The sequence below is a fragment of the Streptomyces kronopolitis genome, from assembly GCF_014646275.1.
GTDB classification, from domain to species: domain Bacteria; phylum Actinomycetota; class Actinomycetes; order Streptomycetales; family Streptomycetaceae; genus Streptomyces; species Streptomyces kronopolitis.
On the sequence record NZ_BMND01000021.1, the window covers coordinates 1 to 56435 of the forward strand.

Annotated in this window: 50 protein-coding genes, 1 rRNA gene, 1 pseudogene and 1 riboswitch (1 of these 53 running past the window's edge); of the genes and pseudogenes, 35 read left to right on the forward strand and 17 right to left on the reverse strand. The window is 72.5% G+C overall.

Features of this window, described 5'->3' with window-relative positions; all coding sequences use genetic code 11:
• From rrf to IEY78_RS21655, 11 genes are all read left to right on the forward strand, one after another.
• Positions 1-95: ribosomal RNA gene (gene rrf, locus IEY78_RS21605) — 5S ribosomal RNA — on the forward strand; the annotation flags it as partial.
• 146 nt (positions 96-241) lie between these two features.
• Positions 242-850, forward strand: coding sequence for a cardiolipin synthase ClsA (gene clsA / locus IEY78_RS21610; protein WP_189100759.1), 609 nt, complete (start codon positions 242-244; stop codon positions 848-850).
• A 121-nt stretch (positions 851-971) separates the two neighbouring features.
• Positions 972-3467: a mannose-1-phosphate guanyltransferase gene (locus IEY78_RS21615; protein ID WP_189100761.1), complete on the forward strand. Its 2496-nt coding sequence runs from the start codon at positions 972-974 to the stop codon at positions 3465-3467.
• Positions 3468-3551: 84 nt separating this feature from the next.
• On the forward strand, positions 3552-4475 hold the full coding sequence (locus IEY78_RS21620) for a DUF881 domain-containing protein (RefSeq protein WP_189100763.1): 924 nt from the start codon (positions 3552-3554) through the stop codon (positions 4473-4475).
• Entirely contained in the window at positions 4472-4804 is a 333-nt protein-coding gene (locus IEY78_RS21625; RefSeq protein WP_042152041.1) for a small basic family protein, read from the forward strand. Before IEY78_RS21620 ends, IEY78_RS21625 begins: the two co-directional genes overlap by 4 nt.
• Before the next feature lie 5 nt (positions 4805-4809).
• Positions 4810-5814: a DUF881 domain-containing protein gene (locus IEY78_RS21630; RefSeq protein ID WP_189100764.1), complete on the forward strand. Its 1005-nt coding sequence runs from the start codon at positions 4810-4812 to the stop codon at positions 5812-5814.
• Between the two features lie 118 nt (positions 5815-5932).
• Positions 5933-6769, forward strand: a complete 837-nt coding sequence (locus IEY78_RS21635; RefSeq protein ID WP_189100766.1) for an FHA domain-containing protein — start codon at positions 5933-5935, stop codon at positions 6767-6769.
• Between the two features lie 17 nt (positions 6770-6786).
• Positions 6787-7533 (forward strand): transcriptional regulator FtsR, encoded by a 747-nt coding sequence (gene ftsR / locus IEY78_RS21640; RefSeq protein ID WP_189100768.1) that lies wholly within the window; start codon positions 6787-6789, stop codon positions 7531-7533.
• A 56-nt stretch (positions 7534-7589) separates the two neighbouring features.
• On the forward strand, positions 7590-8063 hold the full coding sequence (locus IEY78_RS21645) for a bifunctional nuclease family protein (RefSeq protein ID WP_006606439.1): 474 nt from the start codon (positions 7590-7592) through the stop codon (positions 8061-8063).
• Between the two features lie 144 nt (positions 8064-8207).
• Positions 8208-8855 (forward strand): MerR family transcriptional regulator, encoded by a 648-nt coding sequence (locus tag IEY78_RS21650; protein ID WP_373294207.1) that lies wholly within the window; start codon positions 8208-8210, stop codon positions 8853-8855.
• 66 nt (positions 8856-8921) lie between these two features.
• Positions 8922-10391 (forward strand): DNA polymerase IV, encoded by a 1470-nt coding sequence (locus IEY78_RS21655; RefSeq protein ID WP_189100771.1) that lies wholly within the window; start codon positions 8922-8924, stop codon positions 10389-10391.
• On the opposite strand, the gene IEY78_RS21660 is transcribed toward IEY78_RS21655, so the two are convergent.
• Positions 10298-10684 carry a PRC-barrel domain-containing protein gene (locus IEY78_RS21660; protein WP_189100773.1) on the reverse strand — a complete coding sequence of 129 codons (387 nt, stop codon included), beginning with the start codon at positions 10682-10684 and terminating at the stop codon, positions 10298-10300. The genes IEY78_RS21655 and IEY78_RS21660 overlap by 94 nt on opposite strands.
• Before the next feature lie 114 nt (positions 10685-10798).
• Positions 10799-10895: riboswitch (glycine riboswitch) on the forward strand.
• 189 nt (positions 10896-11084) lie between these two features.
• Between IEY78_RS21660 and gcvP the strand changes: the two genes are divergently transcribed.
• Positions 11085-13970, forward strand: a complete 2886-nt coding sequence (gene gcvP, locus IEY78_RS21665; RefSeq protein ID WP_189100775.1) for an aminomethyl-transferring glycine dehydrogenase — start codon at positions 11085-11087, stop codon at positions 13968-13970.
• Positions 13971-14046: 76 nt separating this feature from the next.
• Here the strand turns inward: gcvP and IEY78_RS21670 are convergent, their stop codons facing one another.
• Positions 14047-14241: a DUF5999 family protein gene (locus tag IEY78_RS21670; protein ID WP_281392292.1), complete on the reverse strand. Its 195-nt coding sequence runs from the start codon at positions 14239-14241 to the stop codon at positions 14047-14049.
• Between the two features lie 340 nt (positions 14242-14581).
• Positions 14582-15169, reverse strand: coding sequence for a hypothetical protein (locus IEY78_RS21675; RefSeq protein ID WP_189100779.1), 588 nt, complete (start codon positions 15167-15169; stop codon positions 14582-14584).
• A gap of 564 nt (positions 15170-15733) precedes the next feature.
• Here IEY78_RS21675 and IEY78_RS21680 point away from each other — a divergent pair.
• Positions 15734-17287 (forward strand): glutamate-cysteine ligase family protein, encoded by a 1554-nt coding sequence (locus tag IEY78_RS21680; protein WP_189100781.1) that lies wholly within the window; start codon positions 15734-15736, stop codon positions 17285-17287.
• 402 nt (positions 17288-17689) lie between these two features.
• Positions 17690-18499: a CPBP family intramembrane glutamic endopeptidase gene (locus IEY78_RS21685; protein WP_373294208.1), complete on the forward strand. Its 810-nt coding sequence runs from the start codon at positions 17690-17692 to the stop codon at positions 18497-18499.
• 68 nt (positions 18500-18567) lie between these two features.
• Here the strand turns inward: IEY78_RS21685 and IEY78_RS21690 are convergent, their stop codons facing one another.
• Both IEY78_RS21690 and IEY78_RS21695 read right to left on the reverse strand, forming a co-directional pair.
• Entirely contained in the window at positions 18568-19389 is an 822-nt protein-coding gene (locus IEY78_RS21690) for a PhzF family phenazine biosynthesis protein (protein WP_189100785.1), read from the reverse strand.
• Between the two features lie 677 nt (positions 19390-20066).
• Positions 20067-20456, reverse strand: a complete 390-nt coding sequence (locus tag IEY78_RS21695) for a VOC family protein (RefSeq protein ID WP_189100787.1) — start codon at positions 20454-20456, stop codon at positions 20067-20069.
• Between the two features lie 166 nt (positions 20457-20622).
• Here IEY78_RS21695 and IEY78_RS21700 point away from each other — a divergent pair, with 166 nt between their 5' ends.
• Positions 20623-21249, forward strand: a complete 627-nt coding sequence (locus IEY78_RS21700) for a PadR family transcriptional regulator (RefSeq protein ID WP_189100789.1) — start codon at positions 20623-20625, stop codon at positions 21247-21249.
• A 65-nt stretch (positions 21250-21314) separates the two neighbouring features.
• Here the strand turns inward: IEY78_RS21700 and IEY78_RS21705 are convergent, their stop codons facing one another.
• On the reverse strand, positions 21315-21743 hold the full coding sequence (locus tag IEY78_RS21705; RefSeq protein ID WP_189100791.1) for a type II toxin-antitoxin system Rv0910 family toxin: 429 nt from the start codon (positions 21741-21743) through the stop codon (positions 21315-21317).
• 293 nt (positions 21744-22036) lie between these two features.
• Here IEY78_RS21705 and IEY78_RS21710 point away from each other — a divergent pair, with 293 nt between their 5' ends.
• From IEY78_RS21710 to IEY78_RS21720, 3 genes are all read left to right on the forward strand, one after another.
• On the forward strand, positions 22037-22567 hold the full coding sequence (locus tag IEY78_RS21710) for a Clp protease N-terminal domain-containing protein (RefSeq protein ID WP_189100793.1): 531 nt from the start codon (positions 22037-22039) through the stop codon (positions 22565-22567).
• A gap of 166 nt (positions 22568-22733) precedes the next feature.
• Positions 22734-23774 (forward strand): EamA family transporter, encoded by a 1041-nt coding sequence (locus IEY78_RS21715; RefSeq protein WP_189100945.1) that lies wholly within the window; start codon positions 22734-22736, stop codon positions 23772-23774.
• A 178-nt stretch (positions 23775-23952) separates the two neighbouring features.
• On the forward strand, positions 23953-24927 hold the full coding sequence (locus tag IEY78_RS21720) for a DMT family transporter (RefSeq protein WP_189100795.1): 975 nt from the start codon (positions 23953-23955) through the stop codon (positions 24925-24927).
• Between the two features lie 79 nt (positions 24928-25006).
• Here the strand turns inward: IEY78_RS21720 and IEY78_RS21725 are convergent, their stop codons facing one another.
• Both IEY78_RS21725 and IEY78_RS21730 read right to left on the reverse strand, forming a co-directional pair.
• A complete protein-coding gene (locus tag IEY78_RS21725) occupies positions 25007-25669 on the reverse strand; it encodes an FMN-binding negative transcriptional regulator (RefSeq protein WP_189100797.1) in 663 nt (220 codons plus the stop codon).
• Between the two features lie 9 nt (positions 25670-25678).
• The gene (locus tag IEY78_RS21730; protein ID WP_189100799.1) at positions 25679-26344 is read right to left on the reverse strand and encodes a pyridoxamine 5'-phosphate oxidase family protein; all 666 of its coding nucleotides are present in this window, start codon (positions 26342-26344) and stop codon (positions 25679-25681) included.
• Positions 26345-26379: 35 nt separating this feature from the next.
• Here IEY78_RS21730 and IEY78_RS21735 point away from each other — a divergent pair, with 35 nt between their 5' ends.
• Positions 26380-27711 (forward strand): aminotransferase class I/II-fold pyridoxal phosphate-dependent enzyme, encoded by a 1332-nt coding sequence (locus IEY78_RS21735; protein WP_189100801.1) that lies wholly within the window; start codon positions 26380-26382, stop codon positions 27709-27711.
• Positions 27712-28272: 561 nt separating this feature from the next.
• On the opposite strand, the gene IEY78_RS21740 is transcribed toward IEY78_RS21735, so the two are convergent.
• The gene (locus IEY78_RS21740) at positions 28273-29358 is read right to left on the reverse strand and encodes a DMT family transporter (protein ID WP_189100803.1); all 1086 of its coding nucleotides are present in this window, start codon (positions 29356-29358) and stop codon (positions 28273-28275) included.
• A 74-nt stretch (positions 29359-29432) separates the two neighbouring features.
• Here IEY78_RS21740 and IEY78_RS21745 point away from each other — a divergent pair, with 74 nt between their 5' ends.
• On the forward strand, positions 29433-30341 hold the full coding sequence (locus IEY78_RS21745; protein WP_189100805.1) for a LysR family transcriptional regulator: 909 nt from the start codon (positions 29433-29435) through the stop codon (positions 30339-30341).
• Between the two features lie 31 nt (positions 30342-30372).
• Here the strand turns inward: IEY78_RS21745 and IEY78_RS21750 are convergent, their stop codons facing one another.
• The 3 genes from IEY78_RS21750 to IEY78_RS21760 form a co-directional block, all read right to left on the reverse strand.
• Positions 30373-31764, reverse strand: coding sequence for a carboxyl transferase domain-containing protein (locus tag IEY78_RS21750; protein ID WP_189100947.1), 1392 nt, complete (start codon positions 31762-31764; stop codon positions 30373-30375).
• Between the two features lie 82 nt (positions 31765-31846).
• The gene (locus IEY78_RS21755; protein ID WP_189100807.1) at positions 31847-33307 is read right to left on the reverse strand and encodes an acyl-CoA synthetase; all 1461 of its coding nucleotides are present in this window, start codon (positions 33305-33307) and stop codon (positions 31847-31849) included.
• A 250-nt stretch (positions 33308-33557) separates the two neighbouring features.
• Entirely contained in the window at positions 33558-34028 is a 471-nt protein-coding gene (locus IEY78_RS21760; RefSeq protein WP_189100809.1) for a pyridoxamine 5'-phosphate oxidase family protein, read from the reverse strand.
• A gap of 183 nt (positions 34029-34211) precedes the next feature.
• Between IEY78_RS21760 and IEY78_RS21765 the strand changes: the two genes are divergently transcribed.
• Together IEY78_RS21765 and IEY78_RS21770 are read left to right on the forward strand one after the other, a co-directional pair.
• Positions 34212-34859, forward strand: coding sequence for a cysteine hydrolase family protein (locus IEY78_RS21765; RefSeq protein WP_189100811.1), 648 nt, complete (start codon positions 34212-34214; stop codon positions 34857-34859).
• 73 nt (positions 34860-34932) lie between these two features.
• Entirely contained in the window at positions 34933-35469 is a 537-nt protein-coding gene (locus tag IEY78_RS21770; RefSeq protein WP_229700103.1) for a GNAT family N-acetyltransferase, read from the forward strand.
• Between the two features lie 53 nt (positions 35470-35522).
• On the opposite strand, the gene IEY78_RS21775 is transcribed toward IEY78_RS21770, so the two are convergent.
• The gene (locus IEY78_RS21775; protein ID WP_189100812.1) at positions 35523-37037 is read right to left on the reverse strand and encodes a transcriptional regulator; all 1515 of its coding nucleotides are present in this window, start codon (positions 37035-37037) and stop codon (positions 35523-35525) included.
• A gap of 399 nt (positions 37038-37436) precedes the next feature.
• Here IEY78_RS21775 and IEY78_RS21780 point away from each other — a divergent pair, with 399 nt between their 5' ends.
• From IEY78_RS21780 to IEY78_RS21835, 12 genes are all read left to right on the forward strand, one after another.
• A complete protein-coding gene (locus tag IEY78_RS21780) occupies positions 37437-38138 on the forward strand; it encodes a DUF4232 domain-containing protein (RefSeq protein ID WP_189100814.1) in 702 nt (233 codons plus the stop codon).
• Positions 38139-38464: 326 nt separating this feature from the next.
• Positions 38465-38926, forward strand: a complete 462-nt coding sequence (locus tag IEY78_RS21785) for a hypothetical protein (RefSeq protein ID WP_189100816.1) — start codon at positions 38465-38467, stop codon at positions 38924-38926.
• 922 nt (positions 38927-39848) lie between these two features.
• On the forward strand, positions 39849-40019 hold the full coding sequence (locus IEY78_RS21790) for a hypothetical protein (RefSeq protein WP_189100818.1): 171 nt from the start codon (positions 39849-39851) through the stop codon (positions 40017-40019).
• Between the two features lie 192 nt (positions 40020-40211).
• On the forward strand, positions 40212-41795 hold the full coding sequence (locus IEY78_RS21795; protein ID WP_189100820.1) for a radical SAM/SPASM domain-containing protein: 1584 nt from the start codon (positions 40212-40214) through the stop codon (positions 41793-41795).
• A gap of 109 nt (positions 41796-41904) precedes the next feature.
• Positions 41905-43794, forward strand: a complete 1890-nt coding sequence (locus tag IEY78_RS21800; RefSeq protein ID WP_229700104.1) for a carbamoyltransferase C-terminal domain-containing protein — start codon at positions 41905-41907, stop codon at positions 43792-43794.
• A gap of 144 nt (positions 43795-43938) precedes the next feature.
• On the forward strand, positions 43939-44841 hold the full coding sequence (locus IEY78_RS21805; protein WP_189100822.1) for a phytanoyl-CoA dioxygenase family protein: 903 nt from the start codon (positions 43939-43941) through the stop codon (positions 44839-44841).
• Complete coding sequence (locus IEY78_RS21810) at positions 44834-46156, forward strand: MFS transporter (RefSeq protein WP_189100824.1); 1323 nt, start codon at positions 44834-44836, stop codon at positions 46154-46156. Before IEY78_RS21805 ends, IEY78_RS21810 begins: the two co-directional genes overlap by 8 nt.
• A gap of 3 nt (positions 46157-46159) precedes the next feature.
• Positions 46160-47095: an NAD(P)/FAD-dependent oxidoreductase gene (locus IEY78_RS21815; protein WP_189100825.1), complete on the forward strand. Its 936-nt coding sequence runs from the start codon at positions 46160-46162 to the stop codon at positions 47093-47095.
• Positions 47096-47216: 121 nt separating this feature from the next.
• Complete coding sequence (locus IEY78_RS21820) at positions 47217-48134, forward strand: SGNH/GDSL hydrolase family protein (RefSeq protein WP_229700105.1); 918 nt, start codon at positions 47217-47219, stop codon at positions 48132-48134.
• A gap of 11 nt (positions 48135-48145) precedes the next feature.
• Positions 48146-48331, forward strand: a complete 186-nt coding sequence (locus tag IEY78_RS21825) for a hypothetical protein (RefSeq protein WP_189100826.1) — start codon at positions 48146-48148, stop codon at positions 48329-48331.
• A gap of 1 nt (position 48332) precedes the next feature.
• Positions 48333-50240 carry a carbamoyltransferase family protein gene (locus tag IEY78_RS21830; protein WP_229700106.1) on the forward strand — a complete coding sequence of 636 codons (1908 nt, stop codon included), beginning with the start codon at positions 48333-48335 and terminating at the stop codon, positions 50238-50240.
• Positions 50218-50418: a hypothetical protein gene (locus IEY78_RS21835; protein ID WP_189100827.1), complete on the forward strand. Its 201-nt coding sequence runs from the start codon at positions 50218-50220 to the stop codon at positions 50416-50418. The genes IEY78_RS21830 and IEY78_RS21835 overlap by 23 nt, the downstream gene beginning before the upstream one ends.
• 31 nt (positions 50419-50449) lie before the next feature.
• Here the strand turns inward: IEY78_RS21835 and IEY78_RS21840 are convergent, their stop codons facing one another.
• From IEY78_RS21840 to IEY78_RS21855, 4 genes and pseudogenes are all read right to left on the reverse strand, one after another.
• Positions 50450-51091, reverse strand: a complete 642-nt coding sequence (locus IEY78_RS21840; protein WP_229700107.1) for a class I SAM-dependent methyltransferase — start codon at positions 51089-51091, stop codon at positions 50450-50452.
• Positions 51092-51175: 84 nt separating this feature from the next.
• Positions 51176-51742: a Rieske (2Fe-2S) protein gene (locus IEY78_RS21845; RefSeq protein ID WP_189100828.1), complete on the reverse strand. Its 567-nt coding sequence runs from the start codon at positions 51740-51742 to the stop codon at positions 51176-51178.
• 216 nt (positions 51743-51958) lie between these two features.
• Entirely contained in the window at positions 51959-54115 is a 2157-nt protein-coding gene (locus tag IEY78_RS21850; RefSeq protein WP_189100829.1) for a prolyl oligopeptidase family serine peptidase, read from the reverse strand.
• Between the two features lie 136 nt (positions 54116-54251).
• A pseudogene (locus tag IEY78_RS21855) lies at positions 54252-54743 on the reverse strand (hypothetical protein); the annotation flags it as partial.
• 111 nt (positions 54744-54854) lie between these two features.
• On the opposite strand from IEY78_RS21855, the gene IEY78_RS21860 reads away from it, so the two are divergent.
• Positions 54855-56435: the 5' portion of a sensor histidine kinase gene (locus tag IEY78_RS21860; protein ID WP_229700108.1), read on the forward strand. The gene runs 177 nt beyond the window's last position; 1581 of the gene's 1758 nt are visible here — the first part of the coding sequence; it begins with the start codon at positions 54855-54857; its stop codon lies beyond the right edge, outside the window.

Sequence of the window (56435 nt, forward strand, 5' to 3'; positions counted from 1 at the left end):
AAACGCCCGGTTACATTTCGAACCCGGAAGCTAAGCCTTTCAGCGCCGATGGTACTGCAGGGGGGACCCTGTGGGAGAGTAGGACGCCGCCGAACAAATTGTGAAAAGCCCCGTGGGAACTTCGGTTCCCGCGGGGCTTTTTTGTGCTTCCGCGACCATGGGGACCCGCGGTACGGCGTCGCCGGCCGGGCAGGTAAGGTCAAGGTGCATCGTTGGTACATTTCCCCACAGGAGGCCTCGCGTGGAGGTCCAGGAGACGCGGGTCCAGACGGATCGTGTCCTCACCATCCCGAATATTCTGAGCATGGCGCGCCTCCTCGGCGTGCCCGTGTTCCTGTGGTTGGTCCTGTGGCCGGAATTCGGGGGCCCGAAGGCCGACGGCTGGGCGCTGCTGGTCCTGGCGCTGAGCGGCGTCAGCGACTATCTGGACGGCCACCTCGCCCGGCGCTGGAACCAGATCAGCAGCCTGGGGCGGATCCTCGACCCGGCCGCCGACCGCCTCTACATCCTCTCCACCCTCGTCGGTCTGACCTGGCGCGAGATCCTGCCGGTCTGGCTCACCGCCGCCCTGCTGGCGCGGGAACTGATGCTGCTGATCGCGGTCGGATTCCTCGGACGCCACGGCTTCGGGCCTCCCCAGGTGAACTTCCTGGGCAAAGCGGCTACGTTCAACTTGATGTACGCCTTCCCGTTGCTCCTGCTGAGCGACGGAAGCGGCTGGCTTCACACCCTCGCTGCTGTTTTCGGATGGGCGTTCGCAGGATGGGGTACAGCGCTCTACTGGTGGGCAGGGATCCTCTACGTGGTCCAGGTCCGCCGCCTCATCCGGGCGGACGCCACCGCCGACTGAGCTCTCCGAAACGGCAGCTTGTGCCAAGGGCCGGCGCCCGTACGTGAAAGCACGAGCGGTGGGCGCTCTGGACAAGTGAGGTCGGCAAGACCGTCGTCTCTTAGAGGAGGACGCTTCCGACATGAAGGCCGTTGTGATGGCCGGCGGCGAAGGAACACGCCTTCGCCCCATGACGTCCAGCATGCCCAAGCCGCTGCTTCCGGTCGCGAACAGGCCGATCATGGAGCATGTACTCCGGCTGCTGAAACGGCATGGTCTCAATGAGACCGTCGTGACCGTGCAATTCCTTGCCTCGCTCGTCAAGAATTACTTCGGCGACGGAGAAGAGCTCGGAATGGAGCTCACCTACGCCAATGAGGAGAAGCCGCTCGGCACCGCGGGAAGCGTGAAGAACGCCGAGGAAGCGCTCAAGGACGATGCCTTCCTCGTCATCTCCGGTGACGCCCTCACGGACTTCGATCTCACCGATCTGATCCGGTTCCACAAGGAAAAGGGCGCCCTCGTCACCGTCTGCCTGACCCGGGTCCCCAATCCGCTCGAATTCGGCATCACCATCGTCGACGAGGCCGGCAAGGTCGAACGCTTCCTGGAGAAGCCCACCTGGGGCCAGGTCTTCTCGGACACCGTCAACACCGGTATCTACGTCATGGAGCCGGAGGTCTTCGACTACTTCGAGCCCGATGTCTCGGTCGACTGGTCCGGCGATGTCTTTCCGCAGCTCATGAAGGAAGGCAAGCCGATCTACGGCTATGTCGCCGAGGGCTACTGGGAGGACGTCGGCACCCACGAAAGCTATGTGAAGGCCCAGGCCGATGTGCTCGAAGGCAAGGTCGATGTCGAAATCGACGGCTTCGAGATCTCGCCGGGCGTATGGGTCGCCGAGGGCGCCGAGGTGCATCCCGACGCGGTGCTGCGCGGTCCGCTGTACATCGGCGACTACGCCAAGATCGAGGCGGATGTGGAGCTGCGCGAACACACCGTCATCGGCTCCAACGTGGTGGTGAAAAGCGGCGCGTTCCTGCACCGGGCCGTCGTGCACGACAACGTCTACATCGGCCAGCAGAGCAATCTGCGTGGCTGTGTGATCGGGAAGAACACCGACATCATGCGGGCCGCCCGGATCGAGGACGGCGCCGTCATCGGCGACGAGTGCCTGATCGGCGAAGAATCGATCGTGCAGGGCAATGTGCGGGTCTACCCGTTCAAGACCATCGAGGCCGGTGCGTTCGTCAACACCTCGGTGATCTGGGAGTCCCGCGGCCAGGCGCATCTGTTCGGCGCCCGGGGCGTGTCCGGGATCCTCAATGTCGAGATCACGCCGGAGCTGGCCGTACGGCTCGCGGGCGCGTACGCGACCACGCTCAAGAAGGGATCCACGGTCACCACCGCGCGTGACCACTCCCGGGGCGCCCGGGCACTCAAGCGTGCCGTGATCTCCGCGCTGCAGGCCAGCGCCATCGACGTACGCGACCTGGAGAACGTCCCGCTGCCGGTCGCCCGTCAGCAGACCGCCCGCGGCAGTGCGGGAGGCATCATGGTCCGTACGACGCCCGGCGTGCCCGACTCCGTCGACATCATGTTCTTCGACGAGCGGGGCGCGGACCTCTCGCAGGCCGGACAGCGCAAGCTCGACCGCGTCTTCGCCCGCCAGGAGTACCGCCGTGCCTTCCCAGGCGAGATCGGTGATCTGATCTTCCCCGCCAGCGTCTTCGACTCCTATACGGGGTCGCTGCTGCGGGCCGTGGACACCACGGGCGTCGGCGACTCCGGACTGAAGGTCGTCGTGGACGCCTCGAACGGCAGCGCCGGACTGGTCCTGCCCAGCCTGCTGGGACGGCTCGGCGTCGACGCGCTGACGATCAATCCGGGGCTCGACGAATCCCGGCCGACCGAGACCGCCGATGCCCGGCGGGCCGGACTCGTCCGCCTCGGCGAGATCGTCGCCTCGGCGCGGGCGGACTTCGGGGTGCGCTTCGACCCCGTGGGCGAGCGGCTGTCCCTGGTGGACGAGCGCGGCCGGATCATCGAGGACGACCGGGCACTGCTGGTCATGCTGGATCTGGTCGCGGCGGAGCGGCGCACCGGGCGGGTGGCGCTGCCGGTGACCACGACCCGGATCGCCGAGCAGGTGGCGGCGTACCACGGCACGCAGGTGGAGTGGACGACGACCTCGCCCGACGATCTGACCCGGGTGGGGCGAGCCGACGGCACCGTCTTCGGCGGGGACGGCATGGGCGGTTTCCTCATCCCCGAGTTCAGCAGCGTCTTCGACGGCGCGGCCGCGTTCGTCCGGCTGATCGGCCTGGTGGCCCGTACGCAGCTCACGCTGAGCCAGATCGACGCGCGGATCCCGCGGGCGCACGTCCAGCGCCGTGACCTCGCCACCCCGTGGGCGGTCAAGGGACTGGTCATGCGGCACGTCGTCGAGGCGGCCGGCGACCGGGATGTCGACACCACCGACGGTGTCCGTGTGGTGGAGAGCGACGGCCGCTGGGTGCTGGTACTGCCCGACCCCGCCGAGGCGGTCACCCACCTGTGGGCGGAGGGGCCCGACGACGCCTCCGCACACCAGCTGCTGGACGAATGGTCCGCAGTGGTGGACAGCGCCGGACGCTGACCCGGACCCCACCGGCGTGCCGTGAACGGGCACGTCGGTGGGGCCATTGGGAGACTGTCGGTCCGACGTGCGACGATGTGCGGCATGTCGCAGCAGCGCCCCGATCGGAGCAGCCCGAAAGCGTCCGCCGCGCGCCCCGATGCGTCCATGTCGCTGCTGACCAACGTGATGGATCACAGCCTCGACGAGGGATACGCCGAGGCGGCCGCGCGGAAGTCCGAGACGGGGGTGCGGGGTCTGCCGCGCACCCTGCGGGCGAAGCTGGGGCTCGCCGCCGGTCTGGTGCTCGCCGCGGTCGTGGTGACGGTCGGGGCGGCGCAGGCGCAGATATCGGCACCGACGCTCGCCAAGGAGCGCGAGGAGCTCATCCACCGCATCCAGAAGGGCACCGGCGAGGCGGACAAGCAGCAGCACCGGGTTGACGCGCTGCGCGACGACGTCAGCCGGATGCAGCGCGAGGCGCTGAAGCAGCACGGCGGGGGCAAGGCCGAGCTGCTGGCGCTGCTGTCCGGTTCGACGCAGGTCACCGGGCCGGGGGTGAAGCTCGTCGTGGACGATGCCAAGGGAGCGGAGTCCAGCGGCGGCGGACCGCGTGAGAGCAGTGGTTTCTCGGATACCGGGCGGGTACGCGACAGGGATATGCAACGCGTCGTCAACGGCCTGTGGGCGTCCGGTGCGGAGGCCATCTCCGTCAACGGGCAGCGGCTTACGTCACTCTCGGCGATCAGAGCCGCGGGAGACGCCATACTGGTCGACAACAAGCCGCTGGTGCCGCCCTACACGGTGCTGGCGGTGGGGGACGGGCAGCGGCTGAGCACCGCGTTCCAGGACAGCGCCGACGGTCAGTACCTGCACGTCCTGCAGGAGAACTACGGCGTGCGCACCAGGATTTCCACGGAGAGCGAGCTCACCCTGCCGCCCGCGCCCAGCTTGATCGTTCGTACCGCAAAGCCGCAGGCCGGTGCCGCCAAGGCGGACGGCGCCGACACAGGGAAGGGCACATCGTGATCGCCGTACTGGGCCTCATCGTGGGAGTCGTGGTCGGACTTGTCGTCCGCCCCGTGGTGCCGACGGTGGTCGAGCCCTACTTGCCGATCGCCGTCGTCGCGGCGCTGGATGCCGTGTTCGGCGGTCTGCGCGCGATGCTGGACGGCATCTTCGACGACAAGGTCTTCGTCGTCTCCTTCCTGTCGAACGTGGTCGTCGCCGCGCTCATCGTCTTCCTCGGCGACAAGTTGGGCGTCGGCTCCCAACTCTCCACGGGTGTCGTCGTGGTGCTGGGTATCCGGATCTTCTCCAACGCCGCGGCCATCCGCCGGCACGTTTTCAGGGCGTGAGACGGATGGCCGCGGACGAGAACCCCCACGAGAACCCCCAGCCGGAGAAGCGGCCGGAGCAGCCGGAGAAGCCCGTGCGGCCGGAGCGTTCGGAGGCGGCACAGGACCGGGAGCACGGCCCGGCCGGCCGGTTGCCGATGCCGCCCGAGAGTTCCGGCGCCGCCGAGCGGGCGGAGGCCGACGAGACGCCTGAAGCTCAAGAACCGGACAGTGCTGGACAGAAGACGGACAAAGGGGCAGACTCCTCGACTCCGGACACGGTTGCGGAGGACGGGAGTGCGGAACGCCCGGCATCCGGCCGGGAACGGCTGGTCGCGAGTCTGTGGCCGCCCCGCCTGACCCGGGCTCAACTGATCGTTGCGCTGCTGCTGTTCATTCTCGGCCTCGGCCTGGCGATTCAGGTACGTTCCACGAGTGACAGCAGTGCGCTGAGAGGTGCGCGCCAGGAGGACTTGGTGCGCATTCTGGACGAGCTGGACAACCGCTCCCAGCGGTTGACCGACGAACAGCGGCGACTGGAAGGGCAGAAGACCGAGCTGGCGAACAGCTCGGACCAGGCCGAGGAGGCCCGTAAGCAGACCGTGGAGAAGGAACAGCAGCTGGGCGTGCTGGCCGGGACCGTCGCGGCGCAAGGGCCCGGCATCACCCTGACCATCGACGACCCGGCGCATTCCGTCGAGGCGGACAAGCTGCTGGACACCATCCAGGAGCTGCGGGCGGCCGGCGCCGAGGCCATCCAGGTCAATGATGTCCGGGTCGTCGCGAACACCTCGCTGTCGGACGTCCGTGGCGGGGTGGGGATCGACGGCAAGCGGGTCACTCAGCCGTACCGCTTCAAGGTGATCGGTAAGCCGGAGGATCTGGAACCGGCGCTGAACATCCCCGGCGGAGTGGTCCAGACTCTGGAAAAGGAGCAGGCCAAGGTGTCTGTGACCCGTGAAAAGAAGATCATTGTGAACGCCTTGCGAGAGGCGAAGCGGCCTGACTACGCTCGGTCGTCATCGCAGTGAGGCGTGCAGGTATGTCGAGTGCCCGGCGAGGGCATGAGGTAGCGGGGGGTCGACGCACCGTGCGTGTGGTGTGTGGTGGAAACTGTCTGAAGGCCACGGACGTTCACAGGATGTCCGGATGGGCCGGTGTGTGCATCGAGGGTTCGTCCTGCCCCACGGGCGGGTCTGTTTCGTTCAAGGGGAATCGCCCGTGAAGTTGTTTGGAAAGCTGTTCGGCAAGAGCGCACGCCAGGAGGGCGGCAGCGGCTCCGCGCGGCACCGTGCGTCGGGCCGGCCCGACGAGAGCGGCGCGGCCGAGGACCGTCCGCTCTTCCGTGACGAGGTCAGCGGGCCCCCCGCGGGTTCTGTTGACCCCTCCGTGCCCGGCCGCATAGGTTCCCAGGAACCATCGGCCGCACGCACGGGTGGAGGGTCAGCCTTGCCGGTTTGTACGAGGTGTGGCAGCCGGAACGCCGAGGCGAGCCGGTTCTGCTCGAACTGCGGTGCGCCGCTGCGACCGGGCGTCCAGCCCGAGCGCGCGTCCGAGACGACCTCGACCATCTCCATTTCGGGGCTCGAGGCCTACGACTCCGAGGCGACGGGTCAGAATCTGTCGCCCTCGCTGTCCCCCGAGGCCCAGGCGGCCGTCGACGCCCTTCCGCTGGGGTCGGCGCTGCTGGTCGTCCGCCGGGGTCCGAATTCGGGCAGCCGCTTCCTGCTGGACGGCGAGCTGACGACGGCGGGCCGGCATCCGCAGGGCGACATCTTCCTCGACGACGTGACGGTCTCGCGCCGCCACGTGGAGTTCCGCCGGGGCCCGGACGGTCTCTTCACGGTCGCCGACGTCGGCAGCCTGAACGGCACCTATGTCAACCGTGAGCGGATCGATTCGGTCGTTCTCGCCAACGGCGACGAGGTCCAGATCGGCAAGTTCCGCCTGGTCTTCTACGCGAGCCAGCGAGGCGCCGGTATCTGACCGGCCGGGGAAGGCATATGCGCCATACACCGAAAGGCGGCGCCGGCTCGTCCGGCGCCGCCTCCTCGGACGGCAAGCCGGTGAGCATCGGCACGGTGCTCACCCGGCTGCGCGAGGAGTTTCCCGAGGTCACCATCTCCAAGATTCGCTTCCTGGAGGCCGAGGGGCTGGTCGAGCCGACGCGCACGCCTTCCGGATACCGCAAATTCAAGCCCGCGGACGTGGAGCGGCTCGCGAACGTCCTGCGGATGCAGCGGGACCACTATCTGCCGCTGAAGGTCATCCGCGAGCATCTGGACGCCCTGGAGCGCGGTGAGCAGGTGCCGCTGCCCGCTCCGGCCACTCCCACCCGGGACCTGGTCGAGGGCGTGTCCGAGCCGGGTGCGGAGCGCCCCACGGCTGTCCGGATCGGCCGGGCCGAGCTGCTGGCCGCCGCGGAGGTGGACGAGGCGACGCTCGCCGACTGGGAGTCGTACGGACTCATCGTCTCCCACGCGGAGGGCGGATACGACATCGAGGCCGTCACGGTGGCCAAACTCGTCGCCGACCTGGGCCGCTTCGGTCTGGAACCACGGCATCTGCGGGCCGTGAAGGCGGGCGCCGAGCGCGAGGCGGGCCTGGTCGAACAGGTCGTGGCACCCCTTCGGCGGCACCGGAACCCACAGACCAGGGCCCACGCCGAGGCGACCGCCAGGGAGCTGGCAACACTGTCCGTACGGCTGCACGCGGCCCTTCTGCAGACCGCTCTGCGGGTCCGGCTGTAGCCGGCAAACATCTGCCCGACTACCCAAACCTGCCGGGCACGTCCTAGGGTTGCTGTGTGAACGAGCTCGACGTCGTGGGTGTCCGGGTGGAAATGCCTTCCAGCCAACCGATCGTGCTCCTGCGGGAGGTGGGAGGCGATCGTTACTTGCCCATTTGGATCGGGCCAGGGGAGGCCACCGCCATCGCCTTCGCCCAGCAGGGCATGGTCCCTGCCAGGCCGCTGACGCACGACCTTTTCAAGGACGTGCTCGAAGCGGTGGGCCAAGAACTGACGCAGGTCCGCATCACGGATCTGCGCGAGGGGGTTTTCTATGCCGAACTCGTCTTCGCCAGCGGAGTCGAGGTCAGCGCGCGTCCGTCCGACGCCATAGCGCTGGCGCTGCGCACCGGCACGCCGATCTTCGGCACCGACGGTGTGCTGGACGACGCGGGGATCGCCATCCCGGACGAGCAGGAGGACGAGGTGGAGAAGTTCCGCGAGTTCCTCGACCAGATCTCGCCCGAGGACTTCGGCACCAACAGCCAGTGATTCGGCCGGTCGAACCATCTGTTTCCAGCCAAACAATTAGCCGTTCCCCATCTCGGGTCACGAGAAACCACTCGTAGGGTGATTATCACTCGGCGTGGCGAGCGCGGCGATCGTTGACGCACCCCGAGTGACTGCATACCGTCGATGTGGCAGGTCCCGTCCGGGACGTGGAGGACGGAGGGCGGCGTGGCAATCACCGGCGACGGTATGGCGGCGGAAGGGGCGTTGCCGCTCCACTCGGGCGCGGCAGCACACCATGCCCCGGCAGCGGCCGCGGCGGTGTCGGGGGACTGCGAGGCGCAGAGCGTCGGCTATCGCGGCCCGACCGCCTGTGCGGCAGCGGGCATCACCTATCGGCAGCTCGACTACTGGGCGCGTACCGGCCTGGTGGAGCCGAGCATCCGGCCCGCGTACGGCTCCGGCACCCAGCGGCTCTACAGCTTCCGGGACGTCGTGGTCCTCAAGATCGTCAAGCGGCTGCTGGACACCGGGGTGTCGCTGCAGAACATCCGCACCGCCGTGCAGCACCTGCGGGCGCGGGGGCTGGCGGACCTGACGCGGATGACGCTGATGAGCGACGGCGCGACCGTCTACGAGTGCACCTCACCGGACCAGGTCGTGGATCTGCTCCAGGGCGGCCAGGGCGTCTTCGGGATCGCCGTGGGCGTGGTGTGGCGGGACGTGGAGGGTGTGCTGTCACAGCTCCACGGAGAGCGTGTGGACACCGGCGAGACGCTGATCGGGAAGAACCCGCACGACGAGCTGGCGCGCCGGCGGAACCGCGCGGTCTGAGTCCCCGGCCGTGTACGCGGCCCGGCATCGGGCCGATTGTCAGTGGCATGGGGCAGCATCGGAGATGTGAGACCTGCGCCGACGATCCTGCATCTGGACATGGATGCGTTCTTCGCGGCCGCCGAACAGGCGGCCAAGCCGAGTCTGCGGGGCAAGCCCGTGGTCGTCGGCGGGATCGGGGTGCGCGGAGTGGTCTCCACGGCCTCGTACGAGGCCAGAGTGTTCGGCGTCCGCTCGGCGATGCCCACGGCCCAGGCGCGCCGGCTGTGCCCCAACGCCGCGTATCTGGCTCCCCGCTTCTCGCTGTACCGCCAGGTGAGTGAGGCGGTGATGGAGCTGCTGCACGCCCTGTCACCGCTGGTGGAGCCGCTCAGCCTGGACGAGGCGTTCGTCGATCTGGAGGCCGGAGGGGTGCCGGCCCGGACCGCCGCCGTGCGGGCCGTGGGGGAGCGGCTGCGGCGCGATATCCGGTCCTCCACGGGGCTGACCGGTTCGGTGGGGCTGGCCGGCGCCAAGATGCTGGCGAAGATCGCGTCCGAGACGGCCAAGCCGGACGGCCTGGTGGTGATCGAGCCCGGCACGGAACGGGAGCTGCTGGATCCGATGCCGGTGCGCACGCTGCCCGGGGTGGGCCCCGCGACGGCCGAGACGCTGCGCCGGGCCGGGATCCACACGGTCGCGGAGACCGCGGAGGCCGGCGAGGCCGAGCTGGTGCGGCTGCTGGGCAGGGCACACGGCGCCGGGCTGTACGCCATGGCGCTGGGCCAAGACGACCGCCCGGTGGTGGCCGAGCGGGATGCGAAGTCGATCTCGGTCGAGGACACCTTCGAAGTCGATCTGACCGACCGGACGCGGGTGCGCGGTGAGGTGCTGCGGCTGGCCGACCGCTGTGTCCAGCGGCTGCGCGCGGCCGGGCGCTCCGGGCGCACGGTGGTGATCAAGGTGCGGAACTACGACTTCTCGACGCTGACCCGCTCCGAGACGCTCCGCGGGCCCACCGACGACCCGGCGGTGATACGGGAGGCCGCCGTCAGGCTGCTGGAGACGGTGGACACCACGGGCGGGGTGCGGCTGCTGGGCGTGGGGGTCAGCGGGCTGGCCGACTTCACCCAGGAGGATCTGTTCGCCCAGCTGGCGACGGAACGGGAGGCGCGAGAGGCGGAGGAGGCCGCAGGGGCCGTGGGGGCGGCGGAGCCGGCCGACGGCGGCGGGCGGGCGCAGGAAGCCCAGGAGGAGGCGCCGCGGCGCTGGCACCCGGGCCTGGACGTGGTGCACGAGGAGTACGGCGCCGGCTGGGTGCAGGGGAGCGGGGTGGGGAGGGTGACCATCCGCTTCGAGACGCCGTGGTCCGCACCGGGAAGGGTGCGGACCTTCGCTGTCGAGGACCCGGCGCTGCGGCCGGGGGAGCCCCTGCCGCTGGTGGGCGGGGGGCCGGCGGTGGCTCAGTCGTCCGAGCCGGCGATCTTGCCGAAGTCGGTGTCGCCGGATCCGGGTGAGGACACCGGATCGGTCGGGGAGGAGATATCCAGCCGGTAGTGGTGGTAGAGCTGGAGTTCCTGCTCAGGGGAGAGGTGGCGGCCCACGCCGAAGTCCGGCGCGTCCTTGATCAGCTTGCGGTCGTAGGGGATGTGCAGGCCCTCACCGACCATTTTGCTGGGCTCGAGGGGGACGAACGCGTCCCGGCTGAACAGTCCGGTGCGCACGGCAGCCCACTCCGGTTCCCCCGTCGCGTCGTCGAGGTAGACCTCGTCGATCGTGCCTATTTTCGCGCCGTTCCGGTCGAACGCTTTGCGGCCGATCAGGCTCCGGGGATCGATGTCGGTTTGCACGGCCCCTCCACTTGGTCGCAACTGCCCTGTGACACCTACCAAACGGCACATTTCATGCCCCGGCCACTCGAAGGATCCTTCGACTGCTGCGCTGGTAGGCTGGCGAATGGCCGTAGACCCCGTGCGGGAGAGTCCTTGTCGTTCGCGACCAGGGCGCCGAAGGAGCAAATCCTCCCCGGAATCTCTCAGGCACACGTACCGCATGGACGAGGTCACTCTGGAAAGCAGGGCGGGCCTCGGAAGGCACAGCTCCCGGGACCCCTCCTCACCGACGGTGAAAGCCGGTCCGCCTCGCGCGGGCCGGTGAAGCTCTCAGGTTGAGATGACAGAGGGGGAGGCCGTCCGGGCACCCGCGCCGTGGTGCCCCTCGTAGGTCGCACCGACCAGGAGGCCCCCGCAGATGACCACCAATCGCATCTCCTTGACCGAGCTGGAAAGCGGCACCCCCTTCGCGCGCCGGCACATCGGGCCCGACCACGAGGCGCAGGCGAAGATGCTCGCGCACGTCGGATTCGGGTCGCTGGACGAGCTGACCGCCACCGCCGTACCCGACGTGATCAAGAGCACCGAGGCGCTCGGCCTGCCGCAGGCCCGTACTGAGGCCGAGGTCCTGGCGGAGCTGCGCGGCCTCGCGGACCGCAACCAGGTCCTGTCGTCCATGATCGGACTCGGCTACTACGGGACCTTCACCCCGCCGGTCATCCTGCGGAACGTGATGGAGAACCCGGCCTGGTACACGGCGTACACGCCCTACCAGCCGGAGATCTCGCAGGGCCGCCTGGAGGCGCTGCTGAACTTCCAGACGATGGTCGCCGAGCTGACCGGGCTGCCCACCTCCGGCGCCTCCCTGCTGGACGAGGGGACCGCCGCGGCCGAGGCCATGTCGCTGTCCCGGCGGGTCGGCAAGGTCAAGCAGGGCGTCTTCCTGATCGACGCCGACTGCCTGCCGCAGACCGTCGCCGTGATCCGGACCCGTGCGGAGCCGACCGGCGTGGAGGTCGTGGTCGCCGACCTGAGCGAGGGCATTCCCGCCGAGGTCGCCGAGCGCGGGGTCTTCGGCGTGCTGCTGCAGTACCCGGGTGCCTCCGGCGCGGTCCGCGATCCGCGCGGTGTCATCGAGCAGGCCCACGAGCTGGGCGCGATCGTCACCGTGGCCGCCGATCTGCTGGCCCTGACGCTGCTGACCTCGCCCGGTGAGCTCGGCGCGGACATCGCCGTCGGCACCACTCAGCGCTTCGGCGTCCCGATGGGCTTCGGCGGCCCGCACGCCGGCTTCATGGCCGTGCGCGACCAGTTCGCCCGCAGCCTGCCCGGCCGCCTGGTGGGCGTCTCCGTCGACGCCGACGGCAACAAGGCCTACCGCCTCGCGCTGCAGACCCGTGAGCAGCACATCCGCCGCGAGAAGGCCACCAGCAACATCTGCACCGCGCAGGTGCTGCTCGCCGTCATGGCCGGGATGTACGCGGTCTACCACGGCCCCGAGGGCTTGCGGACCATCGCCCGCCGCACCCACCGCTACGCGACGATCCTCGCCGAGGGCCTGCGGGCCGGCGGGGTGGAGACCGTGCACGGCGCGTACTTCGACACGCTGACCGCGCGGGTGCCGGGCCGGGCCGCCGAGGTCGTCGCCGCCGCCCGTACGGCCGGGATCAACCTCCGGCAGGTCGACGCCGACCTGGTCGGGATCGCCTGCGACGAGACCACCGGACGCGCCGAGCTGGCCGGCGTCTGGGACGCCTTCGGTGTGCGGGCCGACATCGAGGAGCTGGACGCGGCCGTCGCCGAGGCGCTGCCGCAGTCGCTGCTGCGCGGCGACGACTACCTGAGCCACCCGGTGTTCCACCAGTACCGCTCCGAGACCGCGATGCTGCGCTACCTGCGCACCCTCGCCGACAAGGACTACGCGCTGGACCGCGGCATGATCCCGCTCGGCTCCTGCACGATGAAGCTGAACGCCACCACGGAGATGGAGCCGGTCACCTGGCCCGCCTTCGGCCAGCTCCACCCGTTCGCGCCCGCCGGCCAGGCCGAGGGCTACCTCACGCTCATCCAGGAGCTGGAGGAGCGGCTGGCCGTCGTCACCGGCTACGACAAGGTCTCCCTCCAGCCGAACGCCGGCTCGCAGGGCGAGCTGGCCGGTCTGCTGGCCGTGCGCGCCTACCACCGCGCCAACGGCGACGAGCAGCGCACGGTGTGCCTGATCCCGTCCTCGGCGCACGGCACCAACGCCGCCAGCGCCGTGATGGCCGGGATGAAGGTCGTCGTCGTCAAGACCGGCGAGGACGGCGAGGTCGACGCCGACGATCTGCACGCCAAGATCGAGAAGCACCGCGACGAGCTCGCGGTGCTGATGGTGACCTACCCCTCCACGCACGGCGTCTTCGAGGAGCACATCACCCAGATCTGCGCGGCGGTGCACGACGCCGGCGGTCAGGTCTACGTGGACGGCGCGAACCTCAACGCGCTGGTCGGGCTCGCCGAGCCGGGCCGGTTCGGCGGCGATGTCTCGCACCTCAACCTGCACAAGACCTTCTGCATCCCGCACGGCGGCGGCGGCCCCGGTGTCGGCCCGGTCGGCGTCCGCGCCCACCTGGCGCCCTACCTGCCCAACCACCCGCTGCAGCCCTCCGCGGGCCCCGAGACGGGCGTCGGCCCGATCTCCGCGGCTCCCTGGGGCTCGGCCGGCATCCTGCCGATCTCCTGGGCGTACGTCCGCCTCATGGGCGGCGAGGGCCTCAAGCGCGCCACCCAGGTCGCGGTCCTGAGCGCCAACTACATCGCCAAGCGGCTGGAGGCGCACTACCCGGTGCTCTACACCGGCCCCGGCGGCCTGGTCGCCCACGAGTGCATCATCGACGTCCGGCCGCTGACCAAGGCGACCGGCGTGAGCATCGACGACGTCGCCAAGCGGCTGATCGACTACGGCTTCCACGCGCCGACGATGTCCTTCCCCGTGGCCGGCACGCTAATGATCGAGCCGACCGAGAGCGAGGACCTCGACGAGCTGGACCGCTTCTGCGACGCCATGATCGCCATCCGGGCGGAGATCGAGAAGGTCGGCTCGGGGGAGTGGGCCAAGGACGACAACCCGCTGCGCAACGCCCCGCACACGGCGGCCACGCTCAGCGGCGACTGGACGCACCCCTACACCCGTGAGGAGGCCGTCTTCCCGGCCGGCGTCGACGCGTCCGAGAAGTACTGGCCGCCGGTGCGCCGCATCGACGGCGCCTACGGCGACCGCAACCTCGTCTGCTCCTGCCCGCCGCTGGACGAGTACGACGGCTGATCCCCGCAGGCAGCATCAAGGGCCCTCGGCAGGTGTGCCGGGGGCCCTGGTGTGTCGCGAGCGGGACGGTCGCCGGTCAGGCGGCGGCGGTGGCCCGGGCGCGGTGCGGGGCGATGACCTGCCCGTCCGGTAGCAGTTCACCGGTGTCCTCGAAGAGCAGGACGCCATTGCAGAGCAGGCTCCAGCCCTGCTCCGGGTGGTGCGCCACGAGGTGGGCGGCCTCCCGGTCGGTGGAATCCGCTGACGGGCAGGGCGGTTGGTGCTGACACATGGAAGTTGTCTTTCGCTGCGGAGTGGTGAACGTCGTCGTGCGGCGCGATGAGGTGTTCATGGCCGCTCCCCCGTTTCCTTCGGTCGGTCCCAGTGTTGCCCCACGGACGGGATTCCGCAGGGATTTCGCGGCAGCGGTACTCACTCGGTACTGACGCGTCACCCGTGCGGGCGGTTGCTCTCAATTGCACGCCTCGCCAAGCGGGTTGGCCGTGGCATCCGCGGGCTAGTCCGCGTGGGTGAGCGCGACAGCGTGCCCCGTGGCCGGAAGGGGCCACGGGGCATGGACCGGCGGGACGGCGGGCGCCGGTGTCCGGGTGGAGCGGGGGCGCTGCGGCGGGTCAGGCGGGTTCGCGCAGGAGCGGGGCGGGGGCCAGCCGCAGGGTCAGCCGGGGGAGCAGATCGGCGAGGCGCTGCGGGCGGTGCGCGGCGATCCCCGGCGGCGCGGGCGCGAGCGGTACCAGCAGGTCACCGGCCGCGGGCAGGCCCTCGGCGCCGTCGGAGGCGGTGTCGTGGTGCAGCCACAGCGTGAGCATGTACAGCTCGGGGACGGACAGCAGGCGTGGCTGGAGGGGCGCGGTGAGCGCCTCGGCCTGGGCGAGGGCCTGCTCGGTGGCGGCGACGTAGGGACCGCCGCAGAAGCGCGCGAAGGTCCAGCCGTCCGGGGTGAGCCGCGCCTCGGCGGTCGCCACGGCACGCTCTCCGCCGCGAACCAGGAACCGCCAGCCCGCCAGTCGGGTGTGCGGGGTGCCGCCGGGCCGGCTGATGTCGTCCCAGACGTGCACCGGGAGCGGGTGATCGGGGCTGAGCGGCCCCTGATGGGTGCGGAGCGCGGAGACCGGGGCCTCGCGGACCGCGGTGGGGGAGCCGAGGGCGCCGAGGACACTGCGCAGGGCGGGCGCAGGGGCAGGGGCAAGGAGCAGCGGCATGGTGGGTCGCCTCTCACTTCGAGACACGGTGGAGCGCGGCGGGTGCAAACGGCGCTGTCTGCGGGCGGGGTCAGAGCATGGCCGGCGGGGGGTGCGGCGCGGCGGGTCGGCCGCTGTGCCCCCGTGCCGGTGGAAACACCGGGACACCGGGCGCCACGTCTCTGCCTCGTCAGCGGAGTTTATACGACGTATGTTCTGAAAGAGTTTCGTCTAGCGGCCTTGTGGATTTTCGGCAAGGTGAAATCCAGACCGCCGTGCGAGGTGTTTTCCGCCGCTTTGTGCGGTGGTTTTCGCGGGCCACCTCGTATTCCCTCGCCGACGCGGTAGGCCGGATCTCGTCGTCCTTTTCCACCGGAGAAATGCGGGCGGCGCGCGCCGGCCGGATATGCCTGACGGGCATGCCGGAGGCTGCATCACTTCGAGCCTATCGGTACCCGCCCGCGCCGGACGCGTTATCGATCAGATTGCCGGGGCATCATCGACCGTAGCGCGAGCCCCGGCGTGCCGGGGACGGCCCCAAGCAGCCCGTGGTCGCGGGCCGTTCATTCGAGGAGGGACCCTTCGATGGGGGAGAAGGTCGCCGCGGACGGGATCGACCTGGCGGACCGGGAGCGATATCGAAGAAAGCTCCACGAGTGCCTTGAGGGTTTGCAGAGACTCCTGGGGGAGAAGCGGTTCGACCGGCCCAGAAACCTCATGGGGCTGGAGATCGAACTCAATCTCGCGGGTGCCGACGGGCTGCCCCGCATGATGAACTCTCAAGTGCTTGAACGCATCGCCAGCCATGATTTCCAGACAGAACTCGCCCAGTGCAATCTCGAGGTCAACATCCTCCCGCACCGTTTGAGCGGCCGGGTGCTGGACCAGCTCGCCGAGGAACTCCGTACGGGCCTGGCCTACGCGGAGAGAAAGGCCCGCGAGGTCGCCGCCAGGATCGTGATGATCGGCATTCTGCCGACCCTGCACGCCAACGACCTCACGGCCGCCAGCCTCTCCGAGAACGACCGCTACGTCCTGCTCAACGACCAGATGCGGGCGGCCCGGGGGGAGGACTTCGCCCTCGACATCCGGGGCGTGGAACACCTGGTCTCCCGTTCGCCGTCGATCGCGCCGGAGGCCGCCTGCACGTCGGTCCAGCTGCATCTCCAGGTGACACCGGGCCGCTTCGCCGCCGTCTGGAACGCGGCCCAGTCCATCGCCGCGGTGCAGGTGGCGGTCGGTGCGAACTCGCCGTTCCTGTTCGGCCGTGAGCTGTGGCGGGAGTCGCGGCCGCCGGTGTTCCAGCAGGCCACCGACACCCGCTCGCCGGAGCTGGCGGCCCAGGGGGTGCGTCCGCGCACCTGGTTCGGTGAGCGCTGGATCGACTCCGCCTACGACCTGTACGAGGAGAACCTGCGCTACTTCCCGCCGCTGCTGCCGGTGTGCGGGGCGGAGGAGCCGCTGCGGGTCCTCGACGAAGGCGGGGTGCCCGACCTGTCCGAGCTGTCGCTGCACAACGGGACCGTCTACCGCTGGAACCGCCCCGTCTACGCGGTCTCCGACGGCGTCGCGCATCTGCGGGTCGAGAACCGCGTGCTGCCGGCCGGCCCCACCGTCGACGACGTCATCGCCAACACCGCCTTCTACTACGGGCTGGTGCGGACCCTGGCCGAGGAGCCGCGGCCCGTGTGGAGCCGGCTGCCGTTCGCCGCCGCGGCCCGCAACTTCGACGCGGCCTGCCGGCACGGCATCGACGCCACCCTGGACTGGCCCCGCCCCGGACGGGCGGGCGGCCTCACCGGCATCCCGGCCGTGCGGCTGGTGCGCACGGAGCTGCTGCCGCTGGCGGCCCGGGGGCTGGACGCCTGGGGAGTGGAGCCGGCCGACCGCGACCACTACCTCGGCATCATCGAGGAGCGCTGCCGGCGGCGGGTGAACGGGGCGTCCTGGCAGGCCGCGGCCTTCCACCACGCCCGGCGCCAGGGCCTGGACCGCGATGCCGCGCTTGCCGCGATGACCCGGCGCTACGGCGAGCTGATGCACTCGGGGACACCGGTGCACACCTGGCCGGTCGCCTGGTCGGTCGGCGGGCGGTCCGCCGTCCCGGGGCAGCGACAGGCGGCGACCGAGGGGGCGTAGCGGCGCGGGTACGTGGGGCAGGTCCGGAGCCCGAGTTCGTCGTCGGGCGGGCGCATGGGCAGTGTCCGGAGCGGTGCGTACGGCGTGGTGTCGTCGCGGGCGTGCGCCGCCTGCCGCTGTCTTGTCGAGGACGTCAGCGTGTCGGCGGGCCGGAGGGCGGGACCCCGTGATCGCCGGTGTGGGACCGTCGGGCAAGCTGTGTGGTCCCCTTGCGGTGGCGCCTGTCCTGCTCGGGCTCGACCGGCATACGGGGGGGCGAGGGGGAAGCACGCCCTGCGGATGGCGCTTCCCCGGCCTGTCGCGCGTGATCTTCGTACCCGCTGTCGAGACCCTGGCGGGGCGGTGGTGACGAAGCGGCGGTAATGCGGAAGTGGAGGAAGCGTGCAGTCGGATACAAGTCCCGTGGCCGATGCGGACGTTCCGGGCCGAGGTGCCGGTACGGGGGCGGACGGGGCGCTGCCCCGGAGCGTCCTGCGCAGCGAGACGCTGATCGTGCTGGCGCTCTCGCTGGGAGCCAGCGCGCTGTCGGCGCTCATCAGCTTCCTCGGGTCGGTGACCAAGCCCGGCGGCCTCAAGCACCAGGCCGCGACGCTCAACGCCTCTCATGCGCCTGGCCGGCCGTGGCTCGATCTGGCCTGGCAGCTGTTCGGGATCGCGACGGCGCTGGTGCCCGTGGTGCTGGTGGCGCATCTGTTGCTGCGGGAGCGGGCCGGCGGGCTGCGCGCGATCGGCTTCGACCGGCGGCGGCCCGGCTTCGACCTGAGTCGCGGGGTGGGGGTCGCGGCCGTCATCGGCGGCAGCGGGCTGCTGCTCTACCTGGGCGCACGGGCGGCCGGGGCCAATCTGACGGTGGTGCCCGAGGCGCTGCCCCAGGTGTGGTGGAAGATTCCGGTCCTGATCGCCTCCGCGGTGCAGAACGCCGTCCTGGAGGAGGTCGTGGTCGTCGGATATCTGCTGCGCAGACTGGGCCAGTTGGGCTGGGCGCCGATGGCGGCGCTCGCGGCCAGCGCGGTGCTGCGCGGTTCGTACCACCTCTACCAGGGCATCGGCGGATTCGTCGGCAACATGGTGATGGGCGTGCTGTTCGTCCTGCTCTACCGGCGGTGGGGGCGGGTCGGGCCGCTGGTCGCCGCGCACGCCCTGATCGACATCGTGGCGTTCGTGGGCTACGCGGTGCTCGCGGGCCGGGTGGGGTGGCTGCCGACGGGGTGAGACGGGTGTGACGCGGGGGCAACAAAGGTGCCCGCCGCGCCTCCCGGACGTCCGGCGGGCGCCCCGGCTCAGCCGGTGGCCAGCAGCTCGCCGTCGATGACCGTGACCGCCGAGCCGGTCAGCAGCGTCCGGTCGCCGCGCAGCTCGGTCCGTACGTGGCCACTACGGGCGGCGCCCTGGAGACCGACCAACGCTGCCCGGCCCAGGCGCGCCGACCAGAACGGCGCGAGCGCGGTGTGCGCGCTGCCGGTGACCGGGTCCTCGTCGATGCCGACCGCCGGGAAGAAGCAGCGCGAGACGAAGTCATGGCCGGCGGCCGGGTCCTCGGCGCGTGCTGTGGCGATCACGCCGCGGCCGCCGTGTCCGGCCAGCGCCCGGAGATCGGGCGCCAGGGCGCGGACGGTCTGCTCGTCGGCGAGTTCGACCAGGAGGTCCCCGACATCGGGGCCGGTGTCGTGCGCGGAGCGGATCTCGCAGCCCAGCGCCTCCGCGACGGCCGGCGGTACCTCGACGGGGGTGAGCGGAGCGGTCGGGAAGTCCATGGTGATCGCCCCGTCGGCGCTGGCCGTGGTGGTCAGCACCCCGCTGCGGGTGCGGAAGCGGACCGTGCCGGTGGCCGTACCGGTGGTGTGCAAGACGTGCGCGGTGGCCAGCGTGGCGTGTCCACACATGTTCACCTCGGCGGCGGGGGTGAGCCAGCGCAGCGCCCAGTCGGCGTCGCCTCCCGGGGGCAGCGGGTGGGCGAAGGCGGTCTCGGAGAGATTGACCTCGGCGGCGACCTGCTGAAGCCAGGCGGTGTCGGGGAACGCGTCGGAGTCGAGGAGCACGACTCCCGCGGGGTTGCCGGTGAACGGACGCGTGCTGAAGGCGTCGACGATACGAATCCTCATGCCCGCGAGCGTAGAGCTGCCGCAAAGCCGCAGGCCAAGGCCAATTCGGGAGAACTGGACGGGGCCGCGGGTCAGCGCCGCCGATCCGTCGGTCCCGCGCGGCCGCTCCCGGCCCGCGCGGCGGCTGCCGACTCCAGCAGGGACCAGCCGTCGATCGTCACCGTCCGGCCCACCCCCGGCTGCCCCCCCGCGGGCAGACGCCGCGTCGAGCAGGGCGCGCACGGCGCCGGGCTCGTGCAGGTTCAGCGAGGCGCCCCGGCTGTATCCCACGTCCCCGGAGCCCAGGGGAGCCCCGCCCGGGACGAACCGGCCCGGGCCCTGCGTGAAGACGATGCGCAGCGAGCCACCGGTGCCGGCCGGCTGCGGGTGCAGCCTGAGCGTCTCGCGGCAGGTCTGACTGCCGTCCGTCATGTGGTGGGTGTGCCTGAGAGTCCACAGATAGGCACGCCCGTCGGCGACGAGCCGACGGGGTCTCTTCGGATGGCGGGGCACGAAGCTGAGCTTACGTGGACTGCCCCTTCAAGCCCTTCCGAGGTGACCGGGCTTCGACGGGGTGCGCAGAGCGCCACGCTGGACGTGCTCACAGCGCTGCAGGCAGAAGGCGTATCGCCGGCGCCGATCACACTTCGATGACTGCGGGGGAGCCGGCGACCTCGGAACTCAGGCGGGCAGGTCGGTCAGATGAGGTAGTCCGCGCGCCCGTCGTCGTCGAGTTCGAAGGGGCCGTCGGGGATGATGCAGAACTCGTTGCCCTCGGGGTCGGCCATCACCAGGAACCCGCCGGCGGCGTACTCCTCCAGCCGGCGACCGCCCAGTGCCTCGACACGCCGCTGCTCGGCGGGCGGGTTCGGTGAGGTGATGTCGAAGTGCATACGGTTCTTGACCGACTTGGGCTCGCCGGTTCGCTGGAAGCCCAGGCCCAGGCCGTTCTCGCGCCGCAGCCATACATAGGGGCCCATGCGGCCCACTACTGGCCTGCCGAGCAGCTCGGACCAGAACGCGGCAAGCCGCTCAGGGTCGGTGGCATCGACGATGAGGGCATTGATCTGCACAGGTGAGTCCGCCATGCCCTGATCCTCGCAGGGCGCGGAGGGCCGTTCGGTGTCGTCGCCACCCCGATCACTTCGGCGAGGCGCCCCCCGACCTCCCTCAAAGACTTGCTTCGGCGAACAGTCCCGATATATCGTTGAGGCATCGCGACCGATCAAAGATAGTGAGAGGGAGGACGTCATCATGCGTTCCCAAGGACATGAACACGGACATGAGCGTCGGCATGAGTACTGCGGGCCCGGTCGGCACGGCGGCCACGGTGATGGCCCGGGGGGCTGGGAGCGGCGGCGCTCCGCCTTCGGCCCGTTCGGGCCGCCCTTCGGGGGCCCGCCCTTCGGCGGCGGCCGGGGGCGTGGCGGACCGCGCGGCCGGGCGCGGCGCGGCGATGTGCGCGCCTCGATCCTGGCGCTGCTCAAGGACCGTCCGATGCACGGCTACGAGATGATCCAGGAGATCGCCGAGCGCAGCGGCGGGGCGTGGAAGCCCAGCCCCGGTTCGGTCTATCCGACCCTGCAGCTCCTGGAGGACGAGGGGCTGATCGCCAGCGCCAGTGAGGGCGGCAAGAAGCTGTTCTCGCTCACCGACGCCGGGCGCACCGAGGCCGACAGCGGCTCGGACGCTCCCTGGGAGGAGGCCGGCCGCGGCGTCGACTGGGAGGCGATGAACGAGATCCGCAAGGCGGGCGGGGGCCTGGTCGAGGCGTTCCGGCAGGTGTGGGCCACCGGCAGTCCCGAACAGCGGGAGAAGGCCATGGCGGTGGTCAACAAGGCGCGCAAGGAGCTGTATCTGATCCTCGCCGAAGAGGACTGAGTGCGCGGTGAAAGGCCTGGTGGGCGGCCTTCGGGGGCGGGGGCGGACCTTCGGCCCCCGAAGGCTCAGGCCACCAGGGCGGCGAGCCCGCGCAGTGATTCGTGCAGCGCGGCGCCCGCCGAGTCCCTGAGCTTGCCGGCCATCAGGGAGACCGCGGCGCCGGTGAACGTCCCGGCGATCCGCACCTCCGTCGCCGAGCCGTCCGGGGTGAGTGTGTAGCGCATCATGAGGGTGACGCCCATCGGGCCCTTGCCCTCGATGCCGAGCAGCCGCCCCGGCTCCAGCTCCCGCACGGTCCAGGCGACTTCCGCGGGGAAGCCCATCAGCTTCATGTGCTCCTCGTAGCCCGCGCCCACCTCGAGCGGGAACGGGCCGCCCCGGGGGAAGGCGGTGTGGGTGGCGTTCCATTCGCCGTACGTGTCGAAGTCGGTGAGCCGGTCCCAGACCGTGCCGGCCGGTGCTTCGATGCGGGCCTGTGCGGTGACTTCGGCCATGCGAGCACCCCTTCGGTGACGGACCCTGGCTGCTGCCGCGGAAGGTAGCGGGGCGGGGGTGAAGGTTCAATACCGGCGGCGTGCGGATTCTGGCAACCCGTCAGGTGGGGTGGGTGGGCGCCGGGAGGAGGCAGGTCGGGGGTGTGCGCTGCCCGGCGTGTCCCACCTTTACCTTTCCGTCCGTCTCCTCCGTGAGGAGGAGGTCGGGTGCGGGCGTGCCCAACCAGCGTGGGATGCGGACATGCTTCCCGCCGGTGATGTTCCGGCGCCCGGCGGCTGGTGGCATGGGAGCTGTGCAAAACCGTACTGCGTACAGCGCCGGCGACGGCTCCACTCCGGAGGACCCCGGCGACCGACTCACCGTGGAGCTCGCGTCGGTCGTCTCCGCTGCCCGCAGGCGGGCCTCCCGCGACGGCGACCGGCAGGTCGACACCGCACATCTGCTGCACGGCCTCCTGGAGTCGGACCCCGCCGTGCGCGCGGCCTTCGACGGCGGACCGCAGGTCGCCCGGCTGCTCGGCTATCTCGTCCAGCGCAGCATCGGCTACGGCCTGCGATGGCTCGGCGCCATCGAGGACTCCGGTGCGGTCCCCACCGTCGCGGAGGGCGGTGTCCCCGGGTGGTCACCGGCAGCGGCCGCCGCCATGGACGGCGCCCTGGACCGGGCGCACGCGCGCTATGCGACCCGTGCGGGCTGTCTCGATCTGCTCGCCGCCCTGGTCGACGACCCCGAATCCCGGGCCGTCGAGGTGCTGCACCGGGCCGGTGTCGACACCGGCCGGCTGGCCGCCCGACTGGACGGGGAGACCCCCGGCCGGGAATGACAGGCGTCTCGGGGGTGGCGCTCCTGACCTGGGCTGTCATGATGACCCGATGCACGACTCCTCGGAGAGCCCGGCAGGTCCCTCGACCGGGCACGGCCAGACCGCTTCGGCGTCGCGGGGGACCCGGCAGCCGTCGTCCGCCTCCGGGGCGGGCGGCCGCGGCGGTATGGCCGGAAAGCGCGGTGCCGGTCTGGGCATCGCGCTGGTGTCCGCCCTCGCCTTCGGCGGTTCGGGCGTCGCCGCCAAACCCCTGATATCCGCCGGACTGGAACCCTTGCAGGTGACCTGGCTGCGGGTGGCCGGCGCGGCGCTGGTCATGCTGCCGCTCGCCTGGCGCCACCGCGAACTGCCGCGCCGCCGGCCCGCCCTGCTCGCGGGCTTCGGGCTGCTCGCCGTCGCCGGTGTGCAGGCCTGCTACTTCGCCGCGCTGTCCCGCATCCCCGTAGGGGTCGCCCTCCTCGTCGAGTATCTGGCCCCCGCGCTGGTGCTGGGCTGGGTGAGGTTCGTGCAGAAGCGGCCGGTGACCCGGGCCGCGGCGGTCGGTGTGGTGCTGGCCGTCGGCGGACTGGCGTGTGTGGTCGAGGTCTGGTCGGGGCTGAGCTTCGATGCCGTCGGCCTGGCCCTCGCGCTCGGCGCGGCCTGCTGCCAGGTCGGCTACTTCGTGCTCTCCGACCACGGCACCGACGGCGACGACGCGGCCGACCCGCTCGGCGTGACCGCCTACGGCCTGCTGATCGGCACCGTCGTCCTCACCGCGATCGCCCGCCCCTGGGGCATGGACTGGCAGCTGCTCGGTGGCGCTGCGGACATGAACGGCACGCAGGTGCCCGCCGCGCTGCTGCTCGCCTGGATCGTGCTGGTGGCGACGGTGGCCGCCTACCTCACTGGCGTGGTGTCGATCCGCCGGCTCTCGCCCCAGGTGGCCGGGGTCGTCGCCTGTCTGGAGGCGGTCATCGCGACCGTCCTGGCCTGGTTCCTGCTCGGCGAGCACCTTTCCGCACCGCAGCTGGCGGGCGGACTGGTGGTGCTGACCGGCGCCTTCATCGCGCAGTCGGCCAAGTCGCGGACGAGCGGGACGGTACGGGTGGCCGGGGCGGGGGAGGGCGCCGACGCTGCGGAGGATGCCGTACCTGCGGTGCTGCCGACCGCCGCGGCGCCCGGCAGCGGCTTCGGGGACGACTTGTCGACCGGATCCCGGGCGACGTAGAGTGCCGATCATGCATTCGACTGTGCTGCCCCCTCCCGCCGCGTAAGGCGGGCGGCGGCCTCCGAGGAAACCCCGGCCCGGGCAGGTACCCGAGCCGGTCGTCGCTGTCTGCACACGGGACCACGCGACCACTCCACGGCGCACCGCGCCGTCCTGGATTTCCCGGAGCACCAGTCTCATGCATGCCACTGTTCCCTCCGCCCTGCCCGTGGGCCGGGGGCTGTTGTACGTCACACTCGCCGCGACCGCCTGGGGCACCGCCGGTGCGGCGGCCGCCCTCCTCTACCGGGGCAGCGGTCTGGGCCCCGTCGCCCTCACCTTCTGGCGCACCTTCGGCGGGCTGCTCCTCCTGCTCGCCGTCCGGGCGCTGCGCCGCCGCCGGGCCACGGCCGCCGCGCCGACTCCCCACGAGCCGCTGCGCCGGCGCCTGACCCGGGTCGTGGTGACCGGGGTCGCCCTCGCCGTCTTCCAGGCCGCCTACTTCGCCGCGGTCGAGGCCACCGGGCTGGCCGTGGGAACCGTCGTCACCATGGGCGCGGGCCCCGTCCTCATCGCCATCGGGGCGCGCCTGACGATGGGCGAACGGCTGGGACTCGGCGGGGTCCTGGCGGTCGTCGGGGCGCTGGCCGGGCTCACCATCCTCGTGCTCGGCGGTGAGGGCGGTACGACCGTCCGTCCCGCCGGTGTCGGCTGGGCCCTGCTGTCGGCGGCCGGGTGCGCCGCGATGACGCTGGCCACCCGGCGGCTGGGCAGGGCCGGGGGCGGCGATCCGTTCGCCTCGACGGTCGGTGCCTTCGCGGTCGGTGCGCTGTGCCTGCTGCCGTTCGCGGCGGCGGAGGGGCTGTGGCCGCAGGCGCACGAGCTGGGCCGCAGTCTCCTGCTGCTGGGCTATATCGCGGCGGTGCCGACGGCGTTGGCCTACGGGCTGTACTTCGCGGGGCTGGCGGCCGTCCGCGCCGCGACCGCCTCCGTGCTCTCCCTGATCGAGCCGGTGTCGGCGGCGGTCCTCGCGGTCGCGTTCCTGGGGGAGCGGCTGACGACGGCGACGGCGGCCGGAACCGGGGTGCTGCTGACGGCCGTTGCCGCGCTGGCGGTGGCGGAGGCGCGCGGGGCGATGGCGGCGGCACGGTCCGGGACGCCGGCGGCCGGCTGAGGAGGCGCCCGGTCCGCGCTGCCGGGCCGGGCATCCTCGGGGCCGGGTGGAGCCAGGGCGCCCGGCCCCGGGGCGTTGTTCAGGTCCCGGGTGCTTCCGTGGGCCGCTCGGCCCTCGCCAATCGGCGCTGCTGGTGGGCGCGGGCCGCGGCGTCCCCGGGGCCGTCCCGTTCGGCGAGGCGCGCCGAGACGCGCTGCTGGACGGCTTCGCTCCGCTTGCCGCCGTACTTGAACTTGGCGCGGGCGTCCCGCACTTCGAGGCGCAAGCCGCGGATGCCGGACAGCAGTCGTCCGTACGGCGCCTCGCCCGCGACCACCGGGGCCGAACCGCCGTCCGGCTGGAAGTGGCCCGTCTGCCGTCGCAGCAGCGCCGCCTTCTCCTCGGGGTCGTCCACGATGTGGGCGGTGCAGATCAGCTGGACCGCGGCGTAGAAGCTGGTGGGGACGCCGTGCTCGGGCGGCTGGTCCTCGGCCGCCTGCCAGGGGTCGGGGATGAAGGTGTAGTCGTCCACCACGCTCAGCACCACCGCGGGCCGCTGCTCCAGCGCGCTCCACAGGGGGTGGGGGCGGGCCAGGTGGGTGACGGCCTCGCGGCGGGCCGGGTCGTAGGCGAAGTGCAGCGGCTGCACCAGCGGCGGTTCGCCGGGCGGCCCGTTGGCGGCGAGCTGGCCGAAGTCGTGCGCGGCGAGCCAGCCCTGCCACTCGGCGTCGTCCGTGGGGGCGTCCCAGGGGTGGATCAGCACGGCGGCTCCTCAGCGCGCGGTCAGATACGCCGGCTCGGGGATGCCGGGCGCGAGGTCGTCGGACGGTATGGGAGCGCCGTACACCGGCGCCACGGGCAGGACGCCGCTCCAGTACGGCAGGGCCAGGTCCTCCGGGTCGTCGTTCGGGCCGCCCGTGCGGATCTTGGCGGAGACGTCGCGCAGGTCGAGGCGGATCACGGAGGTGGCGGCCAGTTCCTTGGCGTTCCCCGGCCGGGAGTCCGCGGCGCGCCCCGGCACCACGTGGTCGACGAGCGCGTCGAGCGCGGCTGTCTTCTCCTGCGGGTCCGTGACCTGATGCGCGGTGCCGTGCACCACGACGGAGCGGTAGTTGAGGGAGTGGTGGAAGGCGGACCGGGCGAGGACCAGGCCGTCGACGTGCGTGACCGTGACGCAGACCGCGAGGCCGGGGTCCGGCGCCGCGCCGGCCATCCGCAGCGGGCGGGATCCCGTCGAACCGTGCAGATAGAGGCGGTCGCCGACCCGGCCGTAGAGCGTCGGCAGGACGACCGGGGAGCCGTCACGGACGAAGCCGAGATGGCAGACGTAGCCGGCGTCGAGGATCGCGTGCACCGTCTCGTGGTCGTAGGCGGCGCGTTCGCGGGCGCGGGTGGGGGTCGTGCGCTCGGTCGGTTCGTACGACGCGGCTGAGGACATTGCGAACTCCATTGCACTAGTGCATAATCATGTTTGTGCTAGGAGAGTATCGGATCGAAGGGCGGCGCGCATCGGAGATTGCCGCCAGTGTCGAGCGAGCCGTCGGTGCGGGCGAGCTCCAGCCGGGCGAAGTCCTGCCCCCGCTGAGGGAGCTGGCGGTCTACTTGGAGGTGAATCCCAATACGGTCGCGTCCGCTTACCGCACGCTCCGTGACCGCGGGGTGATCGAAACCGCGGGCCGCCGCGGCAGCCGGGTGCGCCCGCGGCCCGCGAGTGCACCGCGCGAGACCCTGCGGGTGGAGGCCCCGCCCGGGGTCCGGGACGCGTCCGACGGAAACCCCGACCCCGCCCTGCTGCCCCCGTTGGAGCGGGCCCTGGCCGAGGCCGCGGCCCACAGCGCGCGGCGCCCCGCGCTCTACGGCACGCCGGCCGTGGACGAGGAGCTGGCGGCGCTGGCGCGCGCGGCCTTCGCCGCGGACGGTGTGCCGGCGGGGCCGGTCGCCGTCACCAGCGGCTCGCTCGACGCCATCGAGCGGGTGCTCGCCGCCCATCTGCGGCCTGGTGACACGGTGGCGGTGGAGGATCCCGGATGGGGCAGTCTGCTGGATCTCATTCCGGCGCTCGGGCTGCGTCCCGCGCCGGTCGGGGTGGACGACGAGGGGCCGCTGCCCGGGGAGTTGACGCGTGCCCTCCAGGAGGGCGCCCGTGCGGTCATCGTCACCGACCGGGCGCAGAACCCCACGGGTGCGGCCGTCAGCCGTGCCCGCGCCACCGAACTCCGCACCCTCCTGGCCGGGCAACCCGGCGTCCTCCTCATCGAGGACGACCATGGTCATGGCATCGTAGATCTCCCGCTCCATCCGCTCTCCGGCGTCACCGACCACTGGGCCCTGGTCCGGTCGACGGCGAAGGCGTACGGCCCGGATCTCCGCCTGGCGGTGCTCACCGGGGATGCCCTGACCGTCGACCGGGTGGCCGGCCGGCAGCGCCTCGGCCCCGGCTGGATCAGCCATCTCCTCCAGGACACGGTCACCCACCTGTGGCGGACGTCCGCGATCGATCCGGCAGCGGTGGCAGGTGCGTACGACCGGCGGCGGGAGGGGCTGATACGGGCGCTGGCGGAGCGCGGAGTGCGCGCGCGGGGCCGCAGCGGAATGAACGTCTGGGTGCAGGTCCCGGACGAGACCGGCGCGGTGTCCCGCCTCCTGCACGCCGGCTGGGCGGTGGCCCCCGGGGCGCGCTTCCGGCTGCACAGCCCGCCCGGTATCCGCATCACCGTCTCCTGCCTCTCCGACGATGACATCGTTCCTATGGCGGACGCCGTGGCCGCGGCGACTGGGCCGGGGGAGGCGCGGCGGTACGAGTGACGCGGCGGTACGAATGAGGGGGAGCGGGGCAGGTGCTGGTCAGGGCCGGGGGGGGGGGCTGCCCGCCGTCGTGACGGGTTCTGTATCGGGGCGGTGGAAACCCTCGGACTTGGGGCGGGGTTGGTGCGGTGTCGGCGGAAACTCTGGGCGTGGGACGGGGGTTGGGGCGGCGAGAGGGTGTGTCGGGCGGGTCTTGCCGTCGTGGGCGGCTGGGTTTGCAGGAGTGGCGCAAGGAGGGGGTAGGAGTGGTGGGCCCGCGTCGCCCGCTTGTGTGGTGCGCTCCTGGGGCCCCGCACCCCCTGTGGCTTGCTCCCGGTCCTGCGCCTCTGGAACCCGTGTCAGGCGCCTTGCCCCTGCATCCTGGACCCTGCCCCCTCGTGTCCGGTGCCCTGCCCCCTCGTGTCCGGCGTCCTGCACCGTGGCGGTCGGTGCGTCGGTGTGGTCGGTTCGGTCGGCGTGTTCGGGGGTGCGTCGCCGCCGGTCGCGTGCCCCTGTCAGGCGTGTGCCTCTTGCGGGGGAGGTGCAAGGTGCAGCGCGTCCGATGCGGGGAGTCGGGGCGGGTCAGCCCGTCGTGGGGCCGGAGCGGGTGGACGGTGAGCGGCGGGTGCGGGGCTTGCTCTGGGTTAGGGCGGCGCCGGCCAGGATGATGAGGGCGCCGAGCGGGGTGTTCCAGCTCAGGTGTTCGTGCAGGAGCAGTACTCCGGCCGCGGTGGCGATGACGGGGACGAAGTAGGTGACCATCTGCGCGGTGGTGGGGCCGACCTCGTCGACCAGTCCGTACTGGAGGAGGAAAGCCAGGCCGGTGCCCAGCGCGCCGAGCGCGAAGACGGCGAGCAGCGGGAGGAGGGGGAGGCTGGTCGGAGCGGTCGTGAAGAGCGGTGTCAGCACGGCGAGTTGGGCGCCGGCCAGCAGCAGCTGGGCGCTGGACATCGCGAGGTGGGACTGCCCGCTGCCCGCCAGGGTGCGGCGGACGTAGATCCAGCCGATGGGGTAGCAGAGCGAGGCGCCCAGGGCCATCGCGGTGCCGGTTAGATCCGTGCCGGCGAAGCCCTGCCACGCGCCGAGCACGGTGAGCACGCCCAGGAATCCGATGCCCAGCCCCGCGACCCGGCGCCGGGTGGGCCGGTCCTCGGAGAGCGCGACCACCGACAGTGCCATGCCCCAGAGGGGGGACGTGGCGTTGCAGATCCCGGCCAGGGTGGAGGGGATGGTCAGCTCGGAGTACGCGAAGAGGGAGAACGGCAGCACGTTCAGGAAGAGTGCGGCGACGGCGAGATGGCCCCAGGTGCGCCCGGAGCGGGGGAGCCGCTCACGCCTGAGCGCGAGCATGGCCAGCAGCACCAGTGCGCCGAACACTACCCGGCCCAGGGTGACTTGCAGCGGCGCGAAGCCCTGGGTGCCCACCTTGATGAACAGGAAGCTGAAGCCCCAGATCAGCGAGAGCACCGCGAAACGGACCGGCCAGCCGAGAGCCCGACGGGCGGGCTTCGCGGCCGGTACGGATCCGGCGCTGCGGGGCACCGCGGTCGGAGTCGGAGCCGGAGTGGGTGTCGGTGTGGGGTGCCGGTCGGCGGTGGTCCCGGCGGACCCGGGCTGGGCGGTGGAAGGCGTGGCGGAGGCGGTGGGTGCGCCGGGAGTGGTGCTCATGGTGTCCACGATCGGGGGTGCAACTTCGTAGCACAAGCGAGAATTCTTGCCCGGTATCGCTTAGCATCGCTTATATGTTGAACCTTGATCGCCTGCGGACGCTGAGTGCGGTCGCCCGCCATGGCTCGGTGAGTGCGGCCGCTGACGGACTCCATGTGACGACCTCGGCCGTCTCCCAGCAGATCGCCAAGCTGGAGCGGGAGACCGGTCAGCCGCTGCTGGCGAAGAACGGGCGCGGGGTGCGGCTGACCGACGCCGGACGGCTGCTCGCCGACCACGCCACGCGCATCCTCTCCCAGGTCGAGCTGGCGCAGGCCGAGTTGGAGGCGCATCGCGGCCAGGCGGTGGGCGAGCTGCGGCTCGGCGCCTTCCCCACCGCGGCGCGGGGAGTCTTCCCGGCCGCGCTCGTCACGCTGGCCACCGAGCATCCCCAGCTGCGTGCGCGGCTGACGGAGATGGAGCCGGACGAATCGGTGCGCGGGGTGGTGCGCGGCGATCTCGATCTGGCGGTCGTCCTTGACTGGTACAACCGGCCGCTGTCGCTGCCCGAGGGGCTGGCCAAGGCGCCGCTGCTGGACGATCCGGCCGATGTGGCGATGCCGTCCACCCATCCGCTGGCCGGGCGGCAGTCCGTGGAGCTGGAGGACTTCGCGGACGATGAGTGGATCTCCTGGCCGCAGGGCGAGTTCTGCCACGACTGGCTGATGTTCACGCTGCGGAGCAAGGGGGTGGAGCCGCGTATCGCGCACATGGCCGAGGAGCATCACACCCAGCTCGCGCTGATCGCGGCGGGGCTGGGGATCGCGGTGGCACCGCGGCTCGGGCGCGGGCCGGTGCCGGAGGGCGTGAGCGTGGTGCCCGTACGCCATACGATGCGCCGCCATGTCTATGCCATCTGGCGCGCGGATGCCGACCGCAGGCCGTCGATCCGGGCCGCGGTGGAGGCGCTCCGGGTGGCCGGCAAGAGGGTGGAGGGCTGCTGAGGCGGGAGTGGCGCCGGCCGCCGCAGGGGTTTCAGGCCGGTGGGGCGATGCCGCGGATGACGCCGAGGTCGAGCAAATCCTGTGGGCGGATGCGGAGTTGGTCGGCGGTCTCATGGATCTGTGCCGGGTCGCGCTTGAGGATGGCCGCGGCCAGCTCCGGGGCGATCACGGAGAAGTAGCTGTCCGGGGTGGCCCAGAGCCGGTCCGGTGCGGCCAGCGCCAGTGCGCCGCCCGAACCGCCTTCCCCGATGAGCAGGGACGTGACGGGCACCCGGGCGGTGGCCAGTGCGGCGAAGGCGTCGGCGATGGCCGCCCCGGCCCCGGCGCGCTCGGCCGCCGCGTCATTGGCGGCTCCCGGGGTGTCGATGAGGGTGAGGACCGGTATGCCCAGGCGGTCGGCGAACCGGATGAGGCGGGCGGCGGTGCGGAATCCGGCCGGACGGGTGGCCGTGCCGCACTGCGCGGCGAAGGCGATCGTGCGCCCCTGCTGGCGGCCGAATCCGCACCGCATGCCGGGGTCGACACCGCCGCAGCGGTCGCCGCTGATCTCCTGGCGGTCGTCGAAATAGGCCCGCAGATAGGCCTCGGCGCGCGGCCGCCGGGGCTCGCGGGCGCGGGCCACCGCACCCCACCCGCTCTCCGGCAGCCCCGGAACGCCACGCGCGGATGGCAAGGGCGCCGGTGCCAACGCATCTTCTGCGCGTGACTCGCCCGACCCCGCTGCCCCGCCTGCCCCGCCTGCCCCGCACAGCAGGTGCAGCCAGTGCTGGAGCGTGGCGCGGAGCCGGTCGGGTGGGACCACGGCGTCGAGGTGTCCGGAGGCCAGCTGTCCCTCGGCGGAGTATGCGTAGGGGTCGGCGTCCGCGGGGCGTACCCGGGAGCCGGCGAAGCCTACCTGTGCCCCGGGGAGGGCGAGGATGACATCGGCGGCCGCGCCCAGGGTGGCCCAGCCGCCGCCGGTCGTCGGATCGCGCAGCACGGCGATCTGCGGCAGGCCCGCGGCGCGGTTGCGTGCCGACTGGGCTGCCACCCGCTGGAGTTGGGCCAGCGCGCGCATCCCCTCCTGCATCCGGCTGCCGCCCGTGGCGATCAGCGAGACGACGGGCAGCCCGCGCTCGCGTGCCAGGGTGTAGGCGGCCTCCAGGCGGTCGCCGGTGCGCTCGCCCAGGGAGCCGCCCAGATAGCGGAACTCGAAGGAGAGCACCACCGCTTGCGTGCCGCCCATCGTGGCCAGGGCGGTGACCACCGACTCGTGCTCGCCGGTCCGGGCGTGGGCGCGGGCCCGCATCTCGTCGTAGCCCCGCCAGCCGAGCGGGCCGTCCGGCGGGAATGCCGCCGCGGCCGGTGCGCGCGAGGCCGTGGCCGGTGAGCCGGGGCCCTCCGGATCGGTCAGCTCGGTGTACGCCTCCGAGACCGCGGCGATGGCTTGCCGGGCCGTCAGTCGTGTGCAGGGCAGGGGCGCGGCGGCCGGGCCGGCGCGCTCCGCGGCCTCGCCGCGCCCGTTGTCAGACACGGAGCTCACGCTTCAGGATCTTGCCCATGTCATTGCGTGGCAGGGCGTCCAGGAAGTGCACGGTGCGCGGGCGCTTGTGCGGGGCCAGCTGGCGGGCGACATGCTCGGCGAGCTCCTCGCCGGAGGGCGTCGGCCCCGCGTCCGGCCCGGTGCGCGGCACGATCCAGGCGACGATCCGCTCGCCGAGATCCTCGTCCGGGGCGCCCGTGACGGCGGCCTCGGCGACCCCGGGGTGCGTCAGGAGCGCGTTCTCGATCTCGCCCGCGCCGATCTTGTAGCCGCCGCTCTTGATCAGGTCGGTCGCCTTGCGGCCCACGATGCGGTAGTTCCCGGCGGCGTCACGGGTCGCCATGTCGCCGGTGCGGAACCATCCGCCGTCGAAGGCCGCGGCGGTGGCATCCGGGCGGTTGAGGTACTCGACGAACAGGTTCGGGCCGCGGACCTGGATCTCGCCGACGGTCTCCGCGTCGTCCGCCTCGATGGCCTGGCCCGCGTCGTCGACCAGGCGGACGTAGACCCCCGGCAGGGGCACCCCTACGGTGCCGACGGCATCCGGGCCGTCCGCCCGCACGCTGGTGTTCATCAGCGTCTCCGTCATGCCGTAGCGCTCGATCACCCGACGGCCGCAGGCGGCCGTGATCCGTTCATGATCGGTCCGGGGCAGCGCGGCCGAGCCGGAGACCAGCAGCCGGGCCCGGGCCAGCGCCTTGGCGAGCACCGGATCCTGCCCGGCCTCGGCGGCCAGGCGGTGGTACATCGTCGGCACGCCGAACAGCATGGTCCCCTCCGCGGACAGCTCCCGGGCGACCGCTTCGGTGCTGAAGCGCCCCAGGTGGTGGACGCTGCCGCCGCGGCGCAGCGGGCCGAGGATGCCGAGGATCAGGCCGTGGACATGGAAGAGCGGCAGGGCGTGGACCAGGACGTCGTCGGCGGTCCACTGCCAGGCGTCCTCCAGGGCGTCCAGCGTGTGGGCGAGGGCGCGCCGGGGGAGGACGACGCCCTTGGGCGGCCCGGTGGTGCCGGAGGTGTAGACGATCAAGGCCGGTGCCTCGTCGCCCGGTTCGGCCGGCAGCGGAGCCGGCCCCACTCCCGCGGGCGGCACGGCGGCCTCGATGTCGACACGGGGGAGCGCGGCGAGCGGCCCGGGCAGATCGGCGCCCGGCTCGGCCAGCACGAGCGAGGGCGCGCTGTCCGCCACGATGTGCGCCAGCTCGCTCTCGCCGATCTTCGGGTTCACCGGCACCGCGGCCACCCCCGCGAGCAGCGCGGCCACCGCACCGACCGAGGTCTCCAGGGTCGGCGTGGCCCACAGCGCGACACGGGTCTCGCCGGCGATCCGTTCGGCGAGCGCGCCCGCGACCGACGCCAGCTGCTGATGGCTCAGCGCGCGGTCGCCGAACCGCAGCGCGGGGGCGGGCGACGCATCGCGCAGCGCGGGGAAGAGCACGTTCACCGGATCTCCTTCGTCCTCGTCGGCGCCCGGCCCGTCACGACCGGCCGTCCCGCCTCCGCACCCCTGCCGGCACGGATCGGGCTGACGGACACCACTCTCGCAGAGACCACTGACAATGCGATCTGCGGAAGGAGATCAACTTCGGCGGGCGGGGCTTCCACCTGGCCCGTACCAGGCCGAGGCCCTCACCTGGCCGGGACCCGCACCTCATCGGCGCTCGCGCCTCGCCGAGGCCCGCGCGCCGGGGCAGTCACGCTCCCCCCGGGATCTTGGCGAAGTCCCATGACGCCACCGCCTCGGGCGTCAGACGCAGCCACGCGTGTCTGCCGTCGTGCGGCATCCGGGACATCCCGAAGTACTTCTCGGCGAAGAGTCGCTCCGGGGCGTCCAGTTCAGGGCAGTGCTCGCCGGTGCGCGGGGCCTCCCCGACGAAGTCCACCCGGCCGGTCAGCTCCACGCCGCGCAGCTCGCCGTACTCGTGCCCGTCGTCGACGACCACCGCGATCCGCGGGTCCTTGCGCAGCTGTGCCCATCGCTTGCTGCGCGTGATCGAGTACAGCCACAGCGCGGTGCCGTCCCAGACGAACCACAGCGCCCCCACGTGCGGTGTGCCGTCCCCGCCGACCGTCGCGACCCGGCAGGTGCGCTGCGCCCCGAGGAACGCGTCGAGTTCGCCCCGCGTCATCATGATCCGGCGCCCGCGCCGCTGTGTGCCGGCCATCCGTCCCGCCCTCCGCCGTGTGCCCGCCCATGGGGCACTGCCCCGTTTCCCCGCACCCTGCACCCCATTGGCTGACTGGGTGTCAGGAATCATGCGGGGTCTTCCTGGTGTGCGCAATGCCCGCTACTCTCACCCGCCGTGAACGGGCCCGTCGGGGAACCGGATCCGCCAGAGGGGAATGCGATGCCTTCGGACGCAGCGCGGCTCGCCGCGCAACTGGACCCGGCCTCGACGGTGCTGCTGACCGTCGAGTGCCAGCGCGGTGTGGTCGGCCCGGACGGCGCCCTGCCCGAACTGGCCGCGGCGGCCCGCGCGTCGGGGGCGCTGGCCAACGTGGCCCGGCTGGTGGCGGCCGCCCATGACACCGGCGTCCAGGTGCTGCACGCGATCGCCGAACGCCGTCCCGACGGCCGCGGCGCCAGCCGCAACGCCCGCCTCTTCCGGGCGGCGGAGCGGCTGCCCGTCCAGCAGCTCGCCGGATCCACGGCGGTACGGGTCGCCGATCCGATTCCCGTGACGGAGGACGACCTGGTGGTGCGCCGGCTGCACGGCCTCTCGCCGATCGCCGGCACGGAGGTGGACGCGCTGCTGCGCAATGCCGGGTGCCGCACGCTCGTCGTCACCGGGGTGTCGGCGAATGTGGCGATCCCCAATGCCGTGTTCGACGCGGTCAACCTCGGCTACACGGCCGTGGTCCCCGGGGATGCCATCGCCGGGGTGCCCGCCGAATACACCGCCGTGATGCTCCGCAACACCCTCTCCCTGGTCGCCACCGTCACCACCACGGAGGATGTCCTGACCAGCTGGCGACTACCGCGCCGCGACCGCTGAGCGGGACACTTCGGGGCGCCGTCAGCAGAAGCGGAAGCAGGAGCAGTGGGGCGGGAGGGGGACAGGAGACCGCGTGGACGCCATGCAGGCCCGGGCCATCGAGACCGGGAGGCTGCGCCTCGTGCCGCTCGCCGTGGAGCACGCGGACGAGATGGCCGAGGTGCTCTCCGATCCGGCTCTTCACGCGTTCATCGGGGGTGTTCCGCACGCCGCACCGGCGTTGCGCTCACGGTACGCACGCCTGGTGGCCGGCTCGCCCGACCCCTCGCAGACGTGGTGGAACTGGGTGATCCGGGTCCGCGCGGAGCAGCGCCTGGCCGGGACGGTGCAGGCAACGGTCACTGCCCAGGCGTGCGGTGAGGTGGCCGAGGTCGCCTGGGTGGTCGGGTCCGCGTGGCAAGGGCGCGGTATTGCCACCGAGGCGGCACGAGGGCTGGTCCGCGGGCTGCGGGAGCAGGGGGTGCGGGTGATCCGTGCCCACATTCATCCGGATCATCACGCGTCCGCCGCCGTTGCCGCCGCGGCCGGCCTGGCCCCTACCGGGCACCGGCACGAAGGCGAGATCAGGTGGGAGTCCCCGGCGGCGCGGTCACTCGTCGGCAGGGCCTGACCGTCCGGGCGCCGCCCTGGCAGGGGCAGCGGTGCCGCCACGACTCGTGCCGCCTACTTGGGCACCCACTTGTGCTTGGTCGCCCAGTAGGTGAGCTGCTCGTGGCCGGTGATGGCGCTGGTGCGGAAGGGCTTTCCGCCGTCGTCGACACGCACGGTTCCCTGCCGGCTGCCGCTGCTCCAGCCGACCTCCAGATACCAGCTGACGTCGTGGCCCTCGGTGTGCACGGTCAGGTTGAGGACCTGCGGATCGTGGGTGGACACCTTGAACGGGAAGTTCTTCGCGGGGACCTTGACATCGCCGTCCCGGCCGGCCACCGGGGTCGCCGTCGGCCGTGCGTTGTCCAGGTCGATGTCGAAGCTGCGCGGGGTGACTCCGCCGCCGCAGCCGTCGCCCATCGAATAGGCGGTCCAGGGGAGCGCGGCATCCGTGCTCACCACCCGGACGTGCAGCGAGGTGAGGACGACGGCCTCGTCCGAGGCGCCGGTCGCCGTGAGCTGGAGCGGCAGACTGCCGCCGTCGACGCCGCCCAGGGCGCGTGCCCAGCCGCGGCTGTCCTGCGGCGCGGGGGGCGGCGGGACGCGCTCCGGTTCCTGCTGCAGCAGGTAGTCGACGCCGCAGGGCCCGTCCCAGTTGTACGAGCTGACGCCGATGTGCGGCGCGGCGCCGCCGCCCTTCCCTACCTCGTCGTCTCCCGTGGAGGGACGGCTCGCGTCGGAGACTTCCGGGCGGGCCGACGCGGCGGAGTCCGGCTTGTGCTTGTCGCCGTGGGCGGGGGAGTGCTTCGAGGCGGAAGGGCCGGGCGCAGGGCCCGCCTTGGCGGTCGCGGTGGGATGGCCGTCGGCGGATGGAGAGTCCGCGGCGGTACGCGAGCCCCTGCCGCTGCTGCTCACCGTTCCTCCTTCGAGGGCCATGGCCGCAGGTACGGAGAGGCAGACCAGGGCGAGGGCGGCGAGGGCGAAGCGGAGGCGTCTGCCGGTGGGTGCGGCGGCGGTGGTGGCGGTCTCGGTGTCTCTTTCGGTGTTCGGGGTGGTGCAGGTGGCTGAACGGGGCGGCTCTGGGGGGCCGGGGGTGGTGACGGTCTCGGCGGTGGCGGGGGTGACGGGGGTCGGAGCGCCCGCGTCGTCCGCGTCGTCCGGGCCATCCGACGAGCCCTCCGCCTGCGGGGAGTTCGGCTCCGGCGCGGCGGATGCCGACGTTCCGGAGCGTGCGGGTGCGCCCGCCGGTGTGCCCGCCGGTGTGCCCGACCCGGCGCCGCGCGACGGTGGTCCCGTGGGTGTCGCTGCCGTTGCCGCCGCCGCGGCGGATGTCGCGCGTCCGCGGCGGCGCCCCTCGTCCGCGACGATCCACTGGCGGTGCAGCTCCACCATTTCCTCGCGGTTCGCCCCGCACAGTCTTGCCAGGCGTTCGGCGGGGCCGAAGTCCACCGGTACGGCGTCGCCGTTGCAGTAGCGATGCAACGTGGACACGCTCATGTGCAACTGCCCGGCGAGGGCGCCGTAGCTGCGCCCGGAGCGCTCCTTGAGTCGGCGCAGCAGGTGCGCGAATCCTTCGGCTTCTGAGGCCACCTGATCCCCCTGTTCATTCCGCCGTTCCAGGAAGCCGTTCCAGGGAAGGGTCAATTCCCCTGGTCAAGGCCCTTATCGGCGTTCCAGCTTCTCTCATTATCCAGGATCGGTTGGCGCGACGGTGACCGTCTCGCAGGCTGTGTCCAGTGCCGTCGAGACGGAAGAGCCATGCGAACCCGCCCGAGTCTCAGCGATGTTGTCGCCCTCGCTGTGCTGATCGCCTGCGTTGCGATCGTCATTTCACTGCTCGACGGAAACTGAGACCTCTCCGGTAGGGACCGTCGCCCCCGCACGTACAAACCCATCCCCCCAGCCACACGGACCCAGCCCTCCGTACGTCACACGCAGCACCACAACCATCACGACATCTCCACAAGTGAAGGGAAGGGAACGCAGATCATGTTCCGCATCCGTATCCGCCCCCGTACCGCCGTCGCCGCGACCGCCGCCGCCCTGGCCGCGCTGTCCCTGAGTGCCTGTGACGGCTCGTCGTCGGACGCCCGCTCACCGGGGCAGGCCGTCGCCGAAGGAGCCACGGCGCGCCCGGGGGACAACGGCACCGGCACCGGCACTGGCACTGGCAATGACAGCGGCACCGATTCGGCCCCCAGTGCGGGGAAGAACTCCGCCCTGGCGAAGAGCCCGGCCGCGGGGAAGGCTCCCGGCAAGGGTTCCGGTTCGTCCGATGCCTGTACGGGGGACAACGTGACCGCCGTGATCACCAAGGTGCCGCGCCCCATCAACCACCTGCTGCTGACGATCACCAACAAGGGCTCCCGCGCCTGCAACGCCTACTTCGCACCGGCCCTGCGGTTCGACGGGGACCAGTCCGCCACGCAGGTCAACCAGGACAGCAAGCCGCAGGCCGTGGCGACGCTCGCCCCGGGCCGGTCGGCGTACGCGGGCGTCCTGCTCAGCAGCGCGGCCGGCGGTGAACACGGCCGCACCGCCCGGAAGCTGACGGTGTACTTCGCGCCGCGCAGCGGTTCCGGTTCGACCGGTGCGCCGGTGACCCTCAGCCTGCCCACGGGTACGTACAAGGACGACAACGCCTCGGTCACCTACTGGCAGGACTCGGCGGCCGACGCGCTGCAGTTCTGACCGATCGCGGCGGGGCGCGGGCGGGGGGTCGGGGCGCCGGACCGAATCGAGCGGGCCGGTGCTGGTCGGGGCCGGGGGCGAGGCGCCACACGGACCAATCACCATGTGTGGACACGCCTCTGATGAGGCATCACTCAGGCGCGAGTCGTACGGGTGCCCTTACGGGATCTCCCGCGGGCGCTCCGTACGGGCCGCGCGGCGACCGGTGGAACCCGGAGCCGATGCCCACCGTCTTGGCTACCGACCGTAATGGCCCGTAGGGACCGTAGGTCTCCGTAGGGGCTCGCAAGAGGACCCCGCCCCCGCACCTCCGCGAGAGGGAGAGAATGATCCGCGCCACGGCAGGCCGCATCCAGCCCCCGAACGAGGTGGAGATCGCCTTCAAGGCGGCCTTTGGAACCGTGTTCCTCGAATTCGGCGGCTGGGTGTTGGACGTGTTCGTCATTCCTCCCACCGGCTTTCGCCAACTGGAGGAACACTCGGGGCTGTCGGGCGCGATCCTTCAGCTGTGCCTGTCCGCCGCGGTGCTTGCGGTGCTCTCCGCGGCGTGGCTGCTGTGCGCCGTGTGGATGCGCCGGGGACGCAACGGGGCCCGGTGGGCGATGATCGTGGTGGGCGCCGGTTATCTGCTGTTCGCGCTCAACGACATGAGCATGAACGGGCTCGCCACCCTCGACTGGAGCATCCTTTCCTCCTACGCCCCGGACATCTTCACCGCTGCGATCTCGGTGGTCCTCCTCCTGCCCGCCTCCCGCGCGTACTTCTCCGCCGCCGGGAAAGCGGGCTGAGGGGCGCTCCGGTAGCGGCAGCTTCTACGCAGCTCAGCTCAGGTGTACCCCACAGGGAAGGGGGCACCCGCAGCCATAGCCGAACGGCGTCCGAAGCGGTGTCGGCGACGGCATCTGCCACGACAACGGAGAGGAGGCCGAACGTGGTGATGGCTCAGCCGGTGGTGCTGAACGAGCCGTCCGACGAAGATGCGGCGATCCTGGAGTGGTCGCGCACGCGGCAGGGTGGCGAAAGGGGTGGCAAGGGATGAACGACCTCACGCTCGACAGCGGAGCGGCGACCGGTCCGGCGCCGGACGGCCCGCGCCGGCCGACGGAGCCCGATGCGCCCGAGCCGCCGCCCGGCCCCCAGGATCCTGTCCACCCCAAGCCCGAACCGCCGCCACCGCCCGCCCCGGACAAGGTCCCGCAGCCTGCACCCGAACGTGAACGCGGGGCCTCGCCGGTGCCTTCGGCGCCGCGGTAGCCGCGCCGCCCGGCAGGTCGCGAGCGTCGCCGTCCGGTTCCTCCCCGGCCCGTCAGCGGCAGGATCAGCACCGGCCGACACCGCCCGCCCGCGTCGAGCCATCGATGTGGAACCCCCTACGCCCTGCGCGCCCCGAGGACCGGCCGGCCGCGCGCCGGGTCGTGCGCGTCGTGCCCGTCGCGTTCGGCTCCGCGCCACCGCGCTCCTGGCCGGAATTCGCCTCGCGCGGGGGCAGGTGAAAGGCGTTCGGCGGTGATCGGAAAGCGGCGGATCGCGCGGGGGTGCGCCGGTAAAGGGGCAGCTGGAGTGGCCTGCGGAGAATGGTGAAGGATCAATTCCCATTTGTGCGCCCCGGAGTTCTGCGCTTTTCTCACCGTGTCCGGTAGCAGACCTATTGCGTGGTGTTTTCTTCTGCTTCAGTGGAACGCGTTGTTTCGCACCTACTGAGGAGGCCATATGGCCGAAGTCAAGAAGGTTGCTCGCCCCGCGGTCACCGCGTCGTCCCGTCCGTGTGCGTTCGTCTCGCCGGACAAGGGCAACGCCCCGACCATCACGCCCGCCCACAAGCAGGCGGAGGCCGTCCCGGCCCCCGCCGAGCAGCGGAACGAGTGTGCATCGGCCCAGTAAGGGCTGAGGTTCCCGGGGCCCCGCCCACCGGCCGGGCCCCGGAGTCGCGCGGGCCGGGCCGAGGGCCGGGGCCGGTCCGCGTCCCACGGCTCCGCACCCGGGGCCCTTTTCACCGACGCCGTGCCGAACGCCGCACCAGGGCCGTGCCGTATCGCGTCGGAAGTCGTGCGACGCAGGGAGAAGTCTTCAGCCATGCAGAATTCGATGTACCAGTCCTCGCGCTACGTCCGTACCCTGCGTGCCGCGGGCAACCGGGATTTCACGTCGTTCGGAGGCCGCCTCGATTCCTATGAGGACGACGAGCGGACCATAGCTTTTCACGCGCTCTTCGGAAATGCTCGGCTGATCGACCGGGACATCGTCGAACTTCTCAAGGACGCCTCCCAGGGCGTCAGTTGGGACCGGCTGCGGGAGCGGGCGGACGACGACGCGCTGCGCGACCTCGTCGCGGCCCGGTTCCTCGTCGAGGCGGGCCACGACGAGGCCGCGGAGATCGACGGCCTGCTGGAGAGCCGGCGGAGCGCCCTGGGGAGCGGGGTGTTCCACTCCTCCATCCAGCTCGTGCTCACCAACGCCTGCAACTTCTCCTGCCAGGGCTGCTTCGCGTACAACTTCGACGGCGGCGTCGAGGAGCGCAACACCTCCGGTGAGTCGGTGAAGCCCGGGCCGGTGCTGGTCGAACTGCGCCGCTCGCGCGAGGTCACCGGCCCCACCCGCCAGGACTCGGGCCCCACGTTCGCCAAGGGCGACTGGAACCACGGCGCGGACGAGGCCCGCAACCCCTCGATGCACATGTCGCACGAGGTGGCCGAGAAGACCGTCAAGGAGGCCATCGAGCTGCGCAAGGCCAACGGCGGCGGGCATCTGACGGTGTCGTTCTTCGGCGGCGAGCCCACCCTGGCGCGCGGCACCATCCTGCACGTGCTGCGCACCTTCGGCGACCGCTACGACGGGGTCACCCTCTCCTACGACCTGACCAGCAACGGCTCGCGCATCGACGACGAACTGCTGGCCGCGCTCGCCAGGCACCGCGTCGACACCACCGTCTCCATCGACTACCTGGTCCCGGAGACCGGCGAGTTCCGCGGCGGGCAGCAGCAGCGCACCTCGTGGGAGGTGGTCCGCAAGGCGATCCTCGACATGAAGGCCGCGGGCGTCCCGGTCAGCATCACCTCGGTGCTCTCCCAGTTCACCTGGGACAAGTGGGGCACCCCGCTCATCGACTTCGTCGCCGAGGCCGGTCTGGACAGCCTGGACGTCATCGTGTCCTTCCAGGCCAAGGAGTTCTTCCAGAAGCACAGCCCGCACGACGTGGCGCAGCGGCTGCTGGCCGCCGTCGACTACGGGCGGGCGCGCGGCGTGCAGCTCAGCGGCTACTGGTACCAGACCTTCCAGATGATCATCGATGAGGCCAAGTGGGCCGAGCAGGCCGACTACAAGACCTGCCCGGCGGTGGGCCGCCAGCTCTCCATCGAGCCCAACGGCAGCGTCTTCGCCTGCAAGGCAACCGCCCGCAAGCTGGGCACCATCGACGACTGGCGCGGCATCTTCTCCTCGCCCGCCTACCAGGACTACGGCATGCGGGCCTACACCAACGGCCCCGGCTGCCAGGGCTGCGAGCTCCAGGGCACCTGCTCGGGCGGCTCCGCCGGAGCGCTGGAGGAGGAGAACGGCTCGATCCAGGTGATGTCGCCCGGCTACTGCGCCTACATGCGCGAGGTGGTGCAGGGCCTCCTGGAGCGCCATCACGCCCAGAGCCTCGCCACGCTGTCCTGAGCCGGCCCCCGACGCTCTCCACCACGGCCCGCCCCCGCGCGAGGCGGGCCGCCGATCCACGACCCGGCCCCACGACCCCGGTCCGGGCCGAGGAAGGGTGACTGGTTCCATGGCAATCATTGGGATGCACTTCGGCCACGACGCGGGTGCCGCGCTCACCGAGGCGGGCGGCTACCGCGTCATCGAGGCCGAGCGCCGCCTGGGGCTGCGCCATGTGTGCGGCGGCAACGGCGACTTCCCACCGGCCGCCGCCGCCTGGCTGGCGGAGCTGCGGGCGCGGGCGGCGGGCCCGGTGACCGGGATCGCGGTGGCCGACTGGTACACGCCGGTGTGCCGGGTGCTGCCGCCGGCTCTGGTGGAACTCGTCAACGAGGACGCCCGCTGGACGGCCACCGGCGGCACGGGCCTCGCCGACGCGGTCACCCGCGTGCTCAAGCCCGTGGACTGGCCGCTGGCCAAGGGGTTCGGCGACATCACGCTGACCGCGGTGCGCCACCACTACGCGCACGCCGCCCTCGCGTACTACACCTCCGGGGCCCGCAAGGCCCTGGTGCTGGCCCTGGACGGGACGGGCAACTACGCCGAGTGCGGCATGGTCTGCCTCGGCGACGGCGACCGGCTCACCCCGGTGATGTCCTTCACCAACCGCACCGGCCCGCGCTTCGGCCTGGTCTACGAGGCGCTCGCCCGGCGCGTCCACGGCAGCCAGTTCGACACCGGCAAGCTGCTCGGGCTGTCGGCCACCGGGGAGACCGACGACGCCCTGCTGCCGGTCCTGCGCGCCATGCTCGTCCCGCAGTCCACCCGGCGCGCCTCGCCGGATCTGTACGAGCAGCTCGACGAGGACCGGCTGACCGGCAGCGCGCTGCGCTACGCCGACACCTGGTGGGAGTACGACCCGTACAGCGGCGGCTATCTGGACGCGGGCCTGGCGGACTCCTCGGACGACGATGTCGTGCACTCCTTCGGCTCGGTCTTCCCCGACGAGATCCGCACCGCGGACGGGCGGAGCACCCCCGTCGGCACCTCCCCGGACGAGCGCGTCTGCCGGGATCTGGCGGCCACCTTGCAGACCGCCGTCGAGGGGGACCTGACCTCGCTGGTCACTGGTATCAGCCGGCGCTTCCCCAGCTACGCGACGCTCTGCTACGCGGGCGGCTGCGCGCTCAACATCACCGCCAACAGCCGCCTCGCCGAATGCGACCAGTTCACCCGGGTGTCCATCCCGACCTGCTGCGACGACTCGGGGATCGCGCTGGGCGCGGCGCTGGCCGTCGCCGAACCGGCCGAACGTCCGGCCCTGCTGGGCCGCTCGGGCTGGGCGTCGCTCGCCTACGCCGGTCCGCCGCTGGAGGGCCTGGGGGCGGGGGAGAGCGACGGTGACGAGGCGGCCGCGGCGGACGGCCTGCGGCGGCGGCTGGGCGCCCTCGGGCTGTCCCTGCGTCGCCCGGCCGACGACGAGGAGTTCGTCCGGGCGGTCGCCGACCTGCTGGCCGAACGGCGGTGCGTGGCCTGGCTGGAGGGCGGTCTGGAGACCGGACCGCGGGCGCTGGGCCACCGCTCGCTGCTGGTCTCGGCCCACTGGAGCGGCGCTCGCCGCTACGTCTCCCAGACGATCAAGAACCGGGAGTGGTTTCGGCCGGTCGCGCCGATCTGCCCGGAGGAGCTGGCCGACCAGTACTTCACCGGCCCCCTGGACCACACCGAGACCATGCTGTTCGCGGTGCGGGTACGGCCCGACCGGGCCGAGCGGCTCGCCGAGGCGCGGCACATCGACGGCACGGCGCGCCTGCAGACCGTACGGCCCGACGCGCAGCCCCTGCTGCACCGGCTGTGCCACGCGGTCGCCGCCCGCACGGAGCTGCCCGTCCTCATCAACACCAGCGCCAACGGCGGCGGCCGGCCCCTCCTCAACCACCTCGACGACGCACTGGAGTTGCTCACCGATACCGCCCTGGACGCGGTGGTACTGCCCGAACGCCGCCTGATCGTCGAGTGACCCCCGTACCTGCCCCATGCCCGCAATCCGATTCCCCCGGCACCCCGGTCCGGCCGACCCGACGGAGGTTGGCCGAAACGGCGATGTCGGGGCCGGCCCGTCCCACCCGATCATGTGCAGGCGTCATGTCCCTGGAGAGTGCCCGTGGCCGCCATTCCACTGCGAGACATCCACAAGACGGAACCACTGCGCGTCCTGTCCCCCGCGGACCGGCAGCAGTGGATCACCCAAGGCTATGTGATCGTCCGTCAGGCGGTGGCGCCGGAGACGGTCACCGCCCTCACCGAGGGCCTGTACTCCTTCCTCGACATGCACCCCGAGGACCCCTCGACCTGGGCCACGCCGCACACCGGCAACGACCGGCTGCCGGGCCACAGCGGCCTGGTCGAGATGTACAACCACCAGGCCCAGTGGGACGTCCGGCAGACCCCGCGGGTCCACGGCGCCTTCGCCGACATCTGGGACCGCCCCGACCTGTGGGTCACCATTGACTTCGCCAACGTCAACCCGCCCAACCGGGGGCCGCGCGCCTTCGACGGGTTCATCCACTGGGACGTGGACACCTCCGCCGACCCGCTGCAGGTGAGCTGCCAGGCGGTGCTCTCGCTGACCCACGGCGACGAGGAGATCGGCGGCTTCCAGTGCGTGCCGGAGATCTTCACCGACTGGGAGAAGTGGGTGAGCGGCCAACCGGCCGACCGCGACCCGTTCACCCCGGACATCACCGGCTACCGGATCACCACGCCGAGCGTCGCGCCCGGCGACCTCATCATCTTCAACAGCCTGCTGCCGCACGGGGTGCACCCCAACGTCTCCGAGGCCCGGGTGCGCATGGCCCAGTACCTGACCATGGCGCCCGCCTGGGAGGACGACGCCGGTCTGTGCGAGGCCCGGGTGCGGTTCTGGCGGGACCGGATCCCGCCGCATCCGCCGCAGGGCGGGGTGCGCAAGGACGAGGCCGAGCTGTACGGACCGGCGACGCTGACCCCGCTGGGCGAGCGCCTGCTGGGCCTGCGCGCATGGCACGAGGGGAGCATTGTTGGCTAGCACCGCCCCCTCCGGGGCCCGCCCGGCCGTCCGGGCGGACCTGGGCCGCCCGTTCCGCTGGCTGTGGGCCTCGACGGCCGCCTCCAACGCGGGCGACGGCATCACCCGCACGCTGCTGCCGCTGCTGGTGGTCGCGCACCACCCCGACCCGGCGGTGGTCGCCGGGCTGACCACCGTCAACATGCTGCCCTGGCTGCTGTTCGCGCTGCCCGCCGGCGTCCTCGTGGACCGGGTGGACCGGCGCCGGATCGTGCTGGGCAGCAACCTGGTCCGCGGCGCCGCGCTGCTCGGCGCGGCCCTGGTGCTCACCGGCAACCGCCCGCTGGGCCTGCTGTACGCGCTGGCGTTCCTGCTGGGCATCGCCGAGACCCTCGCCGACACCGCGGCGCCCGCGATGCTGCCGCGGCTGGTCGACGAGCGGCACCTGGAGCGCGCCAACGGGCGGCTGATGGCGGCGCAGATCGTGCTCAACGAGACCGCCGGGCCGCCCGTCGCGGGCCTGCTCGTGGGCCTGACCGCCGCCGCGGCGCTGGCCACCGGCGGGGTGCTGTACGCGCTGGCCGCGCTGCTGCTCCTCGGCCTCGCCCCGCTCGCCCGCACCACCCGCGAGGCGGCACCGGACCGGGCGCGCGGCGGGGTGCTGCGCGACATCCGCGACGGGCTCGGCTTCGTCCTCGGCCACCGCACCCTGCGGCTCACGCTCGCCGCGAGCGCTCTGTACGGCCTGGTGTTCTCGGCGACCTTCTCGATGCTGGTGCTGCTGAGCGAGGGCACGCTGGGGCTGAGCGCGACCGGGTACGGACTGCTGCTCGCCGTCGGGTCGCTGGGCGCCTTCGCCGGCAGCTGGCTGGCGCCCCGGGCCGCCGACCGGCTGCCCACCGTACGGCTGGCCCGGTGGTCCCTGGTCGCGTCCGGAGCCGCGTACGCCGCGCTGGGCCTGGGCCGCCACCCGGTACTGGCCGCGCTGGCGCTCGCCGCCAACGGCGTGTTCATGATGGGCTGGAACATCCCCGTGATGTCGCTGCGCCAGCGGCTCACGCCGGAGGACCTCCAGGGCCGGGTGATGAGCGTGTCCCGGCTGTGCGCGTGGGGCACGATGCCGGTCGGCGCGACGCTCGGCGGACTGCTCGCCGAGGCCCTGTCCGTGCCCGCCGTGTTCGTGGTGTGCGGCAGCGTCCTGGCCGTGGGCGCGCTGCTGCTGCTCGCGCCCGTGCGCGAGGCCCCCGCCGCGCCCCCTGGCGCGCTCCCGGCGCCCTCCGCGCCACCGCCGCCCTCCGATCCGCCTGCGCACACCGACCTTCTCGACAAGGGGTGACCATTGGCTACACAGCTCTATGACACGGTGATCGTCGGAGGCGGCCCGGCCGGCCTCAACGGGGCGCTGTACCTGGGCCGTTCACGGCGCCGGGTGCTGCTCGTCGACTCGGGCGACGCCCGCAACATGGCGGCCGGCGTCATGCACAACGTCCTCACCAACGACGGCGCGGACATCGCGGACTTCCGGGAGCGCTCCCGCGCCCAGCTCGCCGCGTACGACGTGACGTTCCGGGACGACGAGGTGCTCTCGGCGGAGCCCGACGGCGACCACGTGGTGGTCACCACCAAGGAGTCCGGCACCGTCCGGGCCCGCACCCTGCTCTACGCGGCCGGGGTGCGCTCGGTGCTGCCGCCGGTCCCGGGCCTGGCGGACCTGTGGGGCACCACTGTCCTGGAATGCCCGTACTGCCACGCCTGGGAGGTGCGCGACCGCAGCTTCGCCGTGTACGGAGGGGTGGTGGCGAGCGAGTGCCTGGCCGCGACCCTCACGGTGTGGTCCGACCGCATCAGCTACCTCACCGACCGGCGCGAGCTGCCGGGCGACGAGCAGGACCGGCTCACCGCGGCCGGGGTGCCCGTCGTCGCCGACGGGGTCAGCGAGGTGAAGCCGCACCCCGAGGGCGTCGAGGTCGTCTTCGAGGACGGCCGGTCCGAGAGCTACGGGGCGCTCTTCCTGCACCTGGACATGGAGCCCCGGGTGGACCCGCTGCGGCCCTGGCTCCAGGCGCCGGACCTGGAGTCCGTGCAGACCGACGACCGCGGCCGCACCAGCCTGCCCCGGCTCTACGTGGCCGGCGACCTCGGCCGGAACATGCAGCAGGCCGCGATGGCCGCCGCCAGCGGAGGCCTGGCGGGCATGGCCATCAACGCCGACCTGATCCGCGAGGACCGCCCCGGCTCCCTGCCCGAACCGCCGCCCCCGACCCCGGCCCGCTGAGCGCGGGCGGCCCACCCCGCACCCGCCCTGCCCGGCGCACCCACCGCGCACGGGCGGGGCGGCCGGGCACCGATCACGGCATCACCGCCACGCACCGCGCACCGACGGGAGCCCCTTCGCGATGACCTCACCCCGCGCCGAGTTCACCCCGCACATGGAGCACTACACCTTCGTCCTGGAGGACCAGCCCTACCTGGGGTACTTCCAGTACGGCAACGAGAAGAGCCCCGTCCACACCACCGACCGGCACGGCTTCCGGGTCACCCCGGGCCCCGGCGGGCTCCGGGCCACGGTCGGCGACGACCGCCCCGACGGCCCGGTGCGGGTGCTCGCCGGCAGCTCCGCGGTCTTCGGCGTGGGCGCCACCGGTGACGCGGCCACCATCCCCGCGCGGCTGTGGAACGCCCACGCGCCCCGGCTGCCCTGGCTGAACATCTCCGGGCAGAGCCACAACTCGGCCCAGGAACTCCTGCTGTTCACCCTCTTCCAGCACGAACTCCCGCCGGTCGAGGACATCGTGCTGCTCTCCGGGGTCAACAATCTGGTGCTCAGCCGGCTGCCCGAGGAGAAGCAGGGCCGGCATGGCGCCTTCTTCGACTGCGGGCCCGCCCCCGACGTCGTACCGCCGCCGGACCGGCGGGTCGCGCACGCCACCGAGCTGACGATCCGCCATCTGGGCGCCTGGAAGCTGCTGGCGGACGGCCTGGGCGCCCGGCTGTCCTTCGCGCTCCAGCCGCTGGCGCCCTGGGTGCGCGAGGAGCCGCTGCCCCGCGAGCAGCAGCTCTTCGAGGAGCTGGACGAGGTGTCCAACTTCCGCCGGTTCCACCACGACATCTCGACCATGGCGGTGGGCCGCGCCTACGCGGACCGGCTGGCCGCCGGATGCGCCGCACTCGATGTGCCGTTCCTGGACCTGAACGTGGCGCTGGCCGAGGCCGCGAAGCCGGCGGACTGGCTGTTCATCGACCGTGTGCACTGCACGGATCTGGGATACGACCTGGTGGCCCGGCAGCTGGCGGACCGCCTGGACCTGGCGTGAGGAGCCCCGCCGTGCCCGACGACAGCAACGCCGAGCCCGCGTCGGCGGTCGGCCGCCTCGCCTCCTGGCTGCGGCGCGGGGGCCGCCCGCGGCCCGCCCCCGACGCCCCGGCGGACCGGCCCGCCGACCCGCCCGCGCAGCCGTCCCCGCTGCGGCCGCAGCCCGAGGACGACGCCTCCGTCTACCCCCTGTTCTGACATGGCGAGGTCGGACAGCGGGGCCGGCGGGGGCGGTGCGCGCGACGGCCGCCGGAGCCCCGGCGGGCCGGACCGCCCGGTCCTGGGCATCTCGGCCTACTACCACGACAGCGCGGCCGCCGTGGTGGCCGGCGGCACCCCGCTCGCGGCGGCGCAGGAGGAGCGGTTCACCCGGCGCCGCCACGACCCCGGCTTCCCCGCGCGCGCCGTCGCCTGCTGCCTGCGCGAGGCCGGGCTGCGCCTGGACGAGCTGGCGGCTGTGGCCTTCTACGAGGACCCTGCCCTGAAGTTCCGCCGCGTGCTGGCGACCTGGCTGGCCACCGCCCCGCACGGCCTGCCGGTGTTCCGCCGGGCGTTCCCGCAGTGGGCCGGCTGGAAGCGGCGGGCCCTGGACGACGTCCGCGACCGGCTGCGCGCCCTGGCCCCCGGACAGCCGCTGCCCCCGGTGGTCGCGCACCGCCACCACGCCTCGCACGCCGCGTCGGCGTTCTTCCCGAGCCCGTACCCGTCGGCCGCGGTGCTGTGCGTCGACGGTGTGGGGGAGTGGGCGACGACGACGCTGTGGCACGGCCGGGGCACCGAGCTGGTGCCGCTCGCGGAACTGCGCTTCCCGCACTCGCTCGGCATGCTCTACTCGGCGTTCACGTACTTCTGCGGCTTCAAGGTCGACTCCGGCGAGTACAAGCTGATGGGCCTGGCGCCCTACGGGACGCCGCGCTACGCGCCGCTCATCCGGGAGCGGCTGATCGACATCAAGCCGGACGGCTCGTTCCGCCTGGATCTGCGGCACTTCACCTTCCAGTACGGGCAGACCATGGTCGGCCGGGCCTTCGAGGAGCTGTTCGACGGGCCGCGCCGGACGCCGGAAGGCCCGCTCACCGAGCGGGAGTTCGACCTCGCGGCCTCCGTGCAGCAGGTGACCGAGGAGGTGATGCTGCGGCTGGCCCGGACCGTGCTGCGACGCACCGGGGAGCGGCGGCTGTGCCTGGCCGGCGGGGTGGCGCTCAACTGCGTGGCCAACGGCCGGATCCTGGCCGACGGGGTCTGCGACGAGCTGTGGGTGCAGCCGGCGGCCGGCGACGCGGGCGGGGCGCTCGGCGCGGCGCTGGCCGAGTCGCACCGCCGGGGAGCACCCCGCCCCCATCTGGAGCGCGGCACGGACGCGATGGCGGGCGCGCTGCTCGGCCCCGCCTGCTCGGACCGGGCGACCGCGGAGTTCCTGACCCGTGGCGGCTACCCCGCCGTGCGGCTGCCGGAGCGGGACTTGGTGGAGCGGGTCGCGGCGGAGCTGGCGCGGGGGCGGGTAGTGGGCTGGTTCCAGGGACGGATGGAGTTCGGACCGCGGGCGCTGGGCAACCGCTCGATCCTCGCGGATCCGCGCGACCCCGCCATGCAGTCGACCCTCAACCTCAAGACGAAGTTCCGCGAGTCCTTCCGCCCGTTCGCGCCCGCGGTGCGCGCCGAGGACGCCAAGGACTGGTTCGACCTGGCGCAGGAGAGCCCGTACATGCTGCTGACCGCGCAGGTCGCCGCGGCACAGCGGCGGGAGTGCGGGGCCGTGGCGGACGGGGTGACGGGCCCGGATCTGCTGCGGGTGCCGCGCTCGACGATCCCGGCGGTCACCCATGTCGACGGCTCGGCCCGCGTGCAGACCGTGTCCGCCGCGGACCACCCGCGGTTCCACGCGCTGCTCACCGCCTTCGGGGACCGCACGGGCTGCCCGGTGCTGGTGAACACCTCGTTCAACGTCCGCGGCGAGCCGATCGTGCGCGATGCCGCGGAGGCGTACGCCTGCTTCATGCGCACCCGGATCGATCTGCTGGTCCTCGGCGACTTCCTGCTGGACAAGCGGGACCAGCCCGAGTGGCGGGAGGAGGGCGACTGGCGTGCCGCGATACCGATGGACTGAGCGGCTGCGGCGGCTGGGCCCGGTGGTGCTGTACTTCGCGGTGGTCACCCCGGCCGGACTGTTGGTGCGGGCGGTGCGGGATCCGCTGCGGCGCTCCCGGGACGCCGGCCGGACGAGCTATCTGGACCGCCCGGCCCGCCCCCGGCGCCGCCTCGCGACCTTCCGCCGGGCCCCCTGAGCGGACGGCGGCCGCCCGTGGACGTACGCGACTACCGGCCGTCCCGGCTCGCCGAGGTCAGCACCACGCGCCGCGTACCGAGGACCTGGACGCGGGAAGCGGCCCCGGTGAATCCGCACGCCGTCGCCCAGCGGCTGGCCTCCTGCGCGGTGTGCGGCAGCGGCACGTCGGCGGCGAGGTGCCCCGAGAAGCGTGCGGACGGCCGGAAGTGCGTGGCCAGGGGCAGCGTGAAGCCCACCCGGCCGCCCGGACGCAGGGCGCGCCGCCAGTCGGCCAGCGCCCGGCGCCCCAGGAAGTGCAGCGAGGACGCGCAGAACACGACATCGAGGGAGTGGTCGGCGACCGGCAGCGGGACCGCGTCGGCGATCCGCCAGTCGATCGCCGTCTCCTGCGTCAGCCCCGCGGCGCGGGCCCGGCCCACCTCGATCATCCCGGGGGACAGGTCGACGGCCAGGACGGGCGGGGCGGTGCCGGGCCGGCCGCGCGCGAGGTGCCGGGCGACGGCTCCCGCACCGCACGCCACGTCGGCGACCGCGTCGGCCTCGCCAGGGGACACCCACGCGATCAGGGCCCGCGCGATGTCCTCGTGGTGCCCGTGGTCGTAGCCGCCGGCCAGCTCGTCGAAGGCCCCGGCCAGAGTCGCGCTCTGCGTCAGGGTTGGATCCTGCGTCACCGTTGGATCCTAGGGGGGTGCGACGGCCGCGGACACCCGCCCGCCGGAGGCGCGGCCCCGGCGGGCGGCTGGGTGGCCGCGCCGTCAGCCGAGGGTGACCGAGCCGCCCTTGACGTCCACCTTGGCGGGTGCCAGTGCCTTGGTGGCGGGGCCCTTCTTCACGCTGCCGTCGTTGATGTCGAACTTGCTGCCGTGGCACATGCAGTTGATGGTGCCGCCGGAGACCTCGCCGACGATGCAGCCGGCGTGTGTGCAGATCGCGGAGAACGCCTTGATCTCGCCGTCCTGGGGCTGGGTGACGACCACTTTCTCGGCCTTGAAGATCTTGCCGCCGCCCTTGGGGATCTCTGACGTCTTGCCGAGCGCGGTGCCGCCGGCCCCGCCGCTGCCGCTGCCCCCGCCGCTCGACCCGGAGGCCGACTGCTCGCCGGCCGCGTCGTTCGAGTCGCCGCTGCCCGAGTCCGTCGTGCTGCCGCCGCAGGCCGCGAGCGCCGCCGTCAGCCCGGCCGCGCCGACCGCCGCGACCACGGCCCGCCGCCCCGCCCCGCGCTCCGCCGGTGCCGTGCCGGTCTCTTCCGTCGCAGCCGTCGCCGCCGTCGTGTCCGTCGCCTCTCGGGTGTCGGTCCGCTCCGACGCTGCCTGTCGAGCCATGGTGTGCCTCCGGTTCATGGTGGTGCCTTCGGTGCGCGCTCTGCTCCATGGGCGTTGCACAGGGTCCATACGGAGCGGCGGCCCGGGGTGTTCAACACGCTCATGTTCCTTTCGCGGAGGTACGAAAGACGGCAGGAAACGGCGAAGCGCACGGCGGCGTGCAACGGGGGCGGCGGCGGTGGCACGAACGGCCGAGGGCCGTTCGGGGGACGCGGCTCAGTCCCCCTCGGCCTCCTGGGCGCGCCGCTCCAGCGCCTCCCGCAGGAAGTCCCGCTGGAAGAGCAGCAGCTGCTCGTTGACCGCGTCGTCGGCGGGCAGATGGGTGGCGCCGGGCAGCGGCAGCACGCTGTGCGGCCGGCCCGCGGCGAGCAGCTCCGCCGAGAAGCGCAGGGTGTGCGCGGCCGCCACATTGTCGTCCGCGAGCCCGTGGACCAGCAGCAGCGGGCGGCTCAGCAGATGGCCGTGGCCGATCAGGGAGCAGCGCGCGTAGTTCTCCGGCCGCTCCTCGGGGTGGCCCAGGAACCGCTCCTTCCAGTGGGTGTCGTACAGCCGCATGTCGGTGGGCGGCGCACCGGCCACCGCCGCATGGAAGACCTCGGGGCGGTGCAGCACCGCGCCCGCGGCCAGGAACCCGCCGAACGACCAGCCGCGGATCCCCACCCGCGCCAGGTCCAGGTCGCCGCACTGCTCCGCGGCCGCCCGCAGCCCGTCGGCCTGGTCCTCCAGGGCAGGCGTCAGCTGGTCGCCGTGGATGGTCTTCTCCCAGGCGGGGCCCCGGTTGGGGGTGCCGCGGCCGTCGACGACCAGCACCGCGAACCCCTGCTCGGCGAACCACTGCGACACACAGGAGGGCCATTCCAGGGCGCGCCCCACCTGCTGCACTCCCGGCCCGCCGTACGGGTCGAGCAGTACCGGCAGCTTCCCCGCGCCCTCCTCGTGCCAGGACGGCAGGTACAGCGCGCCGCGCAACTGCCGTGCGCCGAGGACGAGATGGCGGGGCCGCGGGGTGACCGCCGGCTCCTCGGCGAGCGAGGGGACGACCCGGTACGGCGTGTCCTGGTCCGGCCCGGCACCGTCCGCCGGCTCGGCCCGCAGGACGCGCGCCTCGTCGCCGCGTGGCGTCCACCCGGACACGACGACCGTGCCGCCCCGCCCCACCCCGGTGAATCTGCCCGGCCCCCGGCTCAGCCGCCGGATGCCGCGGCCCGGTTCATGGCGCCACACATGGGTCTCCAGCGGGTCCTCGCTCGCCGTGAACAGCACCTGCTCGCCCTCGACCCCCAGGACCTCGCACAGCTGCATCCCCCCGGGGGTGACCCGCCGGCCGCCGACGGTCAGATACCGGGTGTCGCCGTCGTCCTCGGGGAGCACCAGGGCGCCCGACGCGGTACGGGCGGGGGTGCCGGGGACGAGCTCCACCCAGGCGGGGTCGGTCCGCTCGTGCAGCACCTCGGTGGCCCCGGTCGCCGGATCGACCGCGAGCGTGCGCAGGACGCGCTGGTCGCGGCTCTGGACGGCGAGGAACGGTCCGTGCGCGTCCCAGCCGGCGTCGACGAGGTACTCGTGGGCCGCGCGGTCCCACCGGACCTCGGTCCGCCCGCCGTCCAGGGAGAGCAGCTGCACGGTCACGTCCGCGTTGGGGGTGCCCGCCGACGGGTAGGGAATGGCCCGCGGCGGCTTGGTGGGGTCGGCCGGGTCGGAGAGGTAGCGGCGTTCCACGGGGCCGGTGTCGACCCTGGCCACCAGGAGGCGGCTGCTGTCCGGCGCCCACCAGTGGCCGCGCATCCGGTGCATGGACTCCGCGGCGACGTATTCGGCGAGCCCGTAGGAGATCTCCGGGCCCTCGGCGCGGGCCAACTGCCGGTCGGTGCCGGCCAGATCGACGACGTGCAGGCAGCGGCGGCTCACATAGGCGACGTGCCGGCCGTCGGGGGAGGGGCGGGGGTCGACCACCGGCCCCGCCGCGGGGACGGAGAACGGCGCGCCGCCGTCGGTGCGCACCACCCACAGCGCTCCGGACAGCGCGAACGCCACCAGGCGGGCCGCGCCGTCCGCCGCGTAGGACACCACGCCCGCTGCACGCTCCCGGGCGCGCTCCCGGCGCAGCCGCTCCTCCTCGGGGACCTCCCCGCAGCCGTTCCCCACCAGGAGCGCGGGGTCGGCCAGCAGCCGCTCCTTGCCGTCCTCCTCCTGCCACAGCCGCCCCACGGGGTCGGTGCCCGAGCCGGTGCGGACGAACAGGACCCGGGAGCCGTCGGCGGAGACGGTGAACTGCCGGGGCACGCCGAGGGAGAAGCGGCGGGTGCGCGCGAACTGGCGCGGGAACGCTGCGGAGTTCGCGGTCTGTCCGGGGTTCCGGGCGCTGCTGTCCACGGTGCTGTCCTCCAGAGGGTGCGGGAACCCGGCCGGTGCCGTCCGGGCATGACGATCTCCGAGGGGAAACTAGGCATATCGACGACGCGGGGGGAAGACCCCGCCCGGCCCCCGGCTCCTCCCCCTCGCCGCCGTCGTAGCCGCGGCGCATGTCGATGACCGCGTGGTCGGCGCTCCGCGCCGCGTCACAGGCGATATCGCACCCGGAGTTTCCGGCGCCGACGATCAGCACTCGCCGGCCCTTCGATTCGTCCGCGCAGCGATAGCTGACCGTGTGCCGGAACTCGCCCCTCAACTCCCCCGCTCGGTCAGCCCGCACGCCTCGGCGAACGTTCGCAGATACGCGAGGATGTCCTTGTGCGGCGGATAGTCCGCACAGGAATCCGGCATCGGGAACCCGCTGAATCCAAAAAGCGTCCTACGGGAAATGAAGTGCGCCGACTCGTTGCATCGGCGAGCCCGGATTCTCGATGTCCGGGACGAATGAGATGCCGGGGACAGGGATTCTCGCGGCCCTCCACCGCGGCGGCCCTCGCGGCGGTCTCTCCGCTGCCTCTCCGCTGCCTGTCCGATGCCTCCGCAGCGAAATGGCGAGGAGCGGCGGTAATGCCGCAGACCCGTGTGCGATAACGCAAAGTCATTACCGTGTCACATCGCGCCATGGAAAAGTCCGACTGCCGGACCGGACGGAACTGCCCTAGAATCTGCGGACACTTCCGCCGTCCGTCTGGTTTTTCCCATGACCCTTGAACAAAGCTCCGCACCGTCCACCGAAAGCACGGAGAAGTCGCCCGACCATTCCGTGCATTCGGCGGCGGCCTCCGCACGGGACGACCTGCGGAGCCGGGTGCGGACGCTGTTCCGGAGGCGGCCGTGGTTCGCCGTGGTGGTCGACGTGGTGCTCGCGCTGGGCTGTGCCCTGGCGGACCCCGAGATCCGGACGGCCTTCGCGCCGGGTGAGATCTACAGCCCGCTGTCGCCGTCCCTGTCCGGCTGGCTGACGGCCGCGGTGGCGATGCTGCTGCTGTTCCGGCGCCGCTTCCCGGTCGCGGTCGCCGCCGCCGTGACCGGCGGACTGCTGCTGGGCACGGGGTCCGTGCTGACGCTCTCCGTCGCCTACTACTCACTCGCCCGCCATGCCGGTCCGGTCCGGCGGATCCGCACCGTGGTGGTGGCCGCGTCCCTCGGGCTGGCCACCGTCCTCGCCGTCGCCCTGGTGCACCTGCACCGCCTCGCCCCTCGTCACGGACTCTCCGCCTCGTACCAGGGGGTGCTGCTGCTCGTGGTGGCGCTGGCCGCCGTCGTGCTGCCCGTGCTCGCCGGGCTCCGCCCGCTGGGCCGGCACCCGGGCTGGTGGGAGACCCGGCGGGCGATGCTGTTCGACGTGTCGCTGGTGGTGCTGTTTCCCCTGGTCAACCCGGCGGTCATCCTCGTCAGCGCCGTCGGGGGCAACCCGCTGGGGCTCCCGGCGCCGGTGGTCGCCGCCCTCGCGGTCCTGGGCGGCCTGACCGTCGTCCTGCGTCGCCGCTACCCCGCGGCCGTCGCCGTGGCGTCCATCGTGCTGCTGCCGCTGGTCCTGCCGCCCCTCAGCGCCCTGCCGGTCGGTCTGTACACGGTGGCCAAGTACGGGCGCTCCCGCCGCCAGCTGCTGGTGATCTCCGGGGCGGCCGCGGCCGTGCTCCTCGCCTGGTCGTTCCTCGCGGACGCGTCGATGGTGTTCCTTCTGGCGATGTTCCTGCTGGTCTCCATGGTCGTGGCCCCCGTGCTGCTCGGCATGTACCGGGGCGCCAAGCAGAGTCTGCTGGTGAACCTGCGGGAGCGGGCGGAGCGCCTGGAGCGCGAGCAGCACCTCAAGGAGGCGCAGGCCCGGATGCAGGAGCGCGCCCGGATCGCCCGCGAGATGCACGACGTGGTCTCGCACCGGGTGAGCCTGATGGTGGTGCACGCGGGCGCCCTGGAGGCCGGGGCCGGCGGCGACAACGAGGTGGCCCGGAAGACCGGCGCGCTCATCGGCCAGATGGGCCGCCAGGCGCTGAACGAACTGCGCGATGTGCTGAACGTGCTGCGGATGGACCAGCCCGGCGAGCAGGACGCGGCACCGTCGCAGCCGGCGCTCGACGACGTCACCACCCTGGTCGAGGAGTCCCGCAGCACCGGCGCCCGCATCGACCTCGACATCACCGGCACCCCCCGCGACCTGGACGCCGACCTCGGCGCGGCCCTGTACCGCCTCGTCCAGGAGGGCCTGACCAACGCCTGCAAGCACGCCTCCGGGGCGCCGGTCCGCGTCGAGGTGCGCCACGGCACCGACACGGTGCGG

Excerpts from the sequence above, each read along its gene's own strand:
- IEY78_RS21615 (WP_189100761.1), top strand. The coding sequence starts at position 972 with ATGAAGGCCGTTGTGATGGCCGGCGGCGAAGGAACACGCCTTCGCCCC.
- IEY78_RS21620 (WP_189100763.1), top strand. The coding sequence starts at position 3,552 with ATGTCGCAGCAGCGCCCCGATCGGAGCAGCCCGAAAGCGTCCGCCGCG.
- IEY78_RS21630 (WP_189100764.1), top strand. The coding sequence starts at position 4,810 with ATGGCCGCGGACGAGAACCCCCACGAGAACCCCCAGCCGGAGAAGCGG.
- IEY78_RS21635 (WP_189100766.1), top strand. The coding sequence starts at position 5,933 with ATGGGCCGGTGTGTGCATCGAGGGTTCGTCCTGCCCCACGGGCGGGTC.
- ftsR (WP_189100768.1), top strand. The coding sequence starts at position 6,787 with ATGCGCCATACACCGAAAGGCGGCGCCGGCTCGTCCGGCGCCGCCTCC.
- IEY78_RS21650 (WP_373294207.1), top strand. The coding sequence starts at position 8,208 with ATGTGGCAGGTCCCGTCCGGGACGTGGAGGACGGAGGGCGGCGTGGCA.
- gcvP (WP_189100775.1), top strand. The coding sequence starts at position 11,085 with ATGACCACCAATCGCATCTCCTTGACCGAGCTGGAAAGCGGCACCCCC.
- IEY78_RS21670 (WP_281392292.1), bottom strand. The coding sequence starts at position 14,241 with ATGTGTCAGCACCAACCGCCCTGCCCGTCAGCGGATTCCACCGACCGG.
- IEY78_RS21675 (WP_189100779.1), bottom strand. The coding sequence starts at position 15,169 with ATGCCGCTGCTCCTTGCCCCTGCCCCTGCGCCCGCCCTGCGCAGTGTC.
- IEY78_RS21680 (WP_189100781.1), top strand. The coding sequence starts at position 15,734 with ATGGGGGAGAAGGTCGCCGCGGACGGGATCGACCTGGCGGACCGGGAG.
- IEY78_RS21690 (WP_189100785.1), bottom strand. The coding sequence starts at position 19,389 with ATGAGGATTCGTATCGTCGACGCCTTCAGCACGCGTCCGTTCACCGGC.
- IEY78_RS21695 (WP_189100787.1), bottom strand. The coding sequence starts at position 20,456 with ATGGCGGACTCACCTGTGCAGATCAATGCCCTCATCGTCGATGCCACC.
- IEY78_RS21700 (WP_189100789.1), top strand. The coding sequence starts at position 20,623 with ATGCGTTCCCAAGGACATGAACACGGACATGAGCGTCGGCATGAGTAC.
- IEY78_RS21705 (WP_189100791.1), bottom strand. The coding sequence starts at position 21,743 with ATGGCCGAAGTCACCGCACAGGCCCGCATCGAAGCACCGGCCGGCACG.
- IEY78_RS21715 (WP_189100945.1), top strand. The coding sequence starts at position 22,734 with ATGGCCGGAAAGCGCGGTGCCGGTCTGGGCATCGCGCTGGTGTCCGCC.
- IEY78_RS21720 (WP_189100795.1), top strand. The coding sequence starts at position 23,953 with ATGCATGCCACTGTTCCCTCCGCCCTGCCCGTGGGCCGGGGGCTGTTG.
- IEY78_RS21730 (WP_189100799.1), bottom strand. The coding sequence starts at position 26,344 with ATGTCCTCAGCCGCGTCGTACGAACCGACCGAGCGCACGACCCCCACC.
- IEY78_RS21740 (WP_189100803.1), bottom strand. The coding sequence starts at position 29,358 with ATGAGCACCACTCCCGGCGCACCCACCGCCTCCGCCACGCCTTCCACC.
- IEY78_RS21745 (WP_189100805.1), top strand. The coding sequence starts at position 29,433 with ATGTTGAACCTTGATCGCCTGCGGACGCTGAGTGCGGTCGCCCGCCAT.
- IEY78_RS21760 (WP_189100809.1), bottom strand. The coding sequence starts at position 34,028 with ATGGCCGGCACACAGCGGCGCGGGCGCCGGATCATGATGACGCGGGGC.
- IEY78_RS21765 (WP_189100811.1), top strand. The coding sequence starts at position 34,212 with ATGCCTTCGGACGCAGCGCGGCTCGCCGCGCAACTGGACCCGGCCTCG.
- IEY78_RS21780 (WP_189100814.1), top strand. The coding sequence starts at position 37,437 with ATGTTCCGCATCCGTATCCGCCCCCGTACCGCCGTCGCCGCGACCGCC.
- IEY78_RS21785 (WP_189100816.1), top strand. The coding sequence starts at position 38,465 with ATGATCCGCGCCACGGCAGGCCGCATCCAGCCCCCGAACGAGGTGGAG.
- IEY78_RS21790 (WP_189100818.1), top strand. The coding sequence starts at position 39,849 with ATGGCCGAAGTCAAGAAGGTTGCTCGCCCCGCGGTCACCGCGTCGTCC.
- IEY78_RS21795 (WP_189100820.1), top strand. The coding sequence starts at position 40,212 with ATGCAGAATTCGATGTACCAGTCCTCGCGCTACGTCCGTACCCTGCGT.
- IEY78_RS21800 (WP_229700104.1), top strand. The coding sequence starts at position 41,905 with ATGGCAATCATTGGGATGCACTTCGGCCACGACGCGGGTGCCGCGCTC.
- IEY78_RS21820 (WP_229700105.1), top strand. The coding sequence starts at position 47,217 with ATGACCTCACCCCGCGCCGAGTTCACCCCGCACATGGAGCACTACACC.
- IEY78_RS21830 (WP_229700106.1), top strand. The coding sequence starts at position 48,333 with ATGGCGAGGTCGGACAGCGGGGCCGGCGGGGGCGGTGCGCGCGACGGC.
- IEY78_RS21845 (WP_189100828.1), bottom strand. The coding sequence starts at position 51,742 with ATGGCTCGACAGGCAGCGTCGGAGCGGACCGACACCCGAGAGGCGACG.